We start from the raw sequence: 56099 nt of genomic DNA, 5'->3' as shown, positions 1-56099 counted from the left end.
CTGATGAGCAGCCCATCCAGGATGATTCGCCTGAAGAGTAGGGTTTTGGTAATACTGCTTTTTTGCACAAATAAAAAGCAGTATTATTTCTCCCTCATGGTTAGCGAATCAGGTTTAAAAACTCCATTCGGCTGCTGGGGTTGTTGCGCATATCACCAAGCATCACTGAGGTGGTCATAATGGAGTTTTGCTTTTCAACGCCGCGCATCATCATGCATAAATGGCGGGCTTCAATCACAACTGCCACCCCACGAGCATTGGTAATATGGGCAATGCAATTAGCGATTTCAGTAGTGAGACGCTCTTGTATTTGCAGGCGTCGGGCGAAATAATCAACGATACGTGCTATTTTCGAAAGACCAAGCACCTTTCCGTGCGGTAAATAGCCAACGTGGCACTTGCCTAAAAAAGGCAGCAAATGGTGCTCGCACATGGAATACATTTCAATATCCTTGACGATCACCATTTCGCTCATGTCTGATTCAAAGAGCGCATCATTGATAATTTCATTCAAATCTTCCCGATACCCTTTGGTCAAATAACGTATGGCATTCGCTGCCCGTTCGGGCGTATCTTTCAGCCCCTCTCGGTCAATATTTTCACCAATTTGTTCTAGCAATTGTTTATATAATTCTTGCATTTAAATACCTCAGCCAGGAGGCCAGGTCATTTGCCTGCCGCCTAAAAGATGTAGATGGATGTGATATATTTCCTGGCCGCCGTACGAGTTGACATTAAATATCAATCGATACCCTTTCTCCGTCAGTCCTTCTTCATTGGCGATTTTCTTTGCAGCCAAAATCATCTGCCCCAGCAATCGCTCATCCCCGGTATCGGCATCGGCAATGGTGGCAATATGCTTTTTGGGCACAACCAGCACATGTGTTGGCGCCTGCGGTTTTATATCACGAAAAGCCATTATTTCTGAATTTTCAAAAATCACTTTGGCAGGGATATCCCCCCCAATTATTTTACAGAATAAGCAGTCCATAATCATCCTGAATTCGTTCGATGGGTTATGGATTATAGCAAAGAATATACGATGGCCATCAATTTTAATTGATGGCCATCTAAAGATGGGGGGAAATTTGGGTCTGTTGATCAACCATCTACATAGGCTTCGAAGCTACCCATGTTCTCTTTGCCTTTTACCAATAAATTGCGCATAATATTGCCTTTTTAACTGAAGCAGGTATTGCAATGGGTCTTAAGGATGTAAACAGTGGTCGTGACGTTCCCAATGAAATTAACGTCATCATTGAAATCCCCATGCGCGGCGAGCCCGTTAAATATGAGGTCGATAAAGAAACCGGCGCTTTATTTGTTGACCGCTTCATGGCTACCGCCATGTTTTATCCAGCCAATTACGGCTATGTTCCAAATACGTTGTCTGAAGATGGCGATCCCGTCGATGTTCTGGTAGTCAGCCCAGTGCCGCTCATCAGCGGCGCTGTGATCCGTTGCCGTGCGGTAGGGATGCTTAAGATGACTGATGAATCAGGCATTGATGCCAAAGTGATGGCTGTCCCCATATCCAAGTTAAGTAAATTATACGAATCGGTCAAGACATACGAGGATTTGCCTGCTTCGCTGCTGCTTTCCATTGAGCATTTCTTTACCCATTATAAGGATCTGGAAGAAGGCAAGTGGGTTAAAATCAACGGCTGGGAAGGTCCTGATGCAGCCCAGGAGGAAATCATAAGCAGTGTCAGGCGCTGGAAAAAAATGCAATAAACTGCATCCTTCCGCAAGTCGCGGAAGGTTTTTTTTCATAATGCGGCAAAAGGCTTGTGCCTTGTAAAGCAGTCTAATACGTTAATGCCTCTTGCGTTTGCTTATGCCGACATGTTGCGCAAGGCAACCGCTATAAAAATATAAGTCCAGCCGCTGACAATCAAGTCAATGGCAAGGAATAAACCGATGACCCAAAGTCCGCTCCACGGCCACTGCGCCAATATTAAAATCCCTAAAAGAATAGCAATCAGGCCGGCAAACATAAGCCAGCCCCAGCCTTTGCTGCCCCGCAAGGAGAGCGCCATGAAAAAACGCAAGGCGCCGATGATGATTAAAACAGAAGCCAGCAAGGCAGTGAGTGCCGCAGAGGCGAGAATCGGGTCGTAGAAAATAATGATACCGCCTGCGATGTATAGCAGGGCAACCAAAAGATGCCAGAGCGCACCTTTCCAGTGCTTGCTCCTCAGCGCATCTATCACCTGGGCAGCACCGCCGATAATTAAGAGAATGCCTAAAAAAAGAACGCTGACCAGCGTCAATCCCACAAGCATCCCCAAACCAATGCTGCCTAAAAGAATAAAAATAATGCCAAGAAACAGCAGCCAGCCCCAATTTCGTTGCAGTTTAGGGGATAGGGTTTGCATATTTCCTTCAGTGCTTGTCATGTTAGTTTTCCTTATATAGGCCAATGATTGACATCCCCTTCTAGCTTAGCTTGGGAAACAGGACTTATGCAATCAGTTTGCTTTAACGGCAAATGTTGCACAAAATGATATAAAAATGTATCATTCTAGCCTTTTCTGCCATACCGGTAATTATTAATTATAGTTTCTTAATTTGGGAGCAATCACCATGAGTTTTTTTCAGGAAAAGGCAAGGTTATATGAAGCAGCAGGCGTGCGAAAAACCTGTGTCCGCGAGCATCAAACAAAAAAATGGGATTTCAAGGAAGAAAAACGAATAAGAGTTCTTCACCATGGCTTTTTTACCCCTTACCAGTCTTTCCGCGATTTTCAAGCCCAACTTCGCGCGCCAGTAGTAATGCCTGTGATCTGCGCCATACAAGCAATCACGTCAGCGATCCATGTCGTCAAGGATGCATTTTTTTGTGTATTAAACCTGGCTATACTCGATTTTCACCAAAGCGGAGAGCATTTTAAAAATGCATTTATAGGGTTTTTTCGCGGGATCTTTTTTGCTGCCAGTGCATTGATTGATGCGCTTTGGGAGTCTTTTTCCCTGCTGACCAGAACGATTACCACGCCTATTGCTGCCGTGGTCAATGCGGTAAAGGGCAAGCAAGGCGAAGAATCGCTGAATGATGGGCAAGATGATTTCGGTAATGGCCATTATCAGTATCCGTATCAGCAGGATTATCAGCCGTCATATGGGGACAATGACTCTCAACAATTCTCCTTCAACCCCTATTATGCAGGGAATTGAGGATTGCAGCATCTTAGCTTAACCGGGAACTGCATTGTTCCTGGTTGGCGCTTCTTGAAAATTTTTCTTTCTGTTTTTTCTCTAAAGAATTCCCTATAATGCTTTTTTTGGCTTTGTAGAGGAAAAAATGACTTATCCTATACAGAGATTTTGGGGAGCTTAAAAAATGTCATTTGAAGTGATAAAGCAAACGTTCGCTGATTTTCTGCAAACCTTAGAGGAACAGAAAAGACAACAGTACGATGCTGCATCTGTGCTGCAAACCTCTTTTTCCGAATGGCAAGAACAACGATGGGATGAAGAAAAAAAGGAACTGTATCAGGTCTCAAGGCATGGCTTTTTTACCCCCTACCGTTCAGTTGCTGATTTAAGAGCGCAGGTTCGCGCGCCTTTTGTCATGCCGCTGCTTTGCGTGGTTGAACTCTTAAAAACGGCTTTTGATGTGGTAAAAGAAACTGCCTTATGCCTTTTTAACCTGCCCTTATTGGATTTTAGACAAAGCGGCCATCACCTGAAAGAAGCTTTTAAGGGGCTTTTAACGGGCATTTATTTTGCTGCAAGCGCCATAGGCGATGCGATTAGGGAAGGCATTGCGCTTATCACACGTTTTGTAGTGCCAGTGGCTCAAAAACTGATCCGGACCGAGGAGCCTGTACGGGTGGAGATCCATAGTTATCCTCAAGATTATTATGCGCCTTCGCATAACCACGGCCATCATACACAATTTTACTGAGTTTTCCTGGAAGCATAAGGGGAGCAACATATCCCTGTTGCTCCGGCAGGTGCCAGGCTTAGCGGCGGCGCTTTTGCAAGCTGTGGGCATAATCAAACTTTGGCATTTCAATATGAAAGAAAATCGCAAGCAGCCTTACCGTAAAAATTGCAACTAATGTCACCACTACACTGATGTTTTTAGGCACATCAAAGTACCCAAGGATAATAAATAAAACGGCGCCAGCCAGGGCGATTACGGCGTATAATTCCTTTCTGAGCACAAGGGGGATATCATTACATAAAATGTCTCGCAGCATACCGCCGCAGATGCCGGTTATCATCCCGCCGAAAATGGCAACACTTGGGCTCATGCCGTGATTCAGCAATTTTTGCGTACCTATGATGACAAATGCCGAAAGCCCCAGCGCATCAAGAACCAAAAAAAGTTTCATAACCCGCACCAAAGAATGAGCGATAAAGATAGTCAGTAATGCTGTGGCTGATGTATACAGTAAATATTGCGGATGCGCGACCCAGGTTAATGGATGGGTATTAAACAATACGTCGCGAACGGTTCCGCCGCCAAGGGCCGTGATGCTGGCTATCAGCATGACCCCAAAAAAATCCATTTTTTTACGGCCGGCGGCAATAGCGCCGGTGATCGCTTCAACACAAATTCCCATAATGAACAAATAATGTAGTATCATAGTAAAGAGAGTGTATAAAAAAACGCCGATGATATCACCAATGAGTCATTGGGTGAATCTGTCTGATATAGATGAGGATGAATATATGGCTGAGGAACAAGACAGCAGTGTTCTTTTTATTGAAATGGTAGATAAGGACACCCGGGAAACGCTGTTTCGTATGCTGCAAAAATTTACTGGTTTAAAGGCTGAAATCGAAGCCAGGCGTTTGTTGCTCGACAAGTTTTCGACGGCTGATTCCGCCGCTAAAAAATCAGAGCTAGCGCTGCTGATGGCTCAAGCCGATGAAACCATAGGCAAATTGGACGCATTAATGAATATGAAGATACCAGAGGACTTATCGCAAGAGCGGTTTTTGCAAATGACTCAAGAAGATTTGCAATCCTTCAAGGAGAAGATCAGCGAGAATCTTCACCAGATATCTGAGTTCAGCACAAAGATATAAATATAAAGAAGAGATGGTGCCGATGCCTCTGCTGAAAAACCGCATCTCACTACAGTAGCCCCGAGACAAAACCCATGACAGACATTCCATCGCCGTTCGACCGGCTGCGCTTCTTTTGCCTTCTGAATTTCCCTTTATTTTTTATTATATTTTTATTGTATGGTGCTTTAAACCCGGCAGCATTCTCCTTGGCCTCATGGGCATACTTTATTGTTTTGTCTCTCGTTCATGCGGGGTTGAGTTGCTTTCTTTTTTTGTTTGTATTGCCTGCTTTAGTTTATTTTTTAAGCTATAAATGGCTAAAGCCTATTATGGTTTCTCCTTTAATTGCCTCATTTGGTCAGTTTTTTTTGTGTGTTGATTTGTTTTGTTATTCGCAGTTTCAAACGCATATCAATGCGCCAATTCTTGCCATGATTTTAAGCCCCGCCCGAGCTGAGATTTTTGATCTGACGGGAAGCGAATATTTCAGTCTTGGATTTGTGTTGGGCAGCCTGCTGTTTTTGCAGTTTATTTTGAGTAAACTCAGCAAAAATTGCCGTCTTGGCATACTTCGCTTCTTGCGGGCAGGTCAATACGCGCTCATATTTCTATTTTTGGCTAGTCAAGGGATCTATGCTTTCGCGGATGCGGCTTATAAACCACAGTTTCTCAAACCCACCGAACTGATTCCCGGGTTTTGGGGCCTGACAGCCAAACGATTCCTGGCAAGGCACCATCTTGTTCCCCCCGTCCGGCAACAAGGTTTTTATAGCAACAACAGCAAGTTACATTATCCGCTTAATCCGCTGAAAATCAAAAAGATACGCAATAAGCCGAATATTCTGGTAATTGCCATTGATGCCTGGCGTTTTGACAGCCTGACCTCAGCGATAACACCCAGGATTTTTGCCCATGCCAGGCAGTTTTGCAACTTTAAAGCACATTATAGCGGCGGCAACTGTACCCGATCCGGCATATTCAGCTTATTTTATAGTGTTAATCCTGCGGATTTTGATGCATTTTATCGGGCGGGGAAGGGACCTGTGCTCTTTGATGTGCTGAAGCAACAAGGCTATAAGATAGGCATTTTCCCAAGCGCCTCAGCTTTATCGCCGCCGTTTCATCGCACGGTGTTTGTCAATGTACCCGAATTTAATCCGGCTACTGAAGGCATAGACAGTGTGGCTCGCGACAAGGCTGTCACGCAAAAAGTCAAAGAGTTCACCACAAGTGCTGTCAAGGCAAAAAAACCATTCTTCGCATTCGTATTTTATGATAGTGCCCATGCCTATCAATACCCTGAAAATGAAATTCGCGCCCCCTTCCAGCCCGCGCAAAAAGTCAACCACTTAAATTTACATCGCCCTGACAATCAGTATTTGTACCGCAACCAGTATCAAAACGCCCTGTTTTTTGTGGATAGCCTGGTTGGTGATGTGCTGGAAGACCTGCAAATGAAAGATGCATTCGCGAACACATTCATCATCATCACATCAGATCACGGGGAAGAATTTAACGACAATGGTAAGGGCTATTGGGGCCATAACAGCAATTTTACCCCAGCGCAAACCCGTGTACCCCTGCTGGTGCATTGGCCAAGGCAGCAAATGGCGTGCGAAATAACCCATATAACCAGCCACTATGATATTGTGCCTACCTTATTGGCGGAGGTTTTAGGCGTTAAAAATGCCACATCTGATTATGCGCTTGGATTTTCCCTAATGAATTCAGCATTAAGAGAAGTCATCTTGATGGCAAGTTATGGGAAATTGGCGCTGTTTTTACCTCTGCAAAATTCCCTTGTGATTATCAATCGATGGGGGCTTTATAGTCTCTATGATTTGAAAGATAATTTGCAGAATAAGGTTGAGCTTGAAAGCAGGTTGTACAAGAATGCGCTGGCACAAATGAATCGCTTTCATTAAATTGGCAAAAATCCTGGGCATTCTTCGCAAAGCCGTTACCGTTGATACTGGATCGTAAATACAGCCCTTTCCTTGCTTGCCATAGAAACTGCATACTGGTTTTTCCCGTTGCGGTAGTATTTATGCAGCAAATTGATATTGATTAAAACAATGGCTGAGAAGGCCATCATCATCAGGCTTGGGGAATTCGGAAGCTTGGTGGCTCGAGCCAGGTAATCGGCCAATAGAGGCGGCACGCCGGCCGCTAGGCTTGCGGCAACGGAGAAAACAATAGAAAGCGCTGTGCAGCGAATTTGGAGGGGGAACAATTCCGTAAGCAATACCGATGATACGCTGTAATAGCAGGCGCAGGGAATGGAGATCAGCAGTTGAAGCAGCAAAAACTGGCTCTCCCCGCCAAAGTTGATAGTATGCATGAACGGGTATGCGAGAATAAAAAGACCGGAACTTGCGAAGGTCAGCATTTTCAAACGGTCATTTTTATCTGAAATCCAACCAAAAACAGGGATAAGTAAGGTGACAAATGCCAGAGAAATGGTGGTGGATGTAATGATAAATTCCCTTGAAAGTTTTGAGTACTGGGCTGCGTGCAAAGGGATATAAAGATAGAAGAAAAACCCTGTTGCCACTGAGAGAAAGCTTGCAAAAAAAGCATAGTTAAATAAAAAAGGATATCGCTTTACAAATTGCATCGATTGTTGGTAAATCGTGCGTGTGGTTGGTTTTTCGCGTTCAGCGTAGTAGATAATATAAGCCAGGCTTTCAGGCATGTTGTAACGAATATAAACACCAATACCGGTTGTCAGCAAAGCCAGGATAAATGGAATGCGCCAAAACCACTCTCCCCCAAAGTCCGTTAAATATTCCCTGGATAATTCAGTAACCAGACAAGCAACAAGATATCCTGCTTTTACCCCAACAGAAGACCAGCAGCCCCTGAATCCTTTTTGCTTATCATCGCCGCTTTCTACCAAAAAAGAAGCGGAATTTAAAAATTCCGACCCCAGTGCCATGCTTTGAATGATACGCAGGCTTAAAAGCAGGGCAACGGAGTACAGGCCAATTTCTCTATATCCGGGCACCAAGCCAATACATGCAGTGGATAAACCCATAATTAAAATAGAAAGGGTCAGAATATTTTTACGGCCGTATAAGTCAGAAAGCAGGCCCAGAATGAAGGCGCCTATAGGCTTTGCAAGATAAGCCAGGAAAATTAGAGTCAGAACAATCGTGGGCCTGCCTTGATGTTCTCCAACAAGCACCCGGGATAACTCACTGGATAGAAAATAGCAAATAGAGACATCATAAGCTTCAACCAAATTGCCCATGAAGCCTCCAAGAATAACTTTGTTTTGATGCCTCATAACATGCCTATAGGTTGGAGTTGGAGCGGATGTGCTTCACAATAATTAAACATTTGCGTGAATAAGGGTATCAGGGAACTTGAGCAATACTGGCCGATTTTATAAAAGCTTTCGTATTCTTGAGAAAAAAGGTCATGAGTGTTCTGGCAAGATTTACGGCTGGCCAGTGAATAAATAAAGAATTGATCTTGCCATTTAGCGGCAAGAGACATGCCAAGGGGGTAGCGATGCCTTCCCTGTTTTATATAATAAAGTTCATCATATCGGGCAGGAGAATATAAAGATTGCCATGAAGATTGCGTACAGCGTTCGTACCAGTGGGCTTGATAAGTCTTATCGAAACACCAGAGATTGCTGCTGAATAAATTATATTCCAGTGCCGGAGTAGAAGAAAAAGTGATGAGCTCTTTTCTGGCATTAATGCAGGAGACAGCAATATGGTTTATTTCATGAATGCCAATGATATCGCGAAATATGCTGGATACTTTGCTTTTATGGGCAAACAGTATCTCTAAAAAAGAAGGGTGGGGCTTAATTTCCATATTATTGTGCATGTGCTACTTAACTGCTTCCTTGTGAATGACCAAAGTGCCTGATTGAAGACAGCGCCAAATCAATAATTTTTTTAGATTGCTCTTCATTGGCATTGATTTGGCTTACATCGTTTGCCAGATCGAGTAAAAAATCTGAAACATCACTGTCTGAGGCTGCGGCATTATATAATGTTTTAGCCTGGGTGAAAATATAATGTAACAAACTTTTTTTGATGGTGATTTCATCTTCCGAGCCAAAGCGGTCGCTGTGGCTGTCTCCGAACAATAACCACCCTGGCGAAACATGAAGTTTCTCTGCAATTTCCACCAGTTTACCGGGTTCAGGAATGGCTTGGCCGCGCAGATATTTACGGCAAATCTGGGGGGAATAACCGGTAATTTCGGCAAGTTTATGGATATTCACCCCTGAAGTGGAACGCTGCGAATTATATCCTGCTGCGATGAGCGTATCACGCAGGCGATAAGCAAACTGTTTGGTTAAGTCAACTTTTTCCATGGCGATACAAACACAGTAGCATACTCATATTATAAAGTGTAACAAACAGTATCTGTCACTGCAAATTTATATTGTTACGAAATTAAAAGTTTCAATAAAAAATTAATAGTTGACATTTATTGTTAAGATGCTACAATTAATTTCGAAACGTAAGGGATGCGTTTCAACTCAGTCCAAACCGTGGGCCAGGCAGCATGCGATGGAACAGAATGCTGCGCCAGTCCAGATTGATGGAAGAAGTGGCTTAACCATAGCTGCAACCTCGCTTAGCAATGTGGCCGGAATAGGCTGAACGCATTCCGGCCTTCCTTAATTGGTTATTTCCGCTCAGGCGGGCCAGATTTGCTGACTCGCGGCGCGAAAATGGCATCAGGTCATATGGTCAAAAATATGGTTTTGCCCGACTTGTTTTTGAAATTATTTGCTTTGCGCTGAAGGGTTTAATATAATACCCCGACATCATATAGCACGAATATTAGGCACGTAGCTCAGTGGTAGAGCACCACCTTGACATGGTGGTGGTCGGTGGTTCGATCCCACTCGTGCCTACCAGCTTAACCCTGTACGCCAGGGTTTTTTTGTTTTACATTCCTTGCATTTATTGTTTGCGGGATAAAGTAGTGCGCCCGCATAGGAGCGCTCCTATAAACGCGTAAGTTGAGCGGTATTTCGGAAATTCTACAGGGAAATTATATGCCCAATATTAAATTACCGGATGGAAGTATCAAACAGTTTGCCGAGCCTTTAACTGTTTATGAGCTTGCCTGCAGCATTAGCCCTGGTTTGGCTAAAGCAGCAATAGGCGGTCTTGTCGATGAAAAACTGGTGGATGTTTCCCATCAGTTGACTGGCGATTGTCAGGTGCGGATTATTACCGAAAAAGATCCCCAGGGCCTGGAAATTATTCGTCATTCTGCCGCTCATCTTTTGGCGCAGGCAGTCAAGCAGCTATTTCCCAGCGCGCAGGTTACCATAGGCCCTGTCATTGAAGACGGGTTTTATTACGATTTTGCATTTTCCAGGTCATTTACTCCCGAGGATTTGCGGCTGATTGAAGAGAGAATGAAAGCGCTGGCCAAGGCTGATTATCCCATAAGCCGCCGCGAATTGCCGCGTGATGAGGCTATCGCCTATTTTCGCGAAATTGGGGAAGAGTATAAAGCAAAAATTATTGCTGAAATTCCTGAAAATGAAACCATATCACTTTATCGCCAGGGCGACTTTGAAGACTTATGCCGTGGCCCGCATGTACCTTCAACCGGATATATCAAAGCATTCAAGCTGACCAAGCTTGCCGGTGCTTATTGGCGGGGCGATGCTCATAATGAAATGCTGCAACGTATTTATGGTACGGCCTGGGCTGATAAAAAATCGTTGGAAGAGTATTTGCATCGCCTGGAAGAGGCTGAAAAGCGCGACCATCGCAAACTGGGCAAGAGCCTGAATTTATTTCATTTTCAGGATATTGCCCCAGGGATGGTATTCTGGCATCCCAAAGGCTGGACTATCTACCAAATACTGGAAAGTTACATGCGCAGGCGCCTGGTAGAGTATGGCTATCAAGAAGTCAGAACCCCGCAGCTCGTCGATCGTATTTTGTGGGAAAAATCAGGCCATTGGGATAATTTTCATGATGAAATGTTTATCACTGAAACAGAAAGTCGATTGTACGCCATCAAGCCTATGAATTGCCCATGCCATGTGCAAATTTATAATCAAGGGCTAAAAAGCTATCGAGATTTGCCTCTGAGGCTTGCTGAGTTTGGCAATTGCCATCGTTGCGAACCTTCGGGCTCCCTGCACGGCTTAATGCGTGTCCGTAACATGGTACAGGATGATGCCCATATTTTCTGCACCGAAGACCAGATTCAGTCTGAAGTGGCGATGATGTTGGAATTGGTGCAATCCGTTTATGCTGATTTTGGATTTACGAATATTATCTATCGCTTGGCCTTGCGGCCAGAAAAGCGCGTGGGTTCCGATGAGGTTTGGGATAAGGCTGAAGCGGCATTGCGCTATGCGCTTGAAAGCAGGGGTATTGAATGGCTGGATGCGCCTGGAGAAGGTGCTTTTTACGGTCCAAAAATTGAGTGTTCACTGACGGATTGCCTGGGAAGGATCTGGCAATGCGGCACGATTCAAGTCGATTTTTCCATGCCGCGGCGGCTGGAAGCCCAATATGTGGCTGAAGACAGCACCAAAAAAACCGCAGTTATGCTGCATCGTGCCATCCTCGGATCACTTGAACGCTTCATGGGGATTTTGTTGGAACATTATGCGGGAAGTTTGCCTTTATGGCTATCTCCGGTTCAGGTGGCGGTTCTGACCATCAGTGAAAAACAGCATGAGTATGCCGCATCAATTCAACAATTTTTGCAAAATAAGGGCATTCGTTCTATTTTTGACTTGAGAAATGAGAAGATTGGCTTTAAAATTCGCGAGCATACTTTGCAAAAAATTCCTTATCTGCTAATTATTGGCGATAAAGAAGTAGAGCAGCAGCAGGTTTCAGTGCGTACTCGAGATGGATCTGATCTGGGCGCGCAAAGTATACAAGAATTATATGCTGCCTTGCAGCGGGAAATTGATGCAAGGCAGGCAGTGACGCAGAGCCGGCCCGGGTAAATTGATTCCGGGTATATGTTGATAATTAACTGGAGGACTTAACATTAGTGCATCAAATAAGCGTGACAGCGATCGCGCGCGAATTAACGAACAAATCAATGTACCTGAAGTACGCTTAATTGATGCCGATGGCAACCAGGCGGGAATAGTATCAAGACGTGAGGCTTTGCGTGCTGCAGAGGAAAGTGGCTTGGATTTGGTGGAAATATCGCCCACAGCCAAGCCGCCGGTGTGCCGTATAATGGATTACGGCAAGTATCTGTTTGAAATAAGTAAAAAACAGGCTGAGGCCAGAAAAAAACAAAAACAGATACAAGTCAAGGAGCTAAAGTTCCGTCCCACGACGGAAGAAGGGGATTATCAGGTCAAGCTACGCAACCTGATACGTTTCCTGAATCATGGTGATAAGGTCAAGGTCACTTTGCGCTTTCGTGGTCGTGAAGTGGCTCATCAGGACGTTGGCATGAAGATCATGCAGCGCTTGCAGCAAGATACAGCTGATGTGGCTGTGATCGAACAGCAGGCCAAACGTGAAGGACGCCAGCTCATGATGGTTTTATCACCCAAGAAAACAAAGTAGCAATAATCAGCTTGCCGGGATCTTTTCATCCAGTTTTACGTTCGGATTGTTAATTTTTTATAAATTGCCATTCCTCATGCTGAGCTTGTTGGAATGATGATCGAGCGGCAGGTATTTTAAAATGCGGAGTACATGAGTTATGCCAAAGTTAAAATCACATCGCGGAGCGCACAAACGTTTCCGTAAAACTGCAAGTGGAATTATTAAGCGACGCGGTGCTTATCGAAACCACATTCTCACTAAAAAATCACCCAAGCAGAAACGCCATCTGCGTGTCCAGGCTGATACCTTGAAGTCTTGCGATGCCCAGTTAGTGGAACGTATGTTGCATGGTAGTTAAAGTAGGGGAATTGAATTATGCCTAGAGTAAAACGCGGTGTGACGGCCAAGGCGCGTCATAAGAAAATATTAAAACAAGCCAAGGGATATTACGGTGCCCGAAGCAGGGTTTATCGAGTTGCCAAGCAAGCTGTTATTAAGGCCGGCCAATATGCGTATCGTGACCGGCGCCAAAGAAAACGCCAGTTTAGAGCGCTATGGATAACTCGCATCAACGCACAGGCAAGAGAGTGCGGCTTGTCTTATAGCCGTTTAATCGATGGCTTGAAGAAGGCAAATGTTGAGCTTGATCGTAAGGTTCTGGCTGATATGGCCGTTCACGACAAGCCTGCTTTTGCTTCTGTTGCTGAAATTGCTAAAGCAGCGCTTGCTTCTTAAGAGCGTCTCTTATTCTTTAAGAAGCAGCAATGCGCCTTACAGGCTCCAAAAAGGAAGGCTGATGCCTTCCTTTTTGCATTATGACGAGGCGGTCACCCTGTATTATTCAGCGCTGCTTTGGTCCCACTTGAGTGAACAAAATTGACTACAGGCGAATCATGCAAGATATAACTGCGATACAACATCAAGCTATTTCTGCTATAGAAACCGCGAAGGATTTGAGCCAACTTGAATCAATTCGCGTTGAATTTTTAGGCAAGAAAGGCAAGCTTACGGAAGTTTTAAAAACGCTTTCTGCGCTTCCTGCTGCTGAAAAACCCAAAATTGGACAATTAGTCAATCAAATAAAGCGTGAAATTATTGAGCTTTTAGAAGATAGGATGCTAAAACTCAAGGAGGAGCATCTGCAGGAAAAGCTTAAAGCCGAGCAAATCGATGTTTCCTTGCCTGGGCGAAGCAAAGGAGTTGGCTCGAGCCATCCTGTAACTCAGGTCAAGCAGTTTATCAATGATTATTTTAGCCGTCTTGGTTTTGATATTGTATTAGGTCCTGAAGTTGAAACAGAGTTTTATAATTTTGAGGCTTTAAATATTCCTGAGCATCATCCAGCCAGGGCAATGCATGATACTTTTTATTTTGGCGGCGGTTTATTGTTGCGCACCCATACTTCACCGGTGCAAATTCGCGCTATGGAACAACGTAACCCCCCATTCAGATTGATTGCCCCGGGACGGGTTTATCGTTGTGATTCCGATTTAACCCATACACCGATGTTCCATCAGGTAGAGGGGTTGCTCATCGATAAGACAGCAACCCTTGCGGAGCTCAAAGGCTTATTACAGGACTTTTTCAGCAGTTTTTTTGGTCAAAAATTGGCAGTTAGATTTCGGCCATCTTATTTTCCCTTCACGGAACCGTCGGCCGAAGTCGACATAGAATGCACGCATTGTAGCGGCAAGGGATGCCGTTCCTGCAAATTTACAGGGTGGCTTGAGGTATTAGGTTGCGGTATGGTGCACCCAAACGTGCTGCAAGCTGTCAATATCTCTCCAAACGAGTATCAGGGCTGGGCTTTTGGCATGGGAATCGACCGATTGGCAATGCTTTATTTTGGCATCGATGATTTACGCATGATGTTTGAAAATGAGATTGCATTTTTGAACCAGTTTTAAGTATAGATGGCAGCGCTAGTTTTGTAAGGAACCTGGAATGAAAGTAAGTGAAGCATGGTTACGTGAGTGGGTTAATCCATCTGTCAGCGGAGAAGAGCTTGCTTCTCAGTTGACCATGATAGGGCTTGAAGTTGATGCGCGTAATCCGGTAGCTGGTGAGTTTATTGGTGTCGTTGTGGCAGAAGTCGTGAAAACCAGCGCGCACCCGCAAGCGGATAAATTAACTGTATGTGAAGTTAAGGCAGCAAAAAATACATGCTATCAAGTTGTCTGTGGGGCGGCCAATGTGCGTTCCGGCCTCAAGGTTGCTCTGGCGCTGCCAGGCGCGGCATTGCCCAACGGCCTGACCATTAAAGAAACAAAACTGCGCGGCGAATTATCCCAGGGCATGCTGTGCTCTGCTGCAGAACTGGGACTTGAAGAAAGCTCAGAAGGGATTCTGGAGCTGGCCGATGATGCGCCTGTCGGCAAGGATTTAAGAGAATATCTGGCTTTAAATGATTCAGTGCTGGATATCGCCTTAACACCCAATCGCGCTGATTGTTTCAGTATAGCGGGGATTGCTCGGGAGATTGCTGCCCGGAACAAAATGCCTTTTTGCGTACCCGGCATACCTTCCTTACAGCCAGAGATTGATGAGTCTTTGCCGATTAATATTGAGGCCAAAGAGGGTTGCCCCCAGTATTTTGGTCGAATCATACAGGATATAAACCCGAACGCTGAAACTCCCTTCTGGATGAAAGAGCGTCTGCGCCGCAGTGGGATCCGCTGTTTGCATCCGGTGGTTGATGCGGTCAATTATGTCATGCTGGAATTGGGCCAGCCAATGCATGCATTTGATACCCATGCTTTGGCCGGTGCGATACAAGTGCGTCATAGCAAGCCTTGCGAGACATTGCTGTTACTCAATGGTGAAGAGATAACATTGCAGGAGAAGACGCTTGTCATAGCCGATGAACAAAAGCCATTGGCCATAGCAGGGGTGATGGGCGGCGAGGAAAGCGCAGTACAGGCAAATACGCGGAATATTTTTATTGAAAGCGCGTTTTTTAACCCGATGATGGTGGCAGGCGTTGCGCGAAGATACGGCTTATGCACTGATTCCTCACAGCGCTTTGAACGGGGCGTTGACCCTGGCTTGCAGCTTCGGGCACTGGAAAGAGTCAGTGAGCTCATTCAAAACATCGCCGGTGGATCCATTGGGCCTGTTGTCAAGGCTTGTTATCCTGAGTACTTGCCCAAGCCCAAAACCATTTCCTTTAATCCTTTAAAAGTCAGAAAATTAAGCGGCCTTGATATTGACGACGGTGAGATGTTGTCAATACTTGAGCGGCTTGGCATGTTGGTTGTTCAACAAGATGCGTGCTGGGAAGTTGCCGTTCCGAGTTTCCGATTCGACCTGCAGTACGAGGTTGACTTGGTTGAGGAAATTATCCGTCTTTACGGCTATGACAATATAGCTGCTGATTCTATCAAAGGCCGGATCAAAGCAGGCAGCATCAATGCCCATGAATTGATCGCAAAGCAGGCAGGCGCCTTTTTCTCCAGCCGCGGCTACAGGGAAATCATAAGTTATGGTTTTGTTGACCCCCAGCTGCAAACGGCCTTGTATCCGCAAGCAGATGAATTAACCTTGCTCAATCCTATTTCGCAAGAATTATCTGTGATGAGGGTTGGCATGTGGCCTGGGTTGCTTGCGGCTATGATCTATAATTTTCATCGCCAACACACAGAAATCCGGTTTTTTGAATGCGGGGTAACTTTCAGCAAACAAGGGCAACAAGTTCATGAGCGTGCATCGATTGCGGGACTATTGGCTGGCGAGCATGGCGCTTTAAATTGGAGTGAAGCAACACGCCAGTTTGATTTTTATGATATGAAAGGAGATTTACAAGCGCTCTTTACTGCTTTTCAGATACAAAATGTCGAATTTACCGCTGCAAATCATCCTGCTCTTCATCCTGGAAAGTGTGCCCGCATCCTCATTGGAGGAGAGCCCGCAGGATGGCTTGGTGTATTACATCCCCGTTTGCTCGATGCGCTTGAATTAACTCAGGAAGTGGTTTTATTTGAGTTGGATTTGCAATATCTGCTTGAAAAACCTGAAATTCGATATACCCCCATATCAAAATATCCAAGGATTAGGCGGGATTTATCTTTTCTGGTAAAAGAAGAGATTGTCGCAAGAGATATTGAGGGTGTTGTGAGGCGCGTTATTCCTCAGCCCTTGTTAAAGAGTTTTGACGTGTTTGATCTGTATAAGGGGCCAAATATTCCTGCGGGTAAAAAAAGTATGGCGATCGCTTTGACTTTACAAGACGAGCGCCGAACTTTGGTTGATGCCGAGATCAACGCGATAATCGATGCTATAATAAATAAACTGAAAGAGGAATTTGCCATTACATTGAGGGACTAACTGTGAATGCCTTAAGCAAAGCCATATTAGCAGATGCATTATGCAATGAAGTTGGGTTAACCAAACCTGATGCCAGGGAAGTAGTTGAGCAATTCTTTGAAGAAATTCGCACTACCCTTGCGGAGGGAGAGCACGTGAAACTGTCAGGTTTTGGTAATTTTATCCTGCGTGATAAACCACAGCGGCCAGGAAGAAATCCCAAAACAGGGGAGGAAGTGCCTGTTGAAGCAAGGCGGGTGGTTACTTTTAAACCTGGGTTGAAGCTCAAAACAAAAATTGAATCGAAAGGGTAGCTTAACCCATAAACATGACAGGTTAATTTGAGGTGGTGCTATCATTGCATTTTACGCACCGTCTAAACGACTAGAGGCCAAAAAATTGCCATACTATGCCAAGCATATTTTCATGTGCACCAATCAAAAATCCCCAGGTAAAAAATGTTGTGCAAATGCTGGAGGCGAGCCTTTTGTGGAATACATGAAAGGTAAACTGGCTGAGCTTGGGTTGCAGGGGCCAGGAAAAATTCGCGTCAGCAAATCAGGCTGCCTTGGGCGTTGCAGTCAAGGGCCCTGCATTGTGATTTATCCTGACGGTGTTTGGTATACTTATACTTCTTTTAGCGATTTGGATGAAATTGTTACTGAATATTTGTCCAAAGGGAAAATTGTAGAGCATTTGCTTATACCCACGCCAGACTTGGTATAAGCCATCAACCAGTACCCTAATGAAAATCTGGCTCAATTTGGGTCAAAAGCATGCTGTTTTGGGTAAAGAACAGATTGCTGCGATGCAATGAGTTGATTATATTTTTTTGCCAACCCCGACGGGAATAACATATAGTATAGATCTAGGCATGATTTTTCCTGCTGGTGCAGAGCTTTGGGCAATTATTTTTAATTTATACTTGTAGGTTTATTCACTTTTAGTTAAAATCGCCCGTCCAAGATTGAAAGATTACCAATTTAAGGCGGTACGGAGTTAGTTTAATGAATACATATAGTGCCAAGCCACATGAAGTCAAGCGTGAGTGGTACGTGGTCGATGCCACCGACAAGACATTGGGTCGCCTTGCAACAGAAGTAGCCCGTCGCTTGCGTGGAAAACACAAAGCTGAATATACCCCGCACGTGGATACGGGTGATTATGTTATTGTGACTAATGCAGAGAAGATCACCGTTACAGGTCGAAAATACAAAGAAAAAATGTATTATCATCACTCTGGATACCCTGGCGGTATTAAGTCGATCTCTTTTGATAAATTGCAGGAAAAAAATCCTGTACTTATTATTGAGCGTGCTGTGAAAGGAATGTTGCCTAAAAACCCCCTTGGTCGGGAAATGTACCGCAAGCTTAAAGTTTATGCCGGTACTGAACATCCCCATGCTGCGCAGCAACCTAAGAAACTTGATATTGAGGAATAAGTATTATGGCTGATTTACAGCAATACTATGGCACCGGTCGCCGCAAAAGCTCATCTGCTCGTGTATTTTTGCGCCCCGGCAAAGGTGAGATTAAAGTAAACAACCGCAATTTGGAAGAGTATTTTGGCCGAGAAACCTCTTGCATGGTGATAAGGCAACCTCTGGAAACAGTAGATGCGCTTGATAAATTTGATATTTATGCTACGGTAACCGGCGGCGGGATTACAGGACAAGCTGGTGCAATCCAGTTGGGAATCGCACGCGCTTTAGTGGCTTATGATGAGCAGGATCTGCCTGAAGATGCCGAACCAGATGCCAACTCCTTTCGCAGAAAGTTACGCGCCCGCGGGTTGCTAACCCGTGATTCTCGTCGCGTGGAGCGGAAAAAAGTGGGCTTGCATAAAGCAAGACGTGCTACCCAGTACTCCAAACGCTAAGTTTTTTATACCCCGCCTCTGCGGGGTTTTTTTTATGGATATCGATTTTATCTTTTCGATTCAGGCTTCGCGCCGATGTTTCTCACCCCTCGTTTTTCCGCTATGTTAATATTCCGGCGAGCAACTTTGCTTGGAAAATGGCAGTCGTTTGCGCGGTCATTTTCAAATGCCTCTTTCTTTGATATAAATGGATTTAACATTTGTCAATCAGGATGATGTGGCTGTGAATGATAATACTGACCCCGAATTGCATCCCGCAATCAAGTCTGATGAGGCCATAGACGAAGAACGCCGGCGCTTTTTATTACTGTCAGCAGGCGTTTTGGGCGGTGTGGGCGCTTTAGGGGCGCTGGTGCCTTTTGTTGCCTCCTGGATGCCAAGCGCTAAGGCAAGAGCTGCCGGGGCACCTGTAGAAGTGGATTTAAGCAAGCTTGAGCCAGGTCAACAAGTCACAGTCGAATGGCGCGGCAGGCCAGTATGGATCATTCGGCGCACGCCCCAAATGCTTGAGACCCTTGATGAAGTTGCTGATCGTTTGCGCGATCCTGAGTCCCTGGTCGAACAACAGCCGGAGTATGCACAAAACAAGTATCGCTCGATTAAGCCGGAATACCTGGTCTTGATTGGTATTTGTACTCATTTAGGCTGTGTACCCAAGTACAAGCCCGATGAATCAGAGCTCGGTCCTGATTGGCCAGGCGGTTTTTACTGCCCTTGCCATGGTTCCAGTTTTGATTTGGCCGGCCGAGTTTTTAAAGGCGTGCCGGCTCCTATTAATTTGCAGGTTCCACCCTACCGTTTTATCAGCGACCATGTCATTGTCATTGGGGAAGAAAGCGATTGAGCAAGTGATCCTGAGTTTGAGTTAAAAAACAATTGGATTCTCTATAGGGATTGAATATGAAGGCATTGCTAAATTGGATTGATGCTCGGTTTCCTCTGATTAAGACCTGGAAGGAGCATGCGGCTGAATACTATGCGCCAAAAAATTTTAATTTTTATTACTATTTTGGCTCATTGGCAATTGTGGTTTTGCTAAATCAGTTGCTAACCGGCCTTTGGCTGACAATGTTTTATACTCCAACCGCTGAGGAGGCATTTAGCTCTGTTGAATATATCATGCGTGATGTGAATTATGGATGGCTGCTGCGGTACATGCACTCAACCGGGGCGTCTGCTTTTTTTATTGTCATCTATCTGCACATGTTCCGTGGCCTGCTGTATGGCTCGTATCAAAAGCCGCGTGAGCTGGTTTGGATACTGGGTGTTATCTTATTTATTTTGTTAATGGCTGAGGCTTTTTTTGGCTATTTGCTTCCCTGGGGGCAAATGTCTTATTGGGGAGCGCAGGTCATTACTTCTCTTTTTGGCGCTATTCCATGGGTGGGGGAGGCGATCACGACCTGGTTGCGGGGTGATTATAACGTTTCCAACCCCACATTGCAGCGATTTTTTGCTCTCCATGTGATAGGAGTGCCATTATTGCTGTTGTTTTTAGTATTCCTGCATCTGGTTGCCCTGCATAAGGTAGGCTCAAATAACCCTGAAGGTATCGAAATCAAAAAACATAGGGATAATGAAGGCAGGCCGCTTGATGGCATTCCCTTCCATCCTTACTACACGGTAAAAGATTTTTTTGGGGTTATTGTTTTTTTGCTCCTTTTTTTTACTATTGTTTTTTTCTTCCCAGAAATGGGGGGGTATTTTCTTGAACACGCAAATTTTGCTGCCGCCAATGCGCTAACCACCCCAGAGCACATTGCGCCGGTTTGGTATATGACGCCTTTTTACGCCATGTTGAGAGCGATACCGGATAAGTTGTTTGGTGTGATTGTCATGGGGGCCGCCATTCTCATTCTTTTTTTAGTACCATGGCTGGATAAAAGCCCTGTTCGTTCCATACGATATAAAGGCGTTTTAACCAAAACAGCAATGGTTGCTTTTGCCATCAGTTTTTTTGTGCTTGGGTACCTTGGTACAGTCGATGTTACTCCTTTTAGACAATATCTCGCGCGTATTTGTACAGTGATCTATTTTGCTTTCTTTCTGATGATGCCTTTTTACAGCCGCTATGAAACTACCGCCCCTGTGCCTGAAAGGATCAACATATGAGTAAGCCCTGGTTTTCAAGCAAGAATCGTAATAGTCCACTCACCGTTGGCATCCTGCAATTTGGCCAGGAGATTTGTAGGGTTTTGGCCGCTGCCCGTCAAGCTGCCAAAAGCCGATTAAGCCACGGGATCAAAGCAGTGGCCAATAATAATCAATGCAAAGTAGCAGTTTCCTTGGGATTCTTGCTCCTTGCGGCTACCGCGCTTGAGGCAGCAACAGTTAAGGTAGACATGAGACCTGTGGAAACAGATTTGCATGATAAGGCAGCCTTACAGCGCGGTGCTAAAGCATTCATGAATTACTGTTCTGGTTGCCATTCCCTGAAATATTTGCGCTACAGCACAATGGCAAAAGATTTGGGTTTAACGACATTTGACGGAAGAGTTGATAAAGATTTGTTAAAAAATAATCTGATTTTTACGTCAGCAACCATCCATGATCCCATTGCAATCAGCATGCCAGAAGAAGATGCCCGGGAATGGTTTGGGCGCCTGCCTCCCGATTTAACACTATCGGCAAGGGAAAAAGGGCCTGAATGGATATACACTTACCTAAAGAGCTTTTATGTTGATAAGAACAGATCTTTTGGCGCCAATAATCTTTTGGTGCCGGATGTTTCCATGCCCAATATTTTGGCTCCGCTGCAAGGAAGGGTAATCGCTGTGAAAGAGAGGGATGCCGGTGATAATTCAGAGGCAAAGTTAAGCCTGCTCCTCGTTGAATCTGGCTCAATGAGCCAGCAACAATTTGACAGCACGTTGCAGGATTTAGTGACGTTTCTTGTATATGCGTCAGAACCTAACCGGCTGACCCGATACCGAATTGGTTTTTTTGTTTTGGCATTTTTGGGCTTGTTGCTGATCCCGGCTTACGGTTTGAAAAAAATTTATTGGCGCAAGGTGGTGTGAGATAGCGCAAAGCAGTTAGGGTCTAACCATTACAATTTACGGCTGAAAATTTATTGTGCCAGGTTTTAGATTGAGCGGATGGTCTGGATTCGAGCTATTTTTCTCTCTCAGTCTAATATGCATTCCGAATTTTTGCTTCAGAAAAAGTGATTGACGGAATGCCCCGGTTCAGCACGAAAGAAGAAAATATGATAAAATAGTGAACTTTCATATCCGAAGACTTGCCGTCATGGCTTTTTACTGCGGCATGCTATTTTATAAACGAATGAAGAGGAGCGGTTGATGGCTATAATTGCAAAGCGCACGATTATGTCTTTGTATTCTGATAACGACGATGTTTACAGTCATCAAGTCAGAATTGTATTGGCAGAAAAGGGCGTTAATGTAGAAATTATGAATATCAAGCCCGGGGAAATCCCAAGCGACCTGGCAGCAGTTAATCCTTATGGGAGCATCCCAACTTTAATTGACAGGGACTTGGTATTGTATGAAGCGCGCATCATTATGGAGTATTTGGATGAGCGGTTTCCCCATCCGCCTTTATTGCCTGTCTATCCAGTGGCACGTGCCGAAGCCCGGAAAATGATGTATCGAATAGAGCAGGACTGGTATAGTTTGTTGCGGCAAATCATGCACAATCATGAAGCGGATGAAGCACGCCAATTACTCCTTGAAAGCCTGGTTAATCTTGAGCCGGTATTTGCGGATAAACCCTTTTTCCTAAGCGATGAGTTTTCTTTGCTGGATTGCGCACTGGCTCCTTTACTCTGGCGTCTTCCTTCGCTGGGCATAGAAATTCCTGCGCCGTCAAAAGCATTACATGCCTATATGCAACGCTTATTTAAGCGCGACTCTTTTGAAACCAGTTTGACGGAAGCTGAGAGGCAGCTAAGGGCAGCGTAATGACTTCCATGACTTCTAATAAACCCTATCTCATCCGCGCGATATATGATTGGATTGTCGATAATCAATTAACGCCCTATTTACTCGTTAATGCCAAAGCGCCTGGCGTACAGGTTCCTGAGGAATATGTGAGTGATGGGAAGATCGTATTGAATATATCGCCCAAGGCCTGCCGGGGGTTACATTTAGATAATGACCGGATTATATTTACCACGCGTTTTGCCGGTCAGGCTACCCAGGTATTTGTTACACCCGGTGCTGTTCTTGCCATTTATGCTAAGGAAAATGGGCAGGGCATGGAGTTCGCGCCTGAGGAGGATGACTCCTCTCCTCCGCCATCCCCCGGCGCAAAAGAGCGGGTGGCGAAAAGCAGGCCCGAATTAAAGCTTGTGAAATAGAATTAGAGCAGAATAGTTCATGCTGAATGACAAAACATTTTATTTCCGCGATCAGATTCGTCAATGCGAACAATACGCCATAAACGATTTGAACATCAGTGAAGAAATACTGATGCAGCGGGCAGGCAGGGCTGCCTTTAACATCCTCATTCAGCAATTTCCGAAGCTTAAAGTGATTGCTGTATTTTGCGGCGGCGGAAAAAATGCCGGTGATGCCTATATTCTTGCACGCCTTGCCAGGGAATATGGCTTAACCGTTTTTGTGCATCAGTATAAAACATTGGAAGAATTGCCAACACTTGTGCGTGAAGCTGCAATTGAAGCCCTTGCTGCGGGTGTTATTTGTCAAACCTTCGATGATGGCATCGACAATGGGGTTGAGCTTGTCATTGATGGCCTGCTAGGCACGGGTCTTGAAGGAGAGGTTCGAGAGCCGTTCACATCAATCATTACCTTGCTGAACGAAAGCGGCCTTCCGATTTTTTCACTTGATTTACCATCAGGGCTTGATGCTGATACAGGCCGCGTGCTTGGCGTATGCATCAAAGCCAAATTGACGGTGACATTTATCGCGCCAAAATTTGGCATGTATACCGCAGCCGGGCCTGATGTTTGCGGTCAAATTGTCTGCCATGACTTGCAGATAAAAGAATCATTGGCACATGTTATTCCTGCGGCCTTCGCGCTTGATAAAAGCTTGTTGCAGAACTTAAGTCCCCGCCCGAAGAATTGTCATAAAGGGATGTTTGGGCACGTTTTGGTGATTGGAGGCAATATCGGGATGCCCGGTGCGGCCTATCTTGCGGCGCTTGCTGCTTTAAAAAGCGGGGCGGGCATGATTTCCATCGCGACAAGACCTGAGCATGTTTGCGGAGCATTGCCGTTACTGCCCGAAGCGATGATTTATCCGGTAGAGACAGCTGATGATGTCCTGCCCTTACTGGAAAAAGCCACTGTTTGTATTCTTGGGCCGGGATTAGGCGATAATCGATGGGCAAAGGATCTGTTTTCGGCAGCTGTGACCGCGCCTATGCCATTGGTGATTGATGCCTCGGCTTTGCATTTTTTGGCTAAGCATCCTCAGGAGGATGATAACTGGATTTTAACGCCTCATCCTGGCGAAGCAGCAATCTTATTGTCCTGCACAGTCAAGGACGTGATGGATAACCGCTACGCGGCTGCCCGGTTAATTCAGCAACGCTATGGGGGCTGTGTGGTATTAAAGGGCACAGGAACCATCATCCATAACGGTGAAAAAACAGCAGGCCTTTGTATTGACGGGAATCCTGGAATGGCTACGGCTGGCATGGGGGATATATTAAGCGGCATTATTGGCGGATTGCTTGCCCAGGGAGTCGAGCTTGGCAAAGCAGCGCAACTTGGCACATGGCTGCATGCGAGTGCGGCAGACGACGCAGCCCTGGCATTCGGTGAACGCGGATTCCTGGCAAGTGAAGTGATGCCTTTTCTTCGGCAAAAGCTCAGAACCGCCTGATGAGTCCGGCATGCAAAGTTTTATTTGAGTCAGAAGAGATTGGTTTAATAGAACAGGCCTTTATTTAATCAGTGTAGCGACAGCATATCTGGTTGCAAGCCGTTTTAAGCCAAAAAAGCAGCCCAAGATTGGCAAGTGTTCAGGTGGGGAGTTAAAGTCCAAATCCCGGATTGCAAACCTGTCTAAATCCGGCTGCGAATTAATAGTCTGGATACAATGATATGAGCTTGATAATTTCTCTACCAACAGAAGACAAGAGCATCAAAACAGCTGAAAAACTGGCTTATTGCCTTTCATCTTCGACAGTACTGACCTTCAGCGGCGAGATAGGTGCCGGAAAGACTACTTTTATCCGTGCCCTTTTGCGTACCTTGGGCATCACCTCAGCGATTAAAAGTCCGACCTTTTCTCTGGTAGAAAGCTATCAAACAGATCGCTACCCAGTGCATCACTTTGATTTATACCGGATTCATGATCAATCAGAGCTTGAGTATATTGGTTTTCGCGATTACTTTTCAGAAAATGCTGTTTGCTGCATTGAATGGCCGGAGCATGCGCCCGGTTCTCTGCCTAAAATTGATTTGGCGTTCCATCTCTTTTTTAAAGGTTCTGGGCGAGAAATGCAGGTTGAAGCGCATAGTGAGGCTGGTAATTATATTTTGAACTGTCTACTAGGTGATGCATGATCATTCGGCTGATGCAGTTTTTCATCTTGATGCTTTGCTTTGGCCCGGCTTTGGGAGCAAGGCTATTGTCCATTCAGTATGAAGAAAAACCAAATACTGTGGCAATAGTTTTTACTCTTGATAGCCCTTTTAGCTATCATTATTTTTCTCTATCGCAGCCGGAGCGCGTGGTAGTTGATTTTAGTCAAACCATTCTTGGCGCCACGTTGAATCCATTGACCAAAAAAAATTTGATCTCTGACATTCGTACTGGCAGGCCCGACAAAGATACTTTGCGGGTAGTATTTGACTTGAAGGCGCCGGCTGCAGTTAAGGCACAGTCAACAGCACGACAGTTGCGTCTTACCGTTTCAAAGAAACAACTCGCAAGGCCGCTTGCAAATGAAAAAAGCCCTCAGAGTAAAACCCAGCCTGCGGTTAAGCGCAGCCCTGAAAAATCTTTGCGCCAGGTGATTATCGTACTTGACCCGGGTCATGGCGGCAAAGATCCAGGCGCCATAGGACCAAGGCGCCATAAAGAAAAAGATGTGGTATTAGCGATTGCCCAGAAATTAAAAAAGATGATTGACCGTCATCCTGATATGCGCGCAATTTTAACCCGAAATGGGGATTATTATGTGGGTTTGCGGGAACGGTTGAATATCGCCAGGAAATACAACGCCGATATTTTTATTTCTATCCATGCTGACGCTTTTATCAATCGTGATTCGAACGGCGCTTCAGTTTTTGCATTATCGCAGGGGGGGGCAACCAGTGAAGCTGCGCGCTGGCTTGCTGAAAAGGAAAACTATTCAGAATTAGGCGGTGTTAATCTCGCTGAGTTGGATGATCAAAATGGTTTGGTAAGAACTGTATTGCTCGATTTATCACAGACGGCAACTATTGGTGCGAGCCTTGAAATGGGCACGCAAGTATTGCAGTCTTTGGATAAGATTACCGATTTACATCATAATCAGGTAGAACAGGCTCGCTTTGTTGTATTAAAATCTCCTGATATCCCATCGATTTTGATTGAGACAGGGTTTATATCAAACCCTCGTGAAGAACAGAATTTAACCAATCCTGCCTATCAAACCAAATTGACAAGCGCCATATTTGAAGGCATAAAACTCTATTTCAGCGAACATCCGCCGCAAGGCACTCGTTTGGCAGCGAGCTCAAAAGGCATGCAGCATGTTGTTAAGCGGGGAGAGTCCTTATCTTCCATTGCAGCACGTTACCAGGTTTCCATTCAAGCACTTAGAACTGAAAACAAGCTGAATTCAGATAAGGTTCACATCGGCCAAAAGTTGATTATTCCAAAGCTATGGTCATGAGAATTCGGCAACTTCCAAGCATTATTGCCAATCAAATAGCAGCTGGGGAAGTCATTGAGCGTCCTGCCTCAGTGATTAAGGAACTCCTTGAGAATGCCATGGATGCCGATGCACGCAAAATTCAGATAGAAGCGGATTACGGCGGATTGTCACGCATCAAGGTAAGCGATGATGGTACAGGAATTGTGGGTGATGATTTGCCTTTGGCCATTGCAGCGCACGCTACCAGTAAAATCGCGAGGCTGGAAGATTTATATGCCTTGACGAGCCTTGGATTTCGCGGCGAAGCCTTGGCAAGCATCGCCTCAGTTGCAAAACTTTCAATTTGTTCCCGGCCAGCAGCACAAGAATATGGCATGCAGCTCTTCGCGGAAAACGGACATATCCAATTACAGCCAAGCGCCAGAAATCAAGGAACCACAGTAGAAGTTGTTGATCTTTTTTTTAATGCGCCAGTAAGAAAAAAATTTCTTAAATCCGCACGAACGGAATATTTGGTTTTGGAAGCTGTCGTGAAACGCTTTGCCCTCAGCAACCCCAAAATAGCTATTTCATTGAAGCATAATGGCAGACTTGTTTTTGAATTACCGCCAGCCGATTGTGAAAAAACCATTTTGTTGCGTATTAAAAAATTATTAGGAAAACAATTTGTAGACAATGCCATTTACCTGGAGGTTGAACAGGGATTTTTAAAAATGCAGGGCTTTATAAGCGGGGCGAACTATCAGCGCAGCCAAAATGATAAGCAGTGGTTTTATATCAATAAACGCATGGTCAAAGATAAACTCATAAGTCATGCTGTGAAACAGGTTTATGAGCCCTTATTACACCCCGGCCGATTCCCGGCAAGCCTTCTTTATATTACGCTTCCGCCTGAGGAGGTTGATGTCAATGTGCACCCCACAAAACATGAAGTCCGCTTTTGCCAACCGAGGCTAGTGCACGATTTCATCATAACGCACTTAAGTAAAGCGTTAATGCAACCAGCTAAAAAAACCAGCCATTATCCGCTGCAACAAACAAAAAAAACACATATCGCAGTCCATGAACGCTTTGCCGAATATGCAGCAGAGCTTGAACAAAGCAAGGTCCCTGAATCCTGGTGTGCCTTGAATCATGCATTTATATTGTTAACTCTGCATGGTATTTCTTATTTAATCGATATCAATGCTTTTCAGCAGCAGGTTTTCGCAAGCCGGCTTAAAGCACAAACTTTGCCGCTGTCCAAACGTCCCCTATTATTGCCAGTGAGATACAATCTGGCCAAAAAGAATCTTCATCATTTCGATATGGACACTTGGCAGCGAGTGTTAATACAAGTGGGAATAGAAGTTCACTTAATCAGCGAAGAGGCGCTTTTGATAAGAAGTATCCCCAATATCATGCCGAATTTAAATATCGAGGCATTGTTTGACAAACTGTGTCAAGTTGAAAATTTGAATGAAGCGCAAGTCTTGGATTTTTTGCCGTTTTGTCAAACAGTTGATGCTTTTCTGTTAAGTCTTGAGGAACAAAAAGAGTTATTATTAAGCTTTAAGGCTATTATTGAACAAGAAGGGGATAAGCACTCCTGGTGTTTGCGTTTAGATTATGAACAGTGTAGGAGGCTGTTGTATGGCTAGTCCTGTTTTTTGTTTGATGGGACCTACTGCTTCAGGAAAAACATTGCTGGCATGCAAGTTGCTCAAATATTTTCCTTTTGAAATTGTGAGTGTAGATTCGGCAATGATATATCGCGGCATGGATATTGGGACTGCGAAACCAGACAGTCAAATATTGTCTTATGCCCCGCATCATTTAATAGACATCATCGATCCCCCGGAAAGTTATTCTGTAGCCAGTTTTTGCGAAGATGTGAAAAACTGTTGCGAGCTGATTTTCAAGCAAGGCAAAATCCCCTTGTTGGCTGGGGGCACCATGATGTATTTTCGTGCCTTGCAGTATGGTTTATCGTCCTTACCCAAGGCGGATGAAACGCTGAGGGCTCAAATTCTGGAGCAGGCAGCCATGCATGGGTGGCCTCGCTTGCATCAGGACTTGGAAAAGGTCGATCCAGTTTCTGCCGCAAAAATCCACCCTCATGATAGCCAGCGTATCCAGCGGGCCCTCGAAGTATATCATTTGACCATGCGCCCTATTTCGGAACTGACAAAGGAACCCCTGGGTTTGCCATATTCATTTATCAATTTGATGATAATGCCAGAGGCAAGGCTTTGGTTGCATCAACGAATAGCCTTGCGTTTTCAGGATATGCTTCAGACAGGATTTTTACAGGAGGTAGAGCAGTTATTGTCCCGGTGGCCGCTGACCTTAAGGCATCCATCCATGCGCTGTGTAGGGTACCGGCAGGCTTTCTCTTATCTTCAAGGAGAGTACGATTTTTCCACTTTTCAAGCAAAAGGTATTGCTGCTACCCGGCAATTGGCCAAACGCCAATTAACCTGGCTCAGGCACTGGCCTGATGGACATCGTTTTGTAGCTGAAAATCCCCATGTGTTTGATGAATTAATGGTCTTGATCAGAAAAATACTGGATAATATCTAGTTTGAACCCAATTCTGCAGGAGTAGAAAATGACCCAAGTTGCCGAGAAGCAGCCAGCATGCGCTGAAAAAAATCAAATAGTGCACAAAAGCGATCTTCCCTTGAGTTGTCCTACCGATGAGATGACCCTTTGGAACGCCCATCCTAAAATTTATCTTCCAATCGAAGACACAGGTGTGGAAGTTTGCCCTTATTGTGGAACCCGCTTTATTTTGCAAAATGATTAAATCGATCTGTATTGTTCGTCTGTCTGCTTTGGGGGATGTGCTGATGCTCATTCCTTTAATCCGCACATTGCAGGCGGCATTCCCTGCTGCAAAATTAACCTGGATTATCTCCCAGCCTGCCTACAGTATGATTGAAGGATTGGACGGAGTGGAGTTTATTGTCATTGATAAGCCCCGTGGGATTGGTGATTATTGGCGCTTCGCCCAAAAAATGCGTGGCCGCAAGTTTGATGTCCTTCTCGCCACCCAAGCAAGTTTTCGCGCTAACCTGTTATATCCCTTGATTCGCGCCAGGCGAAAAATAGGTTATGACCCCTTAAGGGCCAAAGATGGCCATGGTTGGTTTGTAAGTGAAAGAATTACTCCGGGTCAGGATCATACCCTGGAGAGTTTCTTAAAATTTGCCGAAGCGCTTGGGGTCATGCAAAAGAAAATCAGTTGGGATATTCCTATTCCTGATGCTGATGTTCATTGGGCACGTGCGCAATTGCCTGATCAAAAAAGGCCTTTGGTATTGGTCAATCCCGCAGCCAGCAAGGCTGAGCGCAGTTGGCCGGTTGAGAGGTATATAGAGGTCATACAGTATTTGCAAAAGCGCTGGCAAGCTCAGGTTATCTTAACCGGGGGGCCTGGAAGTCTCGATCAGAAATTTGCATCGGCTATTCTTGAGGCGGTATCAGCCACGAACCTTATCGGTAAAACAAAGCCCAAGCAATTGCTTGCGCTTATCCGGCACGCTGATTTGTTATTGTGCCCTGATACCGGTCCTTCCCACATGGCAGCAGCTGTTGGGACATCGGTTATTGCCTTGCATGCTGTAACCAGTTCCAGAGTATCAGGACCTTATACTTCCCTAGATTTGGCAGTAGATTATTATCCCCAGGCTGTACAGGCCATACTGAAGACAACTGAGGCGAAAAATGCCTGGGGCACTCATGCCCATGGTTTGGATACTATGGAGCTCATACCTGTTTTTGCAGTCATAGAAAAACTGGAACAGGTTTTGTTAGCCAAAGGGTTCAAAGCGTTTTGAACTTGTCTTCACGGTCTACCCCATCCAATGAATAGCTATTGGACTGGCTGGAAGCTGCCCAGGCTTGGTTGTAAATTACGGGCATTCTGCAGCAGCAGAATGGAATTGGTTAACAGCAAACGCTCATTTTGCTGGCGCGATAGATAAAGTTGATAATTAATTTCTGCAAGAAGTATCGCGATTTCTTTCTGGATGGTAGCGGGGGAGGCTTGATTGAGCTGGTTAACCCATTGCTTATCAGCAGCTGATTCCTCAGGGTTGTTTAAGCGCCATGTAGCCATGGTAAATTCACTCAGGGCTTGGCTTGTGTTGTTGGTTTGAGTTCCACCTACATTTTGCGGCATTCTTTTTGACAGCATATAATAGAGATTACTTAAACCTACAGAGGATTGGGCAGCAAAAACCCTTAAAGAGGTTAAATAATTGGTTAATGCCGCCTCTGCATTTTTTCGCGATACTTCATTGTCGGCATTTTTTGCCTGATCATAAAGTTTGTTATATTGTTCCAGTGTAGGCAAGGGAGGAGGGTTCACAATGCTTGCGGCATAACGGATAAAATTTGCTGCTGCCTGGGCCTGATTTTCAGCAACCAAGCCTTCTTTTTTTTGATCACCACCAATAGATTCCAGGGAATAGAGGTAGGGCCCAAGTAAAACATTGCTGTTTAACTGGGGCAGAACCTGCTCATTAAATTTATAGGAAAAAAATTCTGTGGGCTTTGGCAACTCCCCGCCAAGGACATTGGCCATGACTTTACTTTGATAAAGCAGCTTGCAATTCTCGTTCCAGGTTTTTCCTTCATAGTCCATGCAGTAAGTTTTATCGGGGGTGGACAGCATATTCAGGATAGCTTGAGTGACTGGATCCGGCTGATAAGTTTGCTGATCGATTAATGGCGTAACAGTGATTCCCCCCTGATCCCTGGCCTGGGCATTATAGGGTGGGGATTTAAAGGTATAGTTGGCGTAAATATTAAGGCTCTCATAAGCTTTTTTTGCTGAGGGGAATAATCTTGCTAAAGCTTCTGAAAAAGCATTAACCGGTTTTGCGCCAAGCAGGGTATTAAAAGCATAAAGTTGAGTCAACTGGATAAACGATGGGGATAACAGATTATCTTTTGGCGCTCTGCCCTCTTGCGTGATGTCATATCCAAGGTAACGGCCAAGATTTTTTAAATATTCAACCAGTTTTTTGAGATTTTCTGCGTCTGCTGTACCTGTACTGAGAGACGGTAATATCTTGATCTGGGATGAAGCAGGAAAAATAAAACTCCATAAAGTACACACCAAAATAATACGGAAAAATAACTTCATCATTCCTCCCCTTCAAGAGCACGTGATACTAATTTCAGGCGTTGTTCGGAGAAAACGCGGGAGAGCAGGCGCAACCGCTCAAATACGATGTTTCTTTTAAGAAAAAAACCGGCAGGATCATTAGGTGAAGCACTGGTCTCTTCAGCGTGGATGAGAACTTTTGATGCGCTGCCAGGGTGCGCCGTATCAATTGCCTGAAGGAGCCTCAGGCCTCGCCCGGATTTAATATTGCCCACCAAACGGATAAAATGATCTTCATGCCCCAAGATTCCAAGATCAATATTTTCAATGTCATCAAGTTCTTTGCCAAGCCTTGCGATGGCTTCTTCTAACTTTGGGTCGCCATCGAGAGTCCAGCCTTCCACGCTTTCCATAAAAGTAATGACGCGGTAAATCATTGGGTCCATATAATCATGCCAATACCTGGCTGAGGCTTCGTGACTGAGATCTGGCATATTTTTACTCTTTCTTTACCTTTTTCGCCCGTTTGTCAAATGTATTGTGTATGCTTTAACTATTATAATATAGTATGAAATGTAAAAGTCTATTGCTGAAAAGTGAAAAAATTATGAAAAGAAAGTTCGGCTCCCGAATAACCAATTTGTTAAAAAGAGTGCTTAACATAAAGGCATGGCTTGATTGGGACCGGTTGAAAAGATTTACGCGCTATCTGGGGCTTGGGTTTAAAAAACTGTTTATTATCCAGATTGAACCCGTACAGGAAAATTTTGAAGCAGCCAAGACAAGATTCAATCTCACAGAGAGCGACTTATTGCAAAGACAGAAGGCGCTATTCCGCTTAAGCTTGTTTATGATTGCTATCGCGCTTATGGTTTTTTCCTATGCAGTATATCAGCTTTATTTCGCAAATATTATTGCCTTTTTATTGAGCTTGGTCGTGTTATTCATCGCCCTGGTTCTTGCCTTTCGCTATCATTACTGGTACTACCTGATAAAAAAACGGAAACTTGGGTGCTCGCTGCATGAATGGTTCACCCAAGGTTTAATGGGCAATAAAGAATGAAAAAATATACCCTGGCGCTATTACTGAGTTTATTTCCAGTCCTTGCTGCAGCAGCGGAGAGCCCGCTTGGTTTTAAACCGCCTGCAGGGGATTATTCGGTTATTTTTCTAGGCAATATTTTCGGGGTGGTTGATGGCGTTCTTCACGGTACCGGCAGCCAAATCATGGGCAGCATGTTTACCGTTTTCAACGCGGCTGTATTGGCTTTGGGCGGCATCATCATCATGTATACCTTGCTGGTGTCAACCATGAATACAGCCCAGGAAGGCCAGTTTCTCGGACAAAAATGGTCTTCGTTATGGGTGCCTGTACGCACTACCTTCGGTTTGGCTTTGCTGATTCCCAAGGCTTCAGGCTATTGCTTGATGCAGATTTTTGTGATGTGGATCATCGTCCAGGGGATAGGGGCTGCAGATAAAGTTTGGAATGCGGCTTTATCCTATCTAAATCGTGGCGGGGTGATTATCCAGGAGCAGCCCAACCCGACCAAAGCGCTGACCAGTTCGCGTTCAGCAGGCATTGCAACCGGTGTGCAAACAATTCTGGCAGGCCAGGTCTGTATGCTCGGCATCCAGAAGCAGCTCGAAGCGCAGCGCGAGATCTACATGCGCCAAAAGCAGGATAAAATACCCAGTGCCTGTTATGAAAAACCGACCAAAGAAATGGAAGGAATCTGCAATGCGGCTGTTCCTAACTTTATCAACTCCGTTAATATCGTGTCCATTCAAAATGCAAATCCCAAGGCTGCTGAATTTTCTGTCGACATGCCCAATTTTACCAATCCGCCCTATTCCAAGTTGAACGGCATTTGCGGCACCATTAGATGGAGCGCGTTTTCCATGCCTGAAGACCGAATAAAAAGCATTGAAACCATTACCAGTAATGATATCCAGACTGCCAAAATGTCAAGAGCCATAGCGATCCAGCAGGTATATCTCGATATGGCGCTTGTCGCGCAAGTGATGGTTAATAATAATCCGAGCCTGAAACCCAAACGCACTGACGAACAGAAAAAAAATGATGTTTCAATTGTTGCCCAGGACCAGTTTGGCGTCCCTAAGACCATGGCAGGCAGAGTATGTGACGATAGCACAGTATCAGATTGCTATCTTTGGGGTTCTGTTCCCGGCTCAACAGCTCCTGTTTTATTCAACGGAACAGAATTCCAAGGTGCGATTGCGGATTATAACGGCATTATGTTACCCACCCTCAATCTGATTAGGCAATCTGAAAACATAGCAGGCGCCAATGCCAGCAGGCGATTTATCAAAGAAGCGACCAACCGTGGCTGGATTATGGCGGGAAGTTATTTTTTCAATCTGGTTAACTTGAATCAGGCTGCCCGTGCCCCTGATTTGATGGATGAAAAAACGGGGCTTGAAAAAAGCAGCTTCTCGCCTGGCAAGTTACTAGCGGCTTTTACAGAAGCTTCACCAGGCACATATAATTGCACCAGCACCTATCCTGATCTTTGTTACTGGCTCAACAAGGACCAAAACAAAGTAAGAGCGGTAGTCGGGTTAATCCAGGGCGGAATTGGCAATATATCCCTTGTGTCAGAACCGCAATTAAAAAATCTGAATCAGAATGTTGTGAAAGGCATCGAATCCTCAACCGTGTATGGTTTCACCACCAATTCGACCATTATCCGGGTTCCCGGACAGCCGGGAATAACGCCTCTGCGCTTTGCTGATATGATGAATGTCACTATGCCAAAAGTTCATCCCCTGCCGTACACAGATTTCCCTTGCGGGGAATTGAAAATTGCATTTTTTGCCATTTGCCTTGGCCAATTGCTCGGCAATATTTTTTATAATCTTATTCTTGTCAACTTGTACAATGCGTTTTTAGTCATTTTTCAACCGCTCTTTGATCAAGTCATCTTTAGCTTTTTGCTATTGCCCCTGCAAGGCATGTCATCCATTTTCAAAGGCGGCATGCAAATCCTTTCCGAGCCTGGAGTAAATCCCATTGTAGCTCTGGCCAACATGGGTACATACTATATTAACTTTGCAGCCGAGCTTTGGCAGCGTTTGATAGAATTATCCATTGCGGCGGCAATTTTGCCCCCACCTTTTGGGATAGTCATATTTGCATTTTTGGCTTTATCCCTGCCTGTGGTTTTGGCATGGCTCAGCATTATGGTGATGATCGGCTTTTTCACGGCCTATTATATCCCTGTGTTGCCTTATATGATCTTTACTTTTGGTTCGATAGCCTGGCTGATTGTGGTGATTGAAGCCATGGTGGCAGCTCCCATTGTCGCCCTGGGTGTCACGCACCCTGAGGGACATGAGGCTTTTGGTAAGGGTGAGCAGGCCATTATGATCCTGATGAATGTATTTTTGCGGCCATCCATGATGATCATAGGTTATATCTCGGGTATCGCTTTATCATATGTAGGTGTTTGGATACTGAATGCAGGGTTCGACACTGCCATAGGATTCATGCAGGGCAGCGAGGAATTTGGCACTAAGGATCCAAGAAGAGGGGCGGGTCTTTCTTCCGATGCGCAGTATATATTAAACAAGCTTTGGCCTAACAACCCGTTGCAAACGCAGGTTGGGGTTATTTCTGGCGGGTATGAGGGTTGGTCTGGAATATTTGCCTACTTTTTCTCTATCCTGATTTATACCATGATGTATCTCATCATCGTACAGCGGGCATTTACTCTGATTTCATATTTGCCGGACAGGGTATTACGCTGGATAGGAGGGCAGCCTGAAGGCATTGGCCAGGAAGCTGCCCAATGGGGTGAAGAAGCCAAGTCTAAATTGGGTGAAGCCGGTAAAGACACTCAAGCCGCGCGGGCTGCCGGCGATAAAGCCATCACTGGCTATGGGGTGAAGGGCGTGAACTGGGCTAAAGAAAAACTGGGTGGCGCCGGTGGCGGCCAAGTCCAGGCCCAAGGCAATACGCCGGAACAACTAGGAGGCAGCGAAGGCGAAGAGGAAGGCAGCAGCGGATCATCAACTCCGCCTCCTGGGGGCGGCGGAGGCGGCGGTGCTAGTGGCAGCGGCGGAGCTTCCGGCGGAAGTGGTGCTGGTGCTGGTGCGGCATAATTTCTTTGCCACTGCCAGGAATACGCTGCCTTCCTGGCTAATAAGCCTTTAGCAACTTCTTGCTTAGAGATATTCCTTGCTTCCTGCCACGATCAGCTTGTATTCCCGTTCGCTGATAATGCCTTCTTTATATTTTTCGTTGGCATCATGAATCATTAATTGGCCGCGTTCTCGGACCAACTTACGCGTCATGTTTGTTACTTCATTGGGATCGCCCTCTAGCAATATATCTCTTGTCTCTTCATCAAAAATAAGATATTCCCTGAGGGCAACTCTCTTCCCATCCACTGTGGGCACCAGTTTTTGCCAGATACAAAGGCGTATGGTTTCCAGAATATCAATTGTGCGTCCAACGCGCTCCTCGCCTGTAAAAGAAGTAACCAGACGCCGCATGGTTTCGGCCACACCCGATGTATGAAGAGTGGTGTAAACAGGATGGCCCGTCAGTGCTGCTTCTAGAGCAGCGCTGATGGTTTCGGCATCACGGCATTCCCCTACCATAATCAGGCGAGGCTTGCGCCGCAGGGCATTACGGACGCCAGCAGCAAAGGTTGGGATGTGGCGCGGAATCTCGGATTGGCTCACCACGGCAGAGACAGTTTCAATTTCGTCGTAAACGAACTCAATAGGGGATTCATAAGTTAGAACCTTGCGGTTTGAGTGCTCCTGCTCAATCAAATCTCGGATAATTGCTGCCAATAAAGTCGATTTGCCTGAGCCTGTAGCACCTGTAATAAATACAATTCCTTCTTGTGGCTCAATGGCTTCGCGAACATGATCGGGTAAGCCCATGCTATCAAGTTTTGGCGGAGTGGTTGGAATAGTACGCAAGGTAATCTGGATTGCATCATGGCCCTCTACCAGGCAGGCTGTGGCGTTCACCCGATATCGGTAGCGGACGCCGCGATTGGGACGAAACTCATAATGAGTATCGATGTCTTTGCCGGACAGCAATTGAGTTGTGGCATTAGGTCCATAAATCGAATTAATCAAATCACCCAGTTCGGTATTGGATAACCTGCGATTGGTTAACGTTAACAGCCGTCCATGTACTTCTGCATAGATGGGTTCTCCGGTTTGGATGGTAATATCTGAGGCATTCAATCTTTCCGCATGCTCAAGCATTCGATCCATAAACACCGGCGTAAAACGGGTTGGTTCATCGGGCATTAAATTAAGATGTTCATTATTCGTATTCAAAACGCTTCCTCATACTTAGCTTGATTTTTTGAGTTAATCTCTGCAGCCAAGAAAACGACTAAAAATCCGGAAGAATCAGTGAGCAGAGATTAAGGCATGGCAGGTTACTCCCGCTGCTAAAATCATCCCATTCCAGAAGTATAGTTAATTGTCGACACCCAAAAGTTTATGGCCTAATATGCTTAGCAGGCATTTCGATACAGCACAATATGCCATACACGAAATGCCGAGTTTTTGGCTAATCTGCAACAATTAAACAGTTAATTAACGGGAGCGATGACAGGCTGCCAGGCTTTACTCGTTATAGTAATTTTAGCCTTTTCTATCTGTTTTTCCATTTCGTTGAATTTTTCCAGCAGATTTTCATCTTTAGCAACAGCTGCGCGCCATTCTTTGCTGTTGACATTTAAAGCAGGCAATGCGGTTATCCTTAATACACGATCATCGATATGAAGTTCTTCGCCGTCACCTGTGACGCCCAATTCGGTATGAGAAACAAAAGGAGGAGAAATCATATTCATGGCCAGGAGCTTACGGTATAGAATCATGCCATTAAAGTCTTCTTTAATCCGGGCGACACTTTCTTCAAGAATGGTATTAGCCTGCGCTATACCATTTTTCCATCCCCGCTCAACACACTGCATCCAGATGAGCCGCTCTTCTTTGGTTTTAGGCAGCAAAGTCACGTTTGGATAATCAGGCTTTTTATAATCCATCCATAAATATTGCCGCCAGTTAGGGGGTGTGGTAACAAATCGCGCCTGCTTGGCGACCTTGTATGTGCGATCTGAGATGCGAATCGTTTGCGCATCGGCAAGATTGAGGATGTTTCGTCCTTCCAGCAGTACTGGCGGCAAGATATTGTGCGGCAAAATCAAGGTATTAAAATCAAAAATAGCGTCCAGTCTCCGTGCTTCCTTAACCAGTTCTTCATCGATAAACTTTGCCCTCCAGGCTAAACCTGCCTGCGCTCCCAAGCTTAAAGCCGTTTCTCTTAAAGCCATTTCACGGATTTTTCCCGTGCTCTGAGCAGCGCTGCGCGTAGCTGCTCCGGCATTCCCCATCGCTTGCAAACCCTCGAGAGAATCCGTGTTGCCGATAGGGCCTTGCCGGGAGGCGCAAGCGACCAGAAATGTAAACAAAATAACTGTTAATTTATGAGTAAAGTTTCGCATAACGCAATTCAATTATCTGGCTGTTAGAGTAAACATGGATATACGCCTTATTCCCTGCTTGGTAATCGATATTGCGCAAAATTTCAGCCAGGCTTTCATCCTGCACATTAAGGCTAACGAGAACTGGGATGGCAGGAGCTTTGCCAAGTACGCGCAAACGATAGTGAGCTGCCTTAGCAATTCTTAAGGCAAGCTCTTCAATAGGACCTGACCAATCCACTGATGCCCTGGCCTGGAGATTATACGCGCTCGGTATGGTTAAGATATTATCTTTTTTGGGGGGAGTAATGATTTTTTCGACACGAACCATTTCCAGCATGGAATCGCTGACTGAGCTTGCTGCTTCGGCAAGTTTTATGGTGGCGTCATCACTGGGTTCATTGTGAGGAGGTTTTTTAAAGGTCGCAGTGCCGCACGCGGTTAAACAAGCACAAAGTATGAAAAGCAAAATAAGCTTACAATTCATTTGCATACTTTAATTTAAAAGGATTTTATTGATTGAAACAGGAGGCTTGCCGGTTGTCAAGCAGATTGTCGAGAACAGCAGATTGTTTTTCGTCCAGGGCAAAATCATGCTTTGAGCATGTCATGCAACATTCGTGTTGTATATTTTTTTATATAACGCATAAACCACGTGCCCCGCTTTTTTCAGCTTCAGCTGTTGCCAGTATTGTTCATTGACGGTAATTTCTTGCTCGCTTTCCATATAGAGCAAACCTTCAGGCAGCAATATCTGCGATTTCTCCAAGGCAGCCAAACATTGGGGCAAGTATCCTTTCGCAAAGGGCGGATCAAGGAAAATAATGTTAAATGTTTTCCCGGCTTTTTGAAAATAGCTCAACGCATTGGCCTTAAAAACAGACAAGCGGTTTTCATCAAAAGACGTGATATTTTTTTTGAGATTACTCCATGCCCTGGGTTCTGCTTCCAGAAAAACGACTTCTTCCGCTCCTCGAGAATAGGCTTCCAAACCCAAAGCTCCGCTTCCTGCAAAAGCATCGAGGCAATGCGCCCCTGCTATATCGTGCATAAGCCAGTTGAATAAAGTCTCGCGCACCCGGTCGGGAGTAGGGCGAAGCCCTTCAATGGCAGGAAAGTGTATTTTTTTTCCTTTATACTTTCCGCCAATAATTCTTACGGTTTGTTTCACTTTTTTCCCACAGTGACTTGCAGCAATTTATCAGGATGAAGTTTTTGCTGAAAGGCGTTTTTGATTTCTTCAAGCGTGACTGTATCAATTCGCGCAGTATATTGAGCCAGATAATCATCCGGTAATTGGTAGAAAGCAATTTTAAGCAGCATATCTGCAATATTACGGTTACTTGCCAAAGACAGGGGAAAACTTCCTGTTAAATACTGTTTGGCCGCAGTCAGCTCTGCCTGTGTGGGGCCAGTTTTAACAAAGGACGTTAAGGTGTCTCTTGTGACCTCAATTGCTTCTGCCGTTTGCTCTCTTCGGGTAGATAAGCCAATGACAAATGGTCCATCTCCTGGCATGGGTACAAATTGGCTGCTTACGCCATAGGTTAGCCCTCTTTTTTCTCGCAGTTCTTCAGACAGGCGTGAAACAAGCGAGCCTCCGCCGAGAATGTAATTTCCGACCAGCAAGGGGAAATATTGCGGGTCATGGTGATCAATCCCTAACTGGCCCAGGCGGATGATGGTTTGTGAAGAGGGAAATGGTACCTCTATGTTCATTTCTTCATCTAATGGCTGTGGTTTTTTAATCGGAGCCGCAGGTTCTCCCTGGGGGAGTTTCTTGCTTAATTGCTCGGCTATTTTATGCGCTTTTTCTTCGCTAATGGCGCCTGCCAAGACAATAACAGCATTGCGAGCGGTAAAATATTGTCTGTAAAATTGCCTTATGTCTTCAACTTCAAGCGAGGAAACATGTTCAGCATCGCCATTGACAGGATGGGCATAAGGGTGATTCCCATAAAGGACTTTAAAGAAAGTTTGATTGGCGATTTCATCGGGAGACTCCTCGGCCTGCCGAATTGCCATCAATTGTTGATTTTTTTCAATAACAAACGCCTGTTTGGGAAAATCAGGCTGATTAATGATAAGAGCAAAAGTAGCAAGCGCTTTCTCCAAAGCAGGCGGTTCAGTTAAAGAACGCAGGCTCAGGGCAACCATGTCGCGATTACTGTCACTGCTAAATTGCGCGCCGGTATCAGCCAGTTTTTCAGCAATAGCATTGGCATCAAAGCCGCCATTGCCTTGATTAAGCATGCTGGCGGTTAAGGCGCTTAATCCATGCTGTTCCCCGTCGTATGCGGAACCTGCTTTGAAGGCCACAATGATGTCCAGCATCGGTACTTCATGCGCTTCATAAAATACCACACGCGCCCCTTTGGAAGTTTGCCAGTGTTTCAGGGAAATATTATCTTGTGCAAAGGAAGTAGATAGAACAAAAAACAGACAAAGCAAGACGCTCATTCTGCCTGAGGTTGCCGGTTTTTTTACAGCTTGCTTTTTGATCTTGCAACATTTTAAAAAGCGAGGGTAAAAAATTTCTATCTTTGGGTAGAAAGGATATGTAAAAAAGCGTCTCATTTTGGTCTCTCAGAAAATCAATGTGATTTCTTGGTTATATTATTCGGAAACAAGCGCGCTATTGTCAGCGAATCTTCATTAAAATACCGCCTGGCAGTTTTTTGCACCTGCTCCGGCGTAATGCTATTAATCCGGTCGGTATATTGTTCTGCTGCCTCCCAGCCTAAGCCAATGGTTTCCAGCAGGCCCAATTCCATCGCCTGGCCAAAAATAGAGTCTCTCTCAAATGTTTTTTGCGCGATGATTTGGTTTTTTACCCGTTGCAATTCCTCAGAGGATACAGGTTCATTGGTTAAGCGTTTTAATTCTTTTAATATGCCTTGCTTCAGATCAGTAAGCGTATGGCGCTGGCTGGGTATGCCAAAGATGATGAATTGTGTCTGATATCTTGTGTAAAGATTGTAAAAAATATCGACTGTACTGGCTATTTGCTGCTCACGGACCAGATGCTTGCTGAAGCGGCTACTTTCGCCTGCATCAAGGATGCCTGCAATAATTTCGAGGGCATAAGGCTCATACTGGCGGCTAGGATCTGCTGTTTTTACTGATGGTACGGCATGGCCAAGCATTATCATGGGAACTTGCGCGGGGGCATGCACATCCACCGTTTTTTGACCAAGGGCAGGCGGTTCCTTCTGGGATTTTCTTGGTTTTTGCGGAAATGGCTTGATGTTGCCAAAGTATTGCTTTGCAAGCTCATGCACTTTATCTGGTTTGATGTCGCCTACAACCACCAGGGTTGCATTATTCGGTGCATAATAGCGTTGATACCATGCTTTAACATCACTGATTTTCATATGCTCAAGATCGGACATCCAACCAATAACCGGGTGCTGGTAAGGGACAGCGAGATGGGCTGTAGCCAGAAAGCGCTCAAACGTTAACGCCTGCGGATTATCATCGGTTCGCATGCGCCGCTCTTCCTGGATGACCTTGATTTCCCGATTAAATTCATTTTCATCAAGAAGCAGGTTTTGCATGCGATCCGCCTCAAGCTTAAAACTTGTTGCCAATTGAGAAGCGGCCAATTTTTCAAAATAAGCGGTATAATCATGGCTGGTAAACGCATTTTCCTGGCCGCCTAAAGCCGCAATGGTTTTTGAAAAAACGCCTTGGGGATACTGCCTTGTGCCTTTAAACATTAAATGCTCCAGGGCATGGGAAATTCCTGTAATACCGCCTGGCTCGTCAGCTGAGCCCACATCATACCAAATCATGGATACAACTACAGGGGCACGGTGGTCTTCCTGGATAATGACTTTGAGCCCATTATCCAGGGTGAACTGGACAGGTTTGGCAAAAACTTGATTAAAAAACAGGGTTAACAATATCATCCACAACATGCGCATCACAGACCCCTCTTCCGCAAAGAACATAGAATTTCATATTTTAATTATTTTGTATACCTTATAGGGCTAAAGATATGGTATTTTGAACAGATGCATTGTTTAGTTTGATTGGGGTAATGATTGATGATTAAGTGGTTCAAGCGCAATCAGGAGTCAGAAAAGGATAAGCTTGTATCAGACTCGCCGCAAATATCTCCTGATGCGCCCACTGTACCGCCAGAAACAGATGAGGGTGTTTCTTCCAAAGCTTCGAGGCCTGGTTTTCTGGCTCGTTTCAAGCAAAGCTTAAGTAAAACGCGACATCAATTAGGCGATGGCATTTCCAGGTTATTGCTCGGCAAAAAAGAAATTGACGCAACCCTGCTTGAGGAGCTTGAAACTTTATTGCTTGGGGCGGATGTAGGCGTTGATACGACCAAGAAAATTATTGATCAATTAAGCGAAGGCCTTTTAAGAAAGCAGCTATCGGATGGCGAGGCTGTGTATGCGGCGCTGAAAACTCACCTGCAAGCCATTTTAAACGCATCAGCAGCCCCGCCCTTGACCCTTGAAACCAGGGATAACAACCCCTTTGTCATTTTAATGATTGGGGTAAATGGCGCGGGGAAAACAACAACAATTGGCAAGCTTGCCAAACAATACCAGCAAATGGGTAAAAAAGTCATGTTGGCAGCTGGCGATACATTCAGGGCTGCGGCAATTGAACAATTGCAAACCTGGGGGGAGCGCAATGGTATATCTGTGATCGCGCAGCATAAAGGTGCTGACAGCGCTTCAGTCATTTTTGATGCCTTAATGGCTGCCAAAGCCCGCGGCATGGATATTTTAATTGCTGACACTGCAGGGCGCTTGCATACGCAACAAAACTTAATGGATGAGTTGAAAAAAGTGAAGCGGGTGTTGCAAAAAATTGACCCGGAAGCTCCGCATGAAACGATGCTGGTTCTCGATGCAAGCATTGGACAAAACGCTTTAAATCAAGCCAGACAGTTTCATGAAGCCATAGGCGTAACAGGGATTGCCATGACCAAACTTGATGGCAGCGCAAAAGGGGGGATTTTATTTGCCATAGCCGATGAATTGAAGATACCATTTCGTTTTATTGGAATTGGTGAAGGGCTTGATGATTTGCGCCCTTTTAGTGCCGAACAATTTGTTAACACGATTTTCGATAATGATAGAATTTAAACAGGTTAGCAAACGGTATCCCGGTGGGCATGAAGCCTTGCGTGAGATCAATTTTTCTCTGGGCAAGGGGGAAATGGCCTTTTTGACTGGCCACTCAGGCGCCGGCAAGAGTACGCTTTTAAAACTTATTGCCATGCTCGAATTGCCTTCGAGCGGCCAAATCATTGTGAATGGCTGGCATTTGAGCCAGTTAAAAAAAAAGGAAATTGCCCGTTACCGCTCAACACTTGGCATCACGTTTCAGTCACCCCATCTCTTACATGATCGAACTATATTTGATAATGTCGCCTTACCCTTGCAAATTCAAGGATATTCGCCTCAGATGATTGCCAAAAGAGTTCATGCCGCATTGGATATGGTTGGTTTATTGGCTAAAGAAAATGCCCTGCCGCTTCATCTTTCTGGCGGAGAGCAGCAACGGGTGGGCATCGCGCGATCGGTTGTTCATAAACCGCTGCTTCTTCTGGCTGATGAGCCGACTGGCAATCTCGATCCCGGACTTTCAGCAGAAGTGATGCAGCTTTTTGAGCAATTTAATCAGGCAGGCGTTGCGGTTTTGATTGCTACTCACGACTTGGCGCTGATTGCCGGAATGAAACACCGTATCCTGATGCTTAGGGAGGGGCGAATATGTTAAAAGCAGCATACGGATATATTTCTTTCCATGTGCAGGCCGCAGCCCAGAGCGTAAATGCGTTGCGTCAGAGGCCTCTGGCGTCGTTAATGACTGTAGTGGTCATTGCAGTCTCTTTGACATTGCCAGCTTTATTTTGGATTTTGACCAGTAATTTCGAGCGTCTGCTTGGCAACTGGAGGCAAGGCGGCCAGGTTACGCTTTATTTAAAGCCATCCATATCGACCGCCGTGCAAGCCCATGTCTTGGATAACATTCGAAAGATGGAAGAAGTGGGCGAAGCAACGCTTAAAACACCCGAGCAGGGATTGGCAGAGCTGCAGACACAAGAGGGTATGGATGAGATTTTGCGCTATCTCCCGGAAAACCCTCTGCCTGCTGTGATAGAAGTAACGCCGGCATTGAAGGTAAATGATCCTGCACAAATTAAGCAATTTTATAACCGCCTAAAGACAATCCCTGAAGTTGAGCAGGCAAAACTTGATATGCAATGGGTTGACCGGCTGCACACCATTTTGAATTTTGCAAACAAGGCGACTCATTCTTTAATGCTACTGCTTGCTGTTGCTGTGATTTTGATTATCAGCAATACGCTTCGCCTCACAGTACAAAACCGCAGTGAAGAAATCCAGATCCTGAAATTAATAGGCGCAACCGACCCGTTTATTACCAGGCCTTTTTTATATGCCGGCATTTGGTATGCTGTGAGCGGCGCTTTTTTGGCCATAAGCTTTGTCAATATATTTTTGCTGAGTTTAAGCCCATCGGTAAGACAATTGGCTTCCGCGTATCAAATGTCCTATCCTTTGCAAGGCATGACCCTTGGCCAGGCTTTTGTTTTTTTGATGTTCTCTGTTTTATTAGGATGGGTTGGCGCGAACATATCTGTTCGCAGGCAGCTTGCTTCTATCGAACCCTATAATTGAGGTATAATCCAGTTGGTAAATAATATGGTATACTCATATTGATTTAGCCAATGTGCCATGATCTGTCAGAATTGATTCTTATTGTTAGAGTTAACCCCATGGTTTTGCAAGAGGTATAAAATGAGTCTGCAATTGCAACTTTCTTCCATGAATTTACCCATAGGCAGCCTTGAGGCATATATTCAAAGGGTCAATCAAATTCCGATGCTCTCTGCAGAGGAAGAATTTGAATGTGCCCGGCGTTTTCATGATGAAGGCGACCTGGAAAGCGCCCGCCGCCTGGTATTGGCTCATTTACGCTATGTGGTTCGTGTGGCGCGCGGCTATTTGGGTTATGGCCTGCCGCTTGGCGATCTCATTCAAGAAGGCAATATCGGGTTAATGAAAGCGGTTAAACGCTTCGACCCCAGCCTGGGAGTGCGCCTTGTTTCTTTTGCCATCCATTGGATCCGGGCGGAAATTCATGAATTTGTCTTGCAGAACTGGCGTATTGTGAAGGTAGCCACCACCAAAGCCCAGCGCAAGTTGTTTTTTAACATGCGCCAGATGAAAAAGCGACTTGGCTGGTTTAATGCCGAAGAAGTCGATGCTGTGGCTCAGGACTTGGGCGTCTCCCGAGAAGATGTATTAATCATGGAAGAGCGTTTAAATGCCATGGATGCTTCTTATGACGCCTCAGACATGGAGGACGATGAGCAAGGATATAAGGCAGTTCCTGCCCGTTTTTTACACGATGTGAACAGCGATCCTGCCCATTTAATCGAGCAAGAGGACAGCAGTGCTCAAAGTCAGGAAAAATTACATCTTGCCTTGATGAAGCTGGATGAGCGAAGCCAGGATATCCTGCAGCAGCGTTGGCTTGTCAATGATAAAGCAATGACCTTGCATGCCCTGGCTGAAAAATATGGCGTATCCGCGGAGCGGGTGCGGCAGTTAGAAAAAAATGCCATGAAAAAATTACGCCAGTATATGGAAGAGCTGGCATAAAAGCTTTCCTTTAAAGGAGGCTTTTGTGCTTAATCGTCACGGTCACTAAACCAGGGATGGGGTGTTTTGCGGGGCTTTTCCTCGCCTGATGTGCTGTTATTGCCTTTCCGGTTGCGCTTCAGCTCTTTTGTAAGGCTCTGACTTTCTTTTTCCTGAAATTTTTTAAAAAAGCTTAATAGCTCGTCTTCATTATTTTGCGCAGGAGGGTTTTTGGTTGCCATTGTTTTATTAGTTTTATTATCAGATGTTTTTCTTTGAGTGGTGCGGGATTTTGATGTCAATGAAACCTGTTTTGCTTCAAACCTGCCGCTTCCTTCTTCAAGATCCCCAAGAAGGGGATCTTCTGGTTCGATATTTGCCGAATCGTTCTTGCTTTCGGCATCATCGATTACAACAAGCGGTTCGGGATTGGGAATAATCGAGCGAATATCCTTTCTCTGTACTCCAGGAACAAATGCGTTCTTCATCTTCTCGTGGCTATTGTTCAAAGAGTCATGGCCGCTTTGAGTTTGTTGCGGTTTATGGACGGCTGACACTTTCTGCTCATCTTTAACAGCGATTCCAGGCTTATTTGAAAAAAAATCCTTGATAATACTGCCAAGAGCGCTGAGCAGCGCGAAAAAGCCGATGTTTGAAGATATTTTATTTTCAGGGGATTGGCTGGCAGAGGTTTCCGGATTATCTGTGTTTGGATTGTCTTTGGATCTTGGGTTAAAGTAGCTTTTTATTTGCAACATGGTTTCAGCATCCCTGGTAAATTGCATGCCGCGATCTTTTAATAATAGCAATACATCGAGATTTGTCCTGAGTACGCCAAGCGGGGTTATCGAGATTGAGTTAAGCAATGAGTCTCGTTCGTGGTTCCCATGCTGACTCAAAAATGAATTTAATTGTTCGTACTGATTTTCTTTAATCCAGCTGAGAATGTCTTGATTGGCACCGCTTATATTTTTTACCATGATAGATCAATAAATAGACTTTATGGTATTAATTATACCATAAAGTTTAAAGTTTTATTTTTTACTGATGCGCGCCACCGTCAGGCAGCAAAACCATTTGCTGTCTTTAGAGAATAGATGCCGATTAAAGCATCCTATTCCGATACTTAGAGATTAGGCCTTCCTCGTCTTTTGACTCCTGTTGCAGGAGCTTTTGGATTTTTTCTGGATTTTGCGTATTTTTGAGTTCTTTAAAGAAAGTCGCATAAGCGTTCAACGACTGGGATCTGCTTAAGCCATTGAGCAAAAGTTCGCGGTTGAGCAAGATATGCATATCGTGTGCCTGCCGTGCGTCTAATGGCAGGAGGAAAGTTAAAATATTCAGAAGAATATCTTGATTCAAGCCATTCCCGGCTAGTTGTTTTAAGGCAATGAGCAGATAAAGCTCAGAAAAGCGGTGTTTATCCATCCTGACGAGGATTTGATCTCGATCATAACCTTTTTTACTCAAGCTCTCCATGAGAAAGAGATTTTTAATCCCGCTCGAGGATTTTTTATCATCTATTTCTTGATAAAGTTTGTCTATTGTTTCCTTGAGGCTGGGGAATTTCCGTAGATAGCTTGCAATAATGCTGTGATAGCCGTTTTCGATATAGCTTTTAAGATGGGGCACCAGTATTTCTTGATAAAGTCTATTTACCGTTTCTTTGAGTTCTGGAGATTTATGCAGATAGTCGGCAATAATGCTGTAATGACCGCCTTCGACATAGCCTCTCAGAATGAATGCAATCGTTCCTTGATTAAGATTAAGATAAAACTGCACCTTTTCGTGCTCTCCCTTAAGCGCATAAGTTCTGGCAATAAAACCAATGGAGTCGGGATAAAGTTTCCGAAATTCTTCAACCTTCTCATGATATCCCCCCAGGGCATAACCGCATGCAATAATTGCGCCATTAGCATTAAAGCGCTTGCGATAATCCTTTACCTTGTCATGAAACCCGCCTTCGGCGTATCCGCAGGCGATCCAATCCTTACTGGCTCCTTGTTTGCGGTATAGCTCTACCATTTCATGGTTGCCAGCCTTGGCATAACCTCGGGCAATATGGTCAGCTCTAGCTCTATGCTTAAATAACAGTTTCACCGCCTTATGATTGCCCTGAAAAGCATGCTCTGCAGCAGCCGTCCAGAAAAATGAGTGGGGCTTGATGGAATCGATTGGCTGCAGCTTCTCGCTCAAATAATCAACATCGAGTTTCCTGATAAAGCGTGAATTCTGATTTAAAGCAGCCTGATAAACTTGTTCAAATGAGTACATTTTTGCAATCTAAAAACATAAAATGGATTTCATTTTATCATAAAGATCAAAAAATGTCTAAATACGAGACAGCAAAATATTTTTGGTTTCTGAATCTAAAAAAGCAGCATTAATCGCCATTTCAGTAATTCCTTTCATGGTTTCATCGCTGAAATTAAACGTTTGCTGTACTTTGTTATATTCCTCGCCAATGGCGGTAGAGACAAAGGGCGGGTCATCGGTGTTGATACTGATTTTGATGCCATATTCCAGAAACCTGGGCAGCGGATGTTCATTCAAAGAGCTGAATAAACCAAAATTGACATTGCTGGTGGGCGAAAGCTCAAGGGCAATATTCCGTTCTTTAAGAAGTGCCATGGTTTCTGTTGAATGAATTGCTTGGACGCCGTGACCGATACGCTTTATGGGTAAATACTCTATGGCTTCAACCATTTTATCCGCGCCGGCAAATTCGCCGGCATGAACGGTGCACTGCAATCCTGCATCAGACGCAATCTGATAAGCCTTTTTAAACAGTTTAGGCGGAAATTTGACTTCATCGCCACCAAGCCCGAAGCCCGTAGCGCAAGGCACAGACATTCTGGCTGCATCGGCGGCCACCCGTTCCGCACTTTCCGCGCCAAAATGGCGAACTGCGGTAATAATAATGCGGCCGATGATGCCAAACTGGCGCTCTGCATCCTCAACGGCTTGCTGGATGGCATGCAAATGTTCAATGGAGGGAATGCCGCTTGCTTTTTCTGCATGATCCGGCGAATACATCATTTCTACATAAATCCCACCATCTTTAGCGCTATTTTTTAAATAATCGAAGGTGATGTCGTAATAATCCTGCGGTTTTTTAATTAAATCGGCGACAATATCATAGACCTGTAAAAAATGCAGGAAATCACGAGACAGGTAACTTCTGCCATCCTGGGCAATCAGGTTTTCAGGAATGGATAACTGGTTTCGCTTGGCTAAAGTACGCGCAAGTGATGGGCTGATGGTGCCTTCTAAATGAACATGTAGTTCCGCTTTTTTTATTGGCATTTTGTATTCCTTTATACAGATTTATGGCAAGCTGACTGAAAACCCGGTAAAATTACCATTAATAGTTTTGATTTTCTATAGAACAGGATTAGAAATAACATGAATAGCCAGGATATTGATAAGGACTATATCAGCCCTTATGATAGGTTTTTATTTGAATTTGATGCAACTCATGAAAAAACAGCCTCACAAATTAAGGAAATAAAAAAACATCAGCGGATTTTTGAATTGCGGGATAATCCCGATGCCGAAGCAGATTCTGGGGTCATTTGGAAAGAGTTCTAAAGCTTTATCCATGACCTATAGGGAATGGCTGCCGGGGGTTCGAGCTGCCAGTAGGACGACGACCGCCAGTAACCTTACCGAGTTCTGTGATATCTACAACCTGTTTTTTTTCTTTTGTCAAAAATATAGGCAAAACTGTTGCTGGCAAGGATTGAGCCTCATGCTTATTTGCCACAAGTTTTACCGTGATGTCTTTTTTTAAGATAACTCCCGCAGCCTTCAGTGCTGCTTCAGGTTTTTTTGCAAAGGCTTGCCAGTCCACTTGATTTAAGCGTTTTAAAAATAAATTTTCAGGCATATCGGTATATAAAGTCAGGTCTATTTTGGAAGTCATGGCTACTCATTGCGGGCTAACTTAATTATAAGTATAGCAGAATGAAAGCGGCCTTCGGCAGAAAGCCTTAGCCTAAAAAGGCATGCAGTATTTTATAAGACAGGATAGTCAATAGGGATGCCGCAGGCAGAGTCAGTATCCAGGAAGTAAAAATATTACGGATAACCAGTAAGTTTAAGGCGCCAATACCGCGGGCCAGACCCACGCCTAATACTGCGCCTACCAGGGTTTGTGTCGCAGAAACGGGTATTCCGATGCTGGTTGCTACAACGACCGTAGTAGCAGCGGCCAGAGTTGCAGCAAAGGCACGGCTTGGGGTTAAGGCTGTAATGGCGCTGCCCACGGTTTCTATCACTTTTTTGCCATACATCAAAAGCCCTGTGATCACCCCAACACAGCCCAATAAAATAATCCAGGCCGGATAACTGGTTGCGGAAAAAGCCTCTGGGGAATGCATAACCAAACTGTGAACAATGGTTAATGGGCCGACTGCCAGAGCAACATCGTTTGAACCATGGGCAAAGACCATGGCACAGGCTGTTAATGCCATGAGAACTGCAAAATATTTTTCCACCTGAAAAAAACGCTCGCGCCGCCTTAAATTAGGGCGTTCTGGAATACGCTTTAAAAAGAACATGCCAACCAAGGTCAAGGTAATGCTGGTGGCAAGCGTGACTGCAATATCCTGTTTGAAATTCAAGTGAATATCAAAATGATTCAAACCTTTAAAAACAGTGATAAATGATAGAACAGAACCGACAAGAAACAAGTAAGCAGGGATGTAAAGCTTTGCTTTGGCGAGGGGGTCGCTCTTTACGAAAATAGCCTGCTGAATGGTGACAAACAAAGCATAAGCGGTGGTTCCGGATATGAGGGGGGATGTCACCCATCCAATGGCAATATGTGTAACCTGATTCCAATGGATGGCATCACTGCCCAGGACAATGCTGCCAAAACCCACCATGGAGCCTACCAGGGCATTGGTGATGGATACAGGCACGCCAAGATAGCTTGCTAAATTCATCCAGACAGTGCAAGCAAAAAGGACGCCAAGCATCCCTTCAATGAGTATCAGCGGTTGCTCAGCAAGTTCGCTCGTATTGATAATGCCGTCCCGCATCGTTTCTGTGACATCTGTACCGCCAAGAAATGCTCCGGCAAACTCAAAAACCACAGCAATGAGCATCGCCTGCCGGACGGTTATGGCCTTTGAACCCATGGCGGTACTCATGACATTGGCCAAATCATTGGCGCCAACACCCCAGGTCATTAAAAAACAAAGGAAAACAGCTAGAATGACATATAGAATTGAGAAATCCATAAGAAAGCTTACCGGGCAATGAGAATTTGTAGCCGACCGCCCGCAATTTGAGCGTGATCAGCCAAGTCGCCAATCCATTGAACCAGTTTATAAAGGAAAATGATCTCGATTGCAGGCAAATCCTTTTCCAGCTCAAAAATACGATGTCTGATTTCAGCGAGCTTATCGTCGCTGTCATGCTCGATTTTATCAAGGGTCATGATCATTTCTTCCACAATTTTTACTTCGCTGCCGCGAAAGCCGCTTTCAAGCAGCTCATCAAGTTCATTAATCGCTTTACAGGCTTGTTTGGCAGCATCAAGACAGCAACTTAAGAACGGCATAAACAAACCGGTAAGAGGTTCGGGAATGATCATGCGGCGACTTGTAATGAGGCCTGCGATATCTTCTGCCTTATTGGCAATCCGGTCTTGGGCGCTTAACAATTCCAGCAAATCAGTGCGTGATACTGGAAGAAATAAGCCGGTGGGCAGATGCAGGCGCAGATCACGCTTGATGAGGTCTGCTTCCTTTTCCAGGGCGATGATTTTTTCTTTCAAGTTATCCGCTGTTTTCCAGTCCTGCTTGAGGGCTGCTTCAAAAAAAGGATAAAGCTGTTTGGCGCATTGATAGGTTTTACGCATATGCTGTTCAATCGGCCTGATAGGCGAGGGGCCGAACATGTTGAATATGCTACCCATAATCCACAATACCTGATTTAAAAATGAAACGATTATACAGAAAAATTTAAAAAAAGAATATTGACTTGACAAATTAACCTGATACTTGAGAATTGTTTTTTATTGGTTTGCTTTATTTTGGACTTCTTTGATGACCAGGCTGATTAAAAAATACAAGAACCGCAGGCTTTACGATATGGACAATAGTCAGTACATTACTTTGGAAGATTTAAAGCAATATGTTTTAAAAGGATATGATTTCCGGGTAGAAGATTCAACAACGGGAAATGATATTACAAATGCCATTTTACTGCAGATTTTGGTGGAGACGCAGGCGGCTCCTACCCAATTTCTTTCATCAACGCTTCTTAGGCAATTAATTAATCTTGCCCATCACCCCATGCAGCAAACAGTAGACCGCCTTTTGCAGGATACCATTGGATTTATAGAAAAACAGATGCGGATCAATCCCTATTGGCATGATTACCAAAAGGCCAGTGATGAATGGGCCAAGCAATCCAGTCAGTTTCTTGCAAAATGGCAGGAATTGTTTAAAGGATAGGCTTATGGATCTTGGTGCTTCCCCTACTACAGATTTTCTGAAACGATATTGACATTCAGCACAAGTTTTTCTAATATCTTTATTGTGCACTGCAACATAATGGAGAATATAATGAATCAGGAATATTTTGAACGTTTATCTGATATCGCTAAAAAAGCCCAGGAGCCATTTCAGGAATTTGCAGAATTGAATGTGAAAACCTTGCAAAGCATTTCCTATCTGAATCCTGACGAGCTGACCAAAATCAAGAAACCTGAAGAATTGCTTGAAAAACAAGTTGAGCTCGCCGTTGCCAATGGGCGCAAGGCTTTGGAATACTTTCATAAGTCATTTCAAATTTTTGAAAAAGCCATGCTTTCTTTTGTACAGGAATCAAAAGCTTCCATAAAAGAAACAGCTAAAAAAGCTTCTTGAGGCTAGGAAATCTCGACAGCTGCGTCTGCCACGGCAGCCTGTGGCAGGCAAGCTCCTTCTTCTTTCTTGCTTGCCATGTTTTTCCCTTTCTTTGCAGCTTGTGCTTTTGTATTCAGAAAGACGTAGTCTCCTGGCGCATCCGCAATCGGCTGATAAGGTAATTGTTTGAAACTGGTTGCGGAACGAAAGCCGCCAGAGTGATTTTTCAACCATTTCACCCAATAAGGCCACCAGGAGCCAGTGCTATGCTTTGCTGTTTTCAGCCATTCGGCGGCATTTGCTCTAGGTTCTCGGTTAACATAATAACCGTATTTTTCTCCTCCCGGGGGAATCACAATGCCGGCGATATGCCCTGAACCGCCTAACAAAAATTCTTTATCGCCTCCATAGTATTGAAACCCCTTAAATACAGTCTCCCAGGGCGCAATATGATCTTTAATGGTTGCCACAAAAAAAGCAGGAACCTCTATTCTGCTGATATCAATTGGCGTGTTGTTGATAACAATTTTATTGGATTTGATCAAATCATTATGCAAATACATCCAGCGGAGATATTGTGAATGCATTTTTGCCGGCATATTTGTGGAGTCGGCGTTCCAGTAAAGAATATCAAAAGGAACAGGGGGTTTGCCGCTTAGGTAATTTCTAATGAAGAAAGACCAGATTAAATCACTGGCTCTTAAAGAATTAAAAGCGCTTGCCATGAAATGGCCATCAAGATAACCGTCGAGATTCATTTTCTCTTCAAGCCGCGCAATTTGCTCCTCATCTATGAATACCGATATATCGCCTGGATCGCTAAAATCAAGCAATGTTGCAAGAAAGGTGGCAGAACGTATTGAATGGTTATCCTGGGTTTTAAAATAGGCAAGCAAAAGCGCAAGCAGGGTTCCGCCAATACAAAATCCCAAGGTATTGACTTGCTCGATTTGCAATTGCTTTTTGATGATATCAATGGCGGCAATCGGTCCTTCATTCAGGTAATCTTCAATTCCCTTGCCGGCGTAAGAGGCGTCGGGGTTTACCCAGGAGATCATAAATACGGTGATGCCCTGGGTAGTAAGCCATCGTACAAATGAGTTGTGGGGACTTAAGTCCAAAATATAGTATTTGTTTATCCATGGCGGAATAATCAATAAGGGAACCGCTTTGACTGTTTCAGTCATTGGGGCATATTGAATCAATTCCATGAGCTCATTTTTAAAAATGACTTTCCCGGGCGTGACAGCCAAATTACTGCCTACTTTGAAAGCGTCTGGATCAGTCATTTTCATGATAAGGCGCGCGGAGCCTGCCTCGATATCGCCGAGAAAATTGTTTAACCCGCGTAATAGATTTTTGCCATGGGTTTGGATAGTTTCTGCAATCAATTGCGGGTTGGTATGCAAAAAATTATCTGGGGAGAGCGCGTCCAGATACTGGCGGGCAAGAAATCGCACTCTTCTGGCTACATGGGCTTCGCCATAATCCAATTGCTCAAGCAAGGACTGCATGTGTTCTGAAGCCAGCAGATACTGCTGGGTTAAGAGATTAAAAAAAGGATTTTGTACCCATTCCTCGCTGTTAAAGCGCCTGTCGTTAATCGGCATGGATTTGCCTAACAGCCAGTGCCTGAATTGCTCTTCCAGAAGTCCCATTGCATCCTGCCAATATGCAAATTGCGCCTTGACTATCTTGTCCGGGTTTTTAAACAGCGCGATGAATAAGTTCTGAAAATCTTTAAAAATTTCTCCTCCTTTCTCCAGCAACATCGGTAATTGTCCCGGTTGCTGCTTGTAGCTTGCCATCAGGCGCAATCCCTTTTCCGCAATTGACTGCATGATTTCGCTTAATTCTTTATCCTGTTCCATCCCAACTCCTGGAAACTTAAACCTAAAATGATATGTTGATATTCCGTATCTGATAAGGAAAATTTGTTGCCTTGTTATTTTCTGTTTTTTTAGGCTAAATTATCAAGTATGACCCGGTTTAAATCATTGAACCAATGCAACTTAAAAAATACATGCTTTTACTGATAATCCTCGGCGTGGTTTTTATAGCCATCGGTTATTATTTTTGGGAATCTTTTCTTTATGTCCATTACCTCGGCGGCTTTGATGCCTATGGTTTACCTGTGCAGTTATCCTATCCCGGGTTTTCATTCTTTTTTTATTCCTGGCCTTTGTGGGGGTTTCCGCTACTGTTGGCGCTCATGATTGGTGTTTTTTTATACTTGCATTTAAAAATTAAAGACTTTGAAGCAATCCAGGAAATAAAAGCGAAGCTTGAGGCCCAGAAAAATGAAATGGAAAGTTTGAGTTTAATGCACAAAGCCAGAAAAAACGAAATGGATGTGCGCTTAAAAAATAAATATGAACAATTGCAAAATGAATTTACCAGTTTGCAGTCAGAGTATCAGCGAAGCCTGGATTTTATCGAAAAACTGCTTGAGCAAATGGCAGATGGTGAAAAAAAAGAAAAATAGAAACAGGAAAAATGGATTCATTGACAAGAAACCAGGGCGTGCAAATATTGATAACAGATGGTTGATTGAAGTTAGCGATACCAAAGAAGGCGAGAAGGATACTGCACGAGTCAGGTCTAATTTTAATATCCTTCCTTGAAGTGCGCTGTATCTGATTTTGTGTTACTTGAAATAGTTCGCAAAACTCTGTGCTCCTCTCGATATTCTCCGAAAGATTAATCGTTAAGCAATTTGCATCATTTGATTATTTATTGATCAAAATAAAATCTTTATAGTAAAATATATTGTTCAGTAAAAGATTTAAGGCATTTCTAATGCAAAGCAATCATTATGATTCCGATCAACCTAACCGAAACATAGGCCCAATCGAAAAATTTTTGAGCATACTGCTTGCATCAACTATTACAATCATTTCAAGCGTTATTCGTCTGCTTTTAGGCTTCGTAGCATATGTAACTTTCGGGACTTTAAATATTCTTCGCAATATGACTGGTGCCATTTTAGGGGCTGGTGTTGAGCTTATTCATCTTTGCCGAAAAGGCATGGGTTATATGACAGCGACAGCCATGGTTGTGCTGAATGGCTTAAGAAAAATCATCGGATTTACTACAGCTTTACTGGCTGTTGGATTTAACGGATTGCGACGAGTCTTGGGATTTACTACGGCCGTACTGGCTTTGGGACTTAATGGGTTACGACAAGCCGCAGGGGTTATGACAGCGGCAATCGCTGTGGGACTCAATGGATTGCGACGAGCCGCAGGGGCTATGACAGCGGCATTAGCTGTAGGACTCAATGGAGTACGACAAGCCGCAGGGGTTATGACAGCGGCATTAGCTGTAGGACTCAATGGATTGCGACGAGCCGCAGGGGTTATGACAGCGGCATTAGCTGTAGGACTCAATGGATTGCGACGAGCCGCAGGCTTTGCTGCAGCGGCATTAGCTGTAGGATTCAATGGATTGCGACAAGCTGCGGGCTCTGCTGCAGCGGTATTAGCTTTAGGAT

General features: G+C 44.7%; 61 protein-coding genes and 1 tRNA gene (1 of these 62 only partly in view). 40 read left to right on the top strand and 22 right to left on the bottom strand.

Features of this window, described 5'->3' with window-relative positions; genetic code table 11:
• Positions 1–41, top strand: partial view of a polyribonucleotide nucleotidyltransferase gene (gene pnp, locus Llon_RS09660; protein WP_058529857.1) — the final stretch only. The gene continues 2143 nt to the left of window position 1, outside the view; the window shows 41 of its 2184 coding nt (coding positions 2144–2184); its start codon lies off the left edge, out of view; the stop codon is at positions 39–41.
• Positions 42–100: 59 nt separating this feature from the next.
• Here pnp and folE read toward each other — a convergent pair whose 3' ends face one another.
• The gene (folE, locus tag Llon_RS09655) at positions 101–640 is read right to left on the bottom strand and encodes a GTP cyclohydrolase I FolE (RefSeq protein WP_058529856.1); all 540 of its coding nucleotides are present in this window, start codon (positions 638–640) and stop codon (positions 101–103) included.
• A 9-nt stretch (positions 641–649) separates the two neighbouring features.
• Entirely contained in the window at positions 650–991 is a 342-nt protein-coding gene (locus tag Llon_RS09650) for a histidine triad nucleotide-binding protein (protein ID WP_058529855.1), read from the bottom strand.
• A 209-nt stretch (positions 992–1200) separates the two neighbouring features.
• On the opposite strand from Llon_RS09650, the gene ppa reads away from it, so the two are divergent.
• Positions 1201–1734, top strand: coding sequence for an inorganic diphosphatase (ppa, locus tag Llon_RS09645; protein ID WP_058529854.1), 534 nt, complete (start codon positions 1201–1203; stop codon positions 1732–1734).
• Positions 1735–1835: 101 nt separating this feature from the next.
• Here the strand turns inward: ppa and Llon_RS09640 are convergent, their stop codons facing one another.
• Complete coding sequence (locus Llon_RS09640; protein ID WP_058529853.1) at positions 1836–2399, bottom strand: HdeD family acid-resistance protein; 564 nt, start codon at positions 2397–2399, stop codon at positions 1836–1838.
• 187 nt (positions 2400–2586) lie between these two features.
• On the opposite strand from Llon_RS09640, the gene Llon_RS09635 reads away from it, so the two are divergent.
• On the top strand, positions 2587–3177 hold the full coding sequence (locus tag Llon_RS09635; protein WP_058529852.1) for a hypothetical protein: 591 nt from the start codon (positions 2587–2589) through the stop codon (positions 3175–3177).
• 166 nt (positions 3178–3343) lie between these two features.
• Positions 3344–3910 carry a hypothetical protein gene (locus Llon_RS09630; protein WP_058529851.1) on the top strand — a complete coding sequence of 189 codons (567 nt, stop codon included), beginning with the start codon at positions 3344–3346 and terminating at the stop codon, positions 3908–3910.
• 58 nt (positions 3911–3968) lie between these two features.
• Here the strand turns inward: Llon_RS09630 and Llon_RS09625 are convergent, their stop codons facing one another.
• On the bottom strand, positions 3969–4598 hold the full coding sequence (locus Llon_RS09625) for a trimeric intracellular cation channel family protein (protein ID WP_058529850.1): 630 nt from the start codon (positions 4596–4598) through the stop codon (positions 3969–3971).
• Between the two features lie 40 nt (positions 4599–4638).
• On the opposite strand from Llon_RS09625, the gene Llon_RS09620 reads away from it, so the two are divergent.
• Positions 4639–5043, top strand: coding sequence for a hypothetical protein (locus tag Llon_RS09620; RefSeq protein ID WP_131754632.1), 405 nt, complete (start codon positions 4639–4641; stop codon positions 5041–5043).
• Between the two features lie 74 nt (positions 5044–5117).
• Complete coding sequence (locus Llon_RS09615) at positions 5118–6950, top strand: sulfatase-like hydrolase/transferase (protein ID WP_058529848.1); 1833 nt, start codon at positions 5118–5120, stop codon at positions 6948–6950.
• A 35-nt stretch (positions 6951–6985) separates the two neighbouring features.
• On the opposite strand, the gene Llon_RS09610 is transcribed toward Llon_RS09615, so the two are convergent.
• Genes Llon_RS09610 through Llon_RS09600 form a run of 3 tightly spaced genes read right to left on the bottom strand, consistent with a single transcriptional unit; the run spans position 6986 to position 9364 of the window.
• A complete protein-coding gene (locus Llon_RS09610) occupies positions 6986–8278 on the bottom strand; it encodes an MFS transporter (RefSeq protein WP_160149073.1) in 1293 nt (430 codons plus the stop codon).
• Between the two features lie 32 nt (positions 8279–8310).
• Positions 8311–8868 (bottom strand): hypothetical protein, encoded by a 558-nt coding sequence (locus tag Llon_RS09605; RefSeq protein WP_058529846.1) that lies wholly within the window; start codon positions 8866–8868, stop codon positions 8311–8313.
• A 7-nt stretch (positions 8869–8875) separates the two neighbouring features.
• Positions 8876–9364 (bottom strand): helix-turn-helix domain-containing protein, encoded by a 489-nt coding sequence (locus Llon_RS09600; protein ID WP_058529845.1) that lies wholly within the window; start codon positions 9362–9364, stop codon positions 8876–8878.
• A gap of 477 nt (positions 9365–9841) precedes the next feature.
• Here Llon_RS09600 and Llon_RS09595 point away from each other — a divergent pair.
• The 23 genes from Llon_RS09595 to Llon_RS09490 all read left to right on the top strand — a co-directional run bounded on the left by Llon_RS09595 (position 9842) and on the right by Llon_RS09490 (position 30353).
• Positions 9842–9916: transfer RNA gene (locus Llon_RS09595), tRNA-Val, on the top strand.
• A gap of 141 nt (positions 9917–10057) precedes the next feature.
• The gene (gene thrS, locus Llon_RS09590) at positions 10058–11989 is read left to right on the top strand and encodes a threonine--tRNA ligase (RefSeq protein WP_058529844.1); all 1932 of its coding nucleotides are present in this window, start codon (positions 10058–10060) and stop codon (positions 11987–11989) included.
• 43 nt (positions 11990–12032) lie between these two features.
• Positions 12033–12569 carry a translation initiation factor IF-3 gene (gene infC, locus Llon_RS09585; protein WP_058529843.1) on the top strand — a complete coding sequence of 179 codons (537 nt, stop codon included), beginning with the start codon at positions 12033–12035 and terminating at the stop codon, positions 12567–12569.
• 139 nt (positions 12570–12708) lie between these two features.
• Complete coding sequence (gene rpmI, locus Llon_RS11340) at positions 12709–12909, top strand: 50S ribosomal protein L35 (RefSeq protein ID WP_083503315.1); 201 nt, start codon at positions 12709–12711, stop codon at positions 12907–12909.
• Positions 12910–12926: 17 nt separating this feature from the next.
• Complete coding sequence (gene rplT, locus Llon_RS09580) at positions 12927–13286, top strand: 50S ribosomal protein L20 (protein ID WP_058529842.1); 360 nt, start codon at positions 12927–12929, stop codon at positions 13284–13286.
• 158 nt (positions 13287–13444) lie between these two features.
• Positions 13445–14458: a phenylalanine--tRNA ligase subunit alpha gene (pheS, locus tag Llon_RS09575; protein WP_058529841.1), complete on the top strand. Its 1014-nt coding sequence runs from the start codon at positions 13445–13447 to the stop codon at positions 14456–14458.
• A 37-nt stretch (positions 14459–14495) separates the two neighbouring features.
• Positions 14496–16874: a phenylalanine--tRNA ligase subunit beta gene (gene pheT / locus Llon_RS09570; protein WP_058529840.1), complete on the top strand. Its 2379-nt coding sequence runs from the start codon at positions 14496–14498 to the stop codon at positions 16872–16874.
• Positions 16875–16876: 2 nt separating this feature from the next.
• Positions 16877–17167, top strand: a complete 291-nt coding sequence (locus Llon_RS09565; RefSeq protein ID WP_058529839.1) for an integration host factor subunit alpha — start codon at positions 16877–16879, stop codon at positions 17165–17167.
• A 112-nt stretch (positions 17168–17279) separates the two neighbouring features.
• A complete protein-coding gene (locus tag Llon_RS09560; RefSeq protein WP_174221657.1) occupies positions 17280–17579 on the top strand; it encodes a (2Fe-2S) ferredoxin domain-containing protein in 300 nt (99 codons plus the stop codon).
• Positions 17580–17860: 281 nt separating this feature from the next.
• Complete coding sequence (gene rplM / locus Llon_RS09555) at positions 17861–18295, top strand: 50S ribosomal protein L13 (RefSeq protein WP_058529837.1); 435 nt, start codon at positions 17861–17863, stop codon at positions 18293–18295.
• Positions 18296–18300: 5 nt separating this feature from the next.
• Positions 18301–18732, top strand: a complete 432-nt coding sequence (gene rpsI, locus Llon_RS09550; protein WP_058529836.1) for a 30S ribosomal protein S9 — start codon at positions 18301–18303, stop codon at positions 18730–18732.
• A gap of 187 nt (positions 18733–18919) precedes the next feature.
• Positions 18920–19576 carry a ubiquinol-cytochrome c reductase iron-sulfur subunit gene (gene petA, locus Llon_RS09545; RefSeq protein ID WP_058529835.1) on the top strand — a complete coding sequence of 219 codons (657 nt, stop codon included), beginning with the start codon at positions 18920–18922 and terminating at the stop codon, positions 19574–19576.
• A 56-nt stretch (positions 19577–19632) separates the two neighbouring features.
• Entirely contained in the window at positions 19633–20844 is a 1212-nt protein-coding gene (locus tag Llon_RS09540) for a cytochrome b (RefSeq protein ID WP_058529834.1), read from the top strand.
• Positions 20841–21752 (top strand): cytochrome c1, encoded by a 912-nt coding sequence (locus Llon_RS09535; protein ID WP_337589093.1) that lies wholly within the window; start codon positions 20841–20843, stop codon positions 21750–21752. Before Llon_RS09540 ends, Llon_RS09535 begins: the two co-directional genes overlap by 4 nt.
• Before the next feature lie 282 nt (positions 21753–22034).
• Positions 22035–22655: a stringent starvation protein SspA gene (sspA, locus tag Llon_RS09530; RefSeq protein ID WP_058529833.1), complete on the top strand. Its 621-nt coding sequence runs from the start codon at positions 22035–22037 to the stop codon at positions 22653–22655.
• A gap of 8 nt (positions 22656–22663) precedes the next feature.
• Positions 22664–23053, top strand: a complete 390-nt coding sequence (locus Llon_RS09525) for a ClpXP protease specificity-enhancing factor (RefSeq protein ID WP_058530071.1) — start codon at positions 22664–22666, stop codon at positions 23051–23053.
• Positions 23054–23072: 19 nt separating this feature from the next.
• Positions 23073–24548, top strand: a complete 1476-nt coding sequence (locus Llon_RS09520; RefSeq protein WP_058529832.1) for a bifunctional ADP-dependent NAD(P)H-hydrate dehydratase/NAD(P)H-hydrate epimerase — start codon at positions 23073–23075, stop codon at positions 24546–24548.
• 221 nt (positions 24549–24769) lie between these two features.
• The gene (tsaE, locus tag Llon_RS09515) at positions 24770–25234 is read left to right on the top strand and encodes a tRNA (adenosine(37)-N6)-threonylcarbamoyltransferase complex ATPase subunit type 1 TsaE (RefSeq protein WP_058529831.1); all 465 of its coding nucleotides are present in this window, start codon (positions 24770–24772) and stop codon (positions 25232–25234) included.
• Entirely contained in the window at positions 25231–26550 is a 1320-nt protein-coding gene (locus tag Llon_RS09510; RefSeq protein WP_058529830.1) for an N-acetylmuramoyl-L-alanine amidase, read from the top strand. The genes tsaE and Llon_RS09510 overlap by 4 nt, the downstream gene beginning before the upstream one ends.
• Entirely contained in the window at positions 26547–28172 is a 1626-nt protein-coding gene (gene mutL / locus Llon_RS09505) for a DNA mismatch repair endonuclease MutL (RefSeq protein ID WP_237758308.1), read from the top strand. The genes Llon_RS09510 and mutL overlap by 4 nt, the downstream gene beginning before the upstream one ends.
• Positions 28165–29094 carry a tRNA (adenosine(37)-N6)-dimethylallyltransferase MiaA gene (gene miaA / locus Llon_RS09500; RefSeq protein WP_058529828.1) on the top strand — a complete coding sequence of 310 codons (930 nt, stop codon included), beginning with the start codon at positions 28165–28167 and terminating at the stop codon, positions 29092–29094. Before mutL ends, miaA begins: the two co-directional genes overlap by 8 nt.
• A 28-nt stretch (positions 29095–29122) precedes the next feature.
• Positions 29123–29320: a zinc-finger domain-containing protein gene (locus Llon_RS09495; RefSeq protein ID WP_058529827.1), complete on the top strand. Its 198-nt coding sequence runs from the start codon at positions 29123–29125 to the stop codon at positions 29318–29320.
• Complete coding sequence (locus Llon_RS09490) at positions 29313–30353, top strand: glycosyltransferase family 9 protein (RefSeq protein ID WP_058529826.1); 1041 nt, start codon at positions 29313–29315, stop codon at positions 30351–30353. Before Llon_RS09495 ends, Llon_RS09490 begins: the two co-directional genes overlap by 8 nt.
• Before the next feature lie 35 nt (positions 30354–30388).
• Here Llon_RS09490 and icmX read toward each other — a convergent pair whose 3' ends face one another.
• Complete coding sequence (gene icmX / locus Llon_RS09485) at positions 30389–31666, bottom strand: type IVB secretion system protein IcmX (RefSeq protein WP_058529825.1); 1278 nt, start codon at positions 31664–31666, stop codon at positions 30389–30391.
• Positions 31666–32121, bottom strand: coding sequence for a type IVB secretion system protein IcmW (gene icmW, locus Llon_RS09480; RefSeq protein ID WP_058529824.1), 456 nt, complete (start codon positions 32119–32121; stop codon positions 31666–31668). The genes icmX and icmW overlap by 1 nt, the downstream gene beginning before the upstream one ends.
• A 74-nt stretch (positions 32122–32195) precedes the next feature.
• Here icmW and icmV point away from each other — a divergent pair, with 74 nt between their 5' ends.
• Positions 32196–32690, top strand: a complete 495-nt coding sequence (gene icmV, locus Llon_RS09475) for a type IVB secretion system protein IcmV (protein ID WP_337589092.1) — start codon at positions 32196–32198, stop codon at positions 32688–32690.
• Complete coding sequence (gene dotA, locus Llon_RS09470) at positions 32687–35752, top strand: type IVB secretion system protein DotA (protein ID WP_058529823.1); 3066 nt, start codon at positions 32687–32689, stop codon at positions 35750–35752. The genes icmV and dotA overlap by 4 nt, the downstream gene beginning before the upstream one ends.
• Positions 35753–35815: 63 nt before the next feature.
• Here the strand turns inward: dotA and dotB are convergent, their stop codons facing one another.
• From dotB to Llon_RS09440, 6 genes are all read right to left on the bottom strand, one after another.
• On the bottom strand, positions 35816–36922 hold the full coding sequence (gene dotB / locus Llon_RS09465; protein WP_058530069.1) for a Dot/Icm type IV secretion system ATPase DotB: 1107 nt from the start codon (positions 36920–36922) through the stop codon (positions 35816–35818).
• Between the two features lie 290 nt (positions 36923–37212).
• Positions 37213–38127: a type IV secretion system DotC family protein gene (locus tag Llon_RS09460; RefSeq protein ID WP_058529822.1), complete on the bottom strand. Its 915-nt coding sequence runs from the start codon at positions 38125–38127 to the stop codon at positions 37213–37215.
• Positions 38108–38593 carry a type IVB secretion system lipoprotein DotD gene (gene dotD, locus Llon_RS09455; RefSeq protein WP_058530068.1) on the bottom strand — a complete coding sequence of 162 codons (486 nt, stop codon included), beginning with the start codon at positions 38591–38593 and terminating at the stop codon, positions 38108–38110. Before dotD ends, Llon_RS09460 begins: the two co-directional genes overlap by 20 nt.
• 120 nt (positions 38594–38713) lie before the next feature.
• Positions 38714–39277, bottom strand: coding sequence for a 16S rRNA (guanine(966)-N(2))-methyltransferase RsmD (gene rsmD, locus Llon_RS09450; RefSeq protein ID WP_058529821.1), 564 nt, complete (start codon positions 39275–39277; stop codon positions 38714–38716).
• Positions 39274–40566 (bottom strand): M16 family metallopeptidase, encoded by a 1293-nt coding sequence (locus Llon_RS09445; RefSeq protein WP_058530067.1) that lies wholly within the window; start codon positions 40564–40566, stop codon positions 39274–39276. The genes rsmD and Llon_RS09445 overlap by 4 nt, the downstream gene beginning before the upstream one ends.
• A 134-nt stretch (positions 40567–40700) precedes the next feature.
• Positions 40701–42032 carry a M16 family metallopeptidase gene (locus Llon_RS09440; protein WP_058530066.1) on the bottom strand — a complete coding sequence of 444 codons (1332 nt, stop codon included), beginning with the start codon at positions 42030–42032 and terminating at the stop codon, positions 40701–40703.
• A 123-nt stretch (positions 42033–42155) separates the two neighbouring features.
• On the opposite strand from Llon_RS09440, the gene ftsY reads away from it, so the two are divergent.
• From ftsY to rpoH, 4 genes are all read left to right on the top strand, one after another.
• The gene (gene ftsY, locus Llon_RS09435; protein ID WP_058529820.1) at positions 42156–43220 is read left to right on the top strand and encodes a signal recognition particle-docking protein FtsY; all 1065 of its coding nucleotides are present in this window, start codon (positions 42156–42158) and stop codon (positions 43218–43220) included.
• A complete protein-coding gene (ftsE, locus tag Llon_RS09430; RefSeq protein WP_058529819.1) occupies positions 43207–43857 on the top strand; it encodes a cell division ATP-binding protein FtsE in 651 nt (216 codons plus the stop codon). Before ftsY ends, ftsE begins: the two co-directional genes overlap by 14 nt.
• Positions 43851–44780, top strand: coding sequence for a permease-like cell division protein FtsX (ftsX, locus tag Llon_RS09425; RefSeq protein ID WP_058529818.1), 930 nt, complete (start codon positions 43851–43853; stop codon positions 44778–44780). The genes ftsE and ftsX overlap by 7 nt, the downstream gene beginning before the upstream one ends.
• Positions 44781–44900: 120 nt before the next feature.
• Positions 44901–45767 carry an RNA polymerase sigma factor RpoH gene (gene rpoH, locus Llon_RS09420; RefSeq protein WP_058529817.1) on the top strand — a complete coding sequence of 289 codons (867 nt, stop codon included), beginning with the start codon at positions 44901–44903 and terminating at the stop codon, positions 45765–45767.
• A gap of 29 nt (positions 45768–45796) precedes the next feature.
• Here rpoH and Llon_RS09415 read toward each other — a convergent pair whose 3' ends face one another.
• From Llon_RS09415 to Llon_RS09405, 3 genes are all read right to left on the bottom strand, one after another.
• The gene (locus Llon_RS09415) at positions 45797–46726 is read right to left on the bottom strand and encodes a hypothetical protein (RefSeq protein ID WP_058529816.1); all 930 of its coding nucleotides are present in this window, start codon (positions 46724–46726) and stop codon (positions 45797–45799) included.
• A gap of 124 nt (positions 46727–46850) precedes the next feature.
• Positions 46851–48020, bottom strand: a complete 1170-nt coding sequence (locus Llon_RS09410; RefSeq protein WP_058529815.1) for a hypothetical protein — start codon at positions 48018–48020, stop codon at positions 46851–46853.
• 57 nt (positions 48021–48077) lie between these two features.
• Entirely contained in the window at positions 48078–49052 is a 975-nt protein-coding gene (locus Llon_RS09405) for an adenosine deaminase (protein ID WP_058529814.1), read from the bottom strand.
• Positions 49053–49151: 99 nt separating this feature from the next.
• Here Llon_RS09405 and Llon_RS09400 point away from each other — a divergent pair, with 99 nt between their 5' ends.
• A complete protein-coding gene (locus Llon_RS09400) occupies positions 49152–49337 on the top strand; it encodes a CBU_0585 family protein (protein WP_058529813.1) in 186 nt (61 codons plus the stop codon).
• A gap of 4 nt (positions 49338–49341) precedes the next feature.
• Here Llon_RS09400 and Llon_RS09395 read toward each other — a convergent pair whose 3' ends face one another.
• The 3 genes from Llon_RS09395 to Llon_RS09385 form a co-directional block, all read right to left on the bottom strand.
• Entirely contained in the window at positions 49342–49671 is a 330-nt protein-coding gene (locus Llon_RS09395) for a hypothetical protein (RefSeq protein WP_058529812.1), read from the bottom strand.
• Between the two features lie 67 nt (positions 49672–49738).
• Positions 49739–50992, bottom strand: coding sequence for an inorganic phosphate transporter (locus tag Llon_RS09390; RefSeq protein ID WP_058529811.1), 1254 nt, complete (start codon positions 50990–50992; stop codon positions 49739–49741).
• Between the two features lie 8 nt (positions 50993–51000).
• Positions 51001–51672 (bottom strand): TIGR00153 family protein, encoded by a 672-nt coding sequence (locus Llon_RS09385; RefSeq protein WP_058529810.1) that lies wholly within the window; start codon positions 51670–51672, stop codon positions 51001–51003.
• A gap of 130 nt (positions 51673–51802) precedes the next feature.
• Here Llon_RS09385 and Llon_RS09380 point away from each other — a divergent pair, with 130 nt between their 5' ends.
• Together Llon_RS09380 and Llon_RS09375 are read left to right on the top strand one after the other, a co-directional pair.
• The gene (locus tag Llon_RS09380) at positions 51803–52213 is read left to right on the top strand and encodes a polyhydroxyalkanoate synthesis regulator DNA-binding domain-containing protein (protein WP_058529809.1); all 411 of its coding nucleotides are present in this window, start codon (positions 51803–51805) and stop codon (positions 52211–52213) included.
• Positions 52214–52324: 111 nt separating this feature from the next.
• The gene (locus Llon_RS09375) at positions 52325–52627 is read left to right on the top strand and encodes a phasin family protein (protein ID WP_058529808.1); all 303 of its coding nucleotides are present in this window, start codon (positions 52325–52327) and stop codon (positions 52625–52627) included.
• 2 nt (positions 52628–52629) lie between these two features.
• Here Llon_RS09375 and Llon_RS09370 read toward each other — a convergent pair whose 3' ends face one another.
• Entirely contained in the window at positions 52630–54477 is a 1848-nt protein-coding gene (locus Llon_RS09370) for a PHA/PHB synthase family protein (RefSeq protein ID WP_065238314.1), read from the bottom strand.
• Between the two features lie 134 nt (positions 54478–54611).
• On the opposite strand from Llon_RS09370, the gene Llon_RS09365 reads away from it, so the two are divergent.
• A complete protein-coding gene (locus Llon_RS09365; protein ID WP_058529807.1) occupies positions 54612–55091 on the top strand; it encodes a flagellar type III secretion system protein FlhB in 480 nt (159 codons plus the stop codon).
• Between the two features lie 314 nt (positions 55092–55405).
• Positions 55406–56099: hypothetical protein (locus Llon_RS11640; RefSeq protein ID WP_193391630.1), on the top strand; the 694-nt coding region annotated here is incomplete at its 3' end.

The sequence above is a fragment of the Legionella londiniensis genome (genome assembly GCF_001467825.1).
Taxonomy (GTDB): domain Bacteria; phylum Pseudomonadota; class Gammaproteobacteria; order Legionellales; family Legionellaceae; genus Legionella_A; species Legionella_A londiniensis.
The sequence above is the reverse complement of the archived record's forward strand: the minus strand, read 5'-3'. Positions and strand labels throughout refer to the sequence as shown.

Excerpts from the sequence above, each read along its gene's own strand:
- Llon_RS09605 (WP_058529846.1), bottom strand. The coding sequence starts at position 8,868 with ATGCACAATAATATGGAAATTAAGCCCCACCCTTCTTTTTTAGAGATA.
- Llon_RS09635 (WP_058529852.1), top strand. The coding sequence starts at position 2,587 with ATGAGTTTTTTTCAGGAAAAGGCAAGGTTATATGAAGCAGCAGGCGTG.
- mutL (WP_237758308.1), top strand. The coding sequence starts at position 26,547 with ATGAGAATTCGGCAACTTCCAAGCATTATTGCCAATCAAATAGCAGCT.
- sspA (WP_058529833.1), top strand. The coding sequence starts at position 22,035 with ATGGCTATAATTGCAAAGCGCACGATTATGTCTTTGTATTCTGATAAC.
- Llon_RS09370 (WP_065238314.1), bottom strand. The coding sequence starts at position 54,477 with ATGGAACAGGATAAAGAATTAAGCGAAATCATGCAGTCAATTGCGGAA.
- pheT (WP_058529840.1), top strand. The coding sequence starts at position 14,496 with ATGAAAGTAAGTGAAGCATGGTTACGTGAGTGGGTTAATCCATCTGTC.
- Llon_RS09535 (WP_337589093.1), top strand. The coding sequence starts at position 20,841 with ATGAGTAAGCCCTGGTTTTCAAGCAAGAATCGTAATAGTCCACTCACC.
- Llon_RS09405 (WP_058529814.1), bottom strand. The coding sequence starts at position 49,052 with ATGCCAATAAAAAAAGCGGAACTACATGTTCATTTAGAAGGCACCATC.
- rplM (WP_058529837.1), top strand. The coding sequence starts at position 17,861 with ATGAATACATATAGTGCCAAGCCACATGAAGTCAAGCGTGAGTGGTAC.
- Llon_RS09445 (WP_058530067.1), bottom strand. The coding sequence starts at position 40,566 with ATGAGCGTCTTGCTTTGTCTGTTTTTTGTTCTATCTACTTCCTTTGCA.
- dotA (WP_058529823.1), top strand. The coding sequence starts at position 32,687 with ATGAAAAAATATACCCTGGCGCTATTACTGAGTTTATTTCCAGTCCTT.
- Llon_RS09490 (WP_058529826.1), top strand. The coding sequence starts at position 29,313 with ATGATTAAATCGATCTGTATTGTTCGTCTGTCTGCTTTGGGGGATGTG.
- thrS (WP_058529844.1), top strand. The coding sequence starts at position 10,058 with ATGCCCAATATTAAATTACCGGATGGAAGTATCAAACAGTTTGCCGAG.
- Llon_RS09510 (WP_058529830.1), top strand. The coding sequence starts at position 25,231 with ATGATCATTCGGCTGATGCAGTTTTTCATCTTGATGCTTTGCTTTGGC.
- Llon_RS09520 (WP_058529832.1), top strand. The coding sequence starts at position 23,073 with ATGCTGAATGACAAAACATTTTATTTCCGCGATCAGATTCGTCAATGC.
- Llon_RS09440 (WP_058530066.1), bottom strand. The coding sequence starts at position 42,032 with ATGCGCATGTTGTGGATGATATTGTTAACCCTGTTTTTTAATCAAGTT.
- miaA (WP_058529828.1), top strand. The coding sequence starts at position 28,165 with ATGGCTAGTCCTGTTTTTTGTTTGATGGGACCTACTGCTTCAGGAAAA.
- Llon_RS09415 (WP_058529816.1), bottom strand. The coding sequence starts at position 46,726 with ATGGTAAAAAATATAAGCGGTGCCAATCAAGACATTCTCAGCTGGATT.
- Llon_RS09390 (WP_058529811.1), bottom strand. The coding sequence starts at position 50,992 with ATGGATTTCTCAATTCTATATGTCATTCTAGCTGTTTTCCTTTGTTTT.
- Llon_RS09615 (WP_058529848.1), top strand. The coding sequence starts at position 5,118 with ATGACAGACATTCCATCGCCGTTCGACCGGCTGCGCTTCTTTTGCCTT.
- tsaE (WP_058529831.1), top strand. The coding sequence starts at position 24,770 with ATGAGCTTGATAATTTCTCTACCAACAGAAGACAAGAGCATCAAAACA.
- Llon_RS09410 (WP_058529815.1), bottom strand. The coding sequence starts at position 48,020 with ATGTACTCATTTGAACAAGTTTATCAGGCTGCTTTAAATCAGAATTCA.
- Llon_RS09630 (WP_058529851.1), top strand. The coding sequence starts at position 3,344 with ATGTCATTTGAAGTGATAAAGCAAACGTTCGCTGATTTTCTGCAAACC.
- Llon_RS09380 (WP_058529809.1), top strand. The coding sequence starts at position 51,803 with ATGACCAGGCTGATTAAAAAATACAAGAACCGCAGGCTTTACGATATG.
- Llon_RS09385 (WP_058529810.1), bottom strand. The coding sequence starts at position 51,672 with ATGGGTAGCATATTCAACATGTTCGGCCCCTCGCCTATCAGGCCGATT.
- Llon_RS09600 (WP_058529845.1), bottom strand. The coding sequence starts at position 9,364 with ATGGAAAAAGTTGACTTAACCAAACAGTTTGCTTATCGCCTGCGTGAT.
- Llon_RS09625 (WP_058529850.1), bottom strand. The coding sequence starts at position 4,598 with ATGATACTACATTATTTGTTCATTATGGGAATTTGTGTTGAAGCGATC.
- rpmI (WP_083503315.1), top strand. The coding sequence starts at position 12,709 with ATGCCAAAGTTAAAATCACATCGCGGAGCGCACAAACGTTTCCGTAAA.
- Llon_RS09375 (WP_058529808.1), top strand. The coding sequence starts at position 52,325 with ATGAATCAGGAATATTTTGAACGTTTATCTGATATCGCTAAAAAAGCC.
- dotB (WP_058530069.1), bottom strand. The coding sequence starts at position 36,922 with ATGCCCGATGAACCAACCCGTTTTACGCCGGTGTTTATGGATCGAATG.
- Llon_RS09560 (WP_174221657.1), top strand. The coding sequence starts at position 17,280 with ATGTGCACCAATCAAAAATCCCCAGGTAAAAAATGTTGTGCAAATGCT.
- folE (WP_058529856.1), bottom strand. The coding sequence starts at position 640 with ATGCAAGAATTATATAAACAATTGCTAGAACAAATTGGTGAAAATATT.
- Llon_RS09395 (WP_058529812.1), bottom strand. The coding sequence starts at position 49,671 with ATGACTTCCAAAATAGACCTGACTTTATATACCGATATGCCTGAAAAT.
- Llon_RS09620 (WP_131754632.1), top strand. The coding sequence starts at position 4,639 with ATGAGTCATTGGGTGAATCTGTCTGATATAGATGAGGATGAATATATG.
- rpoH (WP_058529817.1), top strand. The coding sequence starts at position 44,901 with ATGAGTCTGCAATTGCAACTTTCTTCCATGAATTTACCCATAGGCAGC.
- Llon_RS09525 (WP_058530071.1), top strand. The coding sequence starts at position 22,664 with ATGACTTCTAATAAACCCTATCTCATCCGCGCGATATATGATTGGATT.
- Llon_RS09460 (WP_058529822.1), bottom strand. The coding sequence starts at position 38,127 with ATGCGAAACTTTACTCATAAATTAACAGTTATTTTGTTTACATTTCTG.
- ppa (WP_058529854.1), top strand. The coding sequence starts at position 1,201 with ATGGGTCTTAAGGATGTAAACAGTGGTCGTGACGTTCCCAATGAAATT.
- Llon_RS09495 (WP_058529827.1), top strand. The coding sequence starts at position 29,123 with ATGACCCAAGTTGCCGAGAAGCAGCCAGCATGCGCTGAAAAAAATCAA.
- icmX (WP_058529825.1), bottom strand. The coding sequence starts at position 31,666 with ATGAAGTTATTTTTCCGTATTATTTTGGTGTGTACTTTATGGAGTTTT.
- rplT (WP_058529842.1), top strand. The coding sequence starts at position 12,927 with ATGCCTAGAGTAAAACGCGGTGTGACGGCCAAGGCGCGTCATAAGAAA.
- icmW (WP_058529824.1), bottom strand. The coding sequence starts at position 32,121 with ATGCCAGATCTCAGTCACGAAGCCTCAGCCAGGTATTGGCATGATTAT.
- Llon_RS09365 (WP_058529807.1), top strand. The coding sequence starts at position 54,612 with ATGCAACTTAAAAAATACATGCTTTTACTGATAATCCTCGGCGTGGTT.
- pheS (WP_058529841.1), top strand. The coding sequence starts at position 13,445 with ATGCAAGATATAACTGCGATACAACATCAAGCTATTTCTGCTATAGAA.
- Llon_RS09640 (WP_058529853.1), bottom strand. The coding sequence starts at position 2,399 with ATGACAAGCACTGAAGGAAATATGCAAACCCTATCCCCTAAACTGCAA.
- Llon_RS09540 (WP_058529834.1), top strand. The coding sequence starts at position 19,633 with ATGAAGGCATTGCTAAATTGGATTGATGCTCGGTTTCCTCTGATTAAG.
- ftsY (WP_058529820.1), top strand. The coding sequence starts at position 42,156 with ATGATTAAGTGGTTCAAGCGCAATCAGGAGTCAGAAAAGGATAAGCTT.
- dotD (WP_058530068.1), bottom strand. The coding sequence starts at position 38,593 with ATGAATTGTAAGCTTATTTTGCTTTTCATACTTTGTGCTTGTTTAACC.
- Llon_RS09610 (WP_160149073.1), bottom strand. The coding sequence starts at position 8,278 with ATGGGCAATTTGGTTGAAGCTTATGATGTCTCTATTTGCTATTTTCTA.
- icmV (WP_337589092.1), top strand. The coding sequence starts at position 32,196 with ATGAAATGTAAAAGTCTATTGCTGAAAAGTGAAAAAATTATGAAAAGA.
- ftsX (WP_058529818.1), top strand. The coding sequence starts at position 43,851 with ATGTTAAAAGCAGCATACGGATATATTTCTTTCCATGTGCAGGCCGCA.
- Llon_RS09400 (WP_058529813.1), top strand. The coding sequence starts at position 49,152 with ATGAATAGCCAGGATATTGATAAGGACTATATCAGCCCTTATGATAGG.
- petA (WP_058529835.1), top strand. The coding sequence starts at position 18,920 with ATGGATTTAACATTTGTCAATCAGGATGATGTGGCTGTGAATGATAAT.
- Llon_RS09650 (WP_058529855.1), bottom strand. The coding sequence starts at position 991 with ATGGACTGCTTATTCTGTAAAATAATTGGGGGGGATATCCCTGCCAAA.
- ftsE (WP_058529819.1), top strand. The coding sequence starts at position 43,207 with ATGATAGAATTTAAACAGGTTAGCAAACGGTATCCCGGTGGGCATGAA.
- rpsI (WP_058529836.1), top strand. The coding sequence starts at position 18,301 with ATGGCTGATTTACAGCAATACTATGGCACCGGTCGCCGCAAAAGCTCA.